The sequence below is a fragment of the Streptomyces millisiae genome (genome assembly GCF_031845425.1).
Lineage (GTDB): Bacteria > Actinomycetota > Actinomycetes > Streptomycetales > Streptomycetaceae > Streptomyces > Streptomyces millisiae.
The window spans coordinates 1-42,702 of the sequence record NZ_JAVREM010000056.1; the positions used below are offsets into that span (position 1 = coordinate 1).

The window sequence follows — 42,702 nt, forward strand, 5'->3', positions numbered from 1 at the left end:
CCGGGGGGGGGGCTCGGGGGGGGGGGGGTGGGGGGGGGGGGGGGGGAGACCCGGCGGCCTCGGGCCGTCGTCGGCGGTAGGCCGCCAGGCCGGGATCGCTGTGGGCGAACAGCCCGCCGTCTCGGGAACATCCGCGGAGCGTTCGACATTGAGTCGGCATAGCTCAATTTGCCTGCCGAGGGAGAGATCATGAGTCTGTCGCTGGACAAGCTCACCCTGCCGGTGCTGCCGCTCGACGACGAGGTGGTGCTGCCGGGGATGGTGGTGCCGCTGGAGCTGAAGGACGCCGAGGTGCGGGGCGCGGTGGAGGCCGCGCAGGCCGCGGCGCCCCGAGGGGAGAAGCCGCGGGTCCTGCTCGTGCCACGGGTGGACGGGACCTACGCCGGCGTCGGCGTGGTGGGCCGGGTGGAGCAGGTCGGGCGGCTCGCCGACGGTGACCCCGGCGCGCTGGTGCGCGGCGTGAGCCGGGTGCGGATCGGCTCCGGCACCACCGGCCCCGGCGTCGCGCTCTGGGTCGAGGGGACCGTGGTCGAGGAGGCCGCGCCGAACCCGCTGCCCGGCAGCGTCGCCGAGCTGGCCAAGGAGTACAAGGCCCTGACCACCAGCTGGCTGCGGAAGCGCGGCGCCTGGCAGGTCGTGGACCGGGTGCAGCAGATCGAGGACATCGGCGCGCTGGCCGACAACGCCGGCTACTCGCCGTTCCTCAGCGTCGAGCAGCGGCGCACGCTGCTGGAGACCGTCGACCCGGTGGAGCGGTTGAAGCTCGCCACCAAGTTGCTCAGCGACCACCTGGCCGAGGAGGAGGTCGCCGAGTCCATCGCCAAGGACGTGCAGGACGGCGTCGACAAGCAGCAGCGCGAGTTCCTGCTGCGCCGCCAACTGGAGGCCGTCCGCAAGGAGCTGGCCGAGCTCAACGGCGACGCCGCGGGCGAGGGTGACGACTACCGGGCCCGGGTGGAGGCCGCGGAGCTGCCGGAGAAGGTGCGCGAGGCCGCGCTCAAGGAGGTCGACAAGCTGGAGCGCGCCTCCGAGGCCAGCCCGGAGGGCAGCTGGATCCGCACCTGGCTGGACACCGTGCTCGAACTGCCGTGGAACGTCCGCACCGAGGACGCCTACGACATCGCCGGCGCCAAGGCCGTGCTGGACGCGGACCACGCCGGCCTGGAGGACGTGAAGGAGCGCATCACCGAGTACCTGGCCGTCCGCAAGCGGCGCGGCGACCGTGGCCTCGGGGTGGTCGGCGGGCGGCGCGGCGGTGCCGTGCTGGCGCTGGTCGGCCCGCCCGGCGTCGGCAAGACGTCGCTCGGCGAGTCCGTGGCGCGCGCCATGGGCCGGAAGTTCGTCCGCGTCGCGCTCGGCGGCGTCCGGGACGAGGCGGAGATCAGGGGCCACCGGCGCACCTACGTCGGCGCGCTGCCGGGCCGGATCGTGCGGGCGGTGAAGGAGGCCGGGTCGATGAACCCGGTGGTGCTGCTCGACGAGATCGACAAGGTCGGCAGCGACTACCGGGGCGACCCCTCGGCCGCGCTGCTCGAAGTGCTCGACCCGGCGCAGAACCACACCTTCCGCGACCACTACCTGGAGGTCGAGCTCGACCTGTCGGACGTGGTGTTCCTGGCCACGGCCAACGCCCTGGAGGCCATCCCGCAGCCGCTGCTGGACCGGATGGAGCTGGTGCGGCTCGACGGCTACACGGAGGACGAGAAGGTCGTCATCGCCCGCGACCACCTGGTCCCGCGCCAGCTGGAGCGGGCCGGACTCGACGCCGGTGAGGTGACCGTCGAGGACGGCGTGCTGCGCCGGCTGGCCGGCGAGTACACCAGGGAGGCGGGCGTCCGCGCCCTGGAGCGCACCGTCGCCAGGCTGCTGCGCAAGGTCGCGGCCCGCGCCGAGCTGGGCGAGACCACCCTGCCCTTCACCGTCACCGAGGGCTCGCTGCGCGACCTGATCGGCCGCCCGCACCACGTGCCGGAGTCCGCGCAGGACCCGGCCGAGCGGCGCACGGCGGTGCCCGGCGTGGCCACCGGGCTGGCCGTCACCGGCACCGGAGGCGACGTCCTCTACATAGAGGCGTCGCTCGCGGACCCGGAGACCGGCGGCTCGGGGCTCACCCTCACCGGGCAGCTGGGCGACGTGATGAAGGAGTCGGGCCAGATCGCCCTCTCCTACCTGCGGTCGCGCGGCGCCGAGCTGGAGCTGCCGGTCGGTGACCTGCGGGAGCGCGGCATCCACCTGCACGTGCCGGCGGGCGCGGTCCCGAAGGACGGGCCGAGCGCGGGCATCACCATGACCACGGCGCTCGCCTCGCTGCTCAGCGGCCGCCGGGTGCGGCCCGACGTGGCCATGACCGGCGAGGTGTCGCTGACCGGGCGGGTCCTCCCGATCGGCGGCGTCAAGCAGAAGCTGCTCGCCGCCCACCGCGCCGGGATGACGACCGTGATCATCCCCAAGCGGAACGAGCCCGACCTGGACGACGTGCCGGCCGAGATCCTGGCGAAGCTGGACGTCCACCCGGTCACGGACGTCCGCCAGGTGCTGGAGCTGGCGCTGGCCCCGGCCGAGTCGCCCAGGGTGGCCGTCGCGGCCTGATCGCGGCGTGCGTCGGCGGCCGGTCCCGCGAGCGCGGGACCGGCCGCCGCGCCTGCTCGCGGGGCGCGTAGTCTGCTGCGCCATGAGTCCTTCGATCGCCACCAACACCCCGGTCGACCTGGCCCGGCTGCTCGACTTCGTCCGCCCCCGCCACCGCGCGCTGCTGCTCACCCGCAGGTCCGACGGGACCCCGCAGGCCTCGCCGCTGACCTGCGGCGTCGACGACGCGGGGCATCTGGTGATCGCCACCTACCCGGAGCGCGCCAAGACGCGCAACGCCCGCCGCGACCCGCGGGTGAGCGTCGTCGTGCTCTCGGACGAGTGGGACGGTCCCTGGGTGCAGATCGACGGCACCGCCGAGGTGCTGGACGTGCCGGAGGCCGTCGAGCCGCTCGTCGAGTACTACCGCAACATCGCGGGCGACCACCCCGACTGGGCCGAGTACCGGGCCGCGATGGTCCGCCAGGGCAAGTCGCTGATCAGGATCACGCCGGAACGCTGGGGCCCGATCGCCACCGGCGGCTTCCCCGCGCGCCTCGCCCCCTGAACACCGCACGTCCATGTCCGATTCCCGCTAGCACCGCCCCCTGGCCCGGCGCAGACTGGGGAGCGTGATGGACGATGACAGCAGGTACGAGGCGATAAGAAGCCGCGACGAGCGCTTCGACGGGGTGTTCTTCACGGCCGTGCTGACGACCGGCATCTACTGCCGGCCGAGCTGCCCCGCGACCACCCCCAAGCGCGTCAACGTGCGCTTCTACCCCTCGGCGGCGGCCGCCCAGGCCGCCGGGTTCCGGGCCTGCCGGCGCTGCCGCCCCGACACGGTGCCCGGCTCGCCGGAGTGGAACGCCAGGGGCGACGCCGTCGGCCGCGCGATGCGCGCGATCGCCGACGGCGTGGTGGACCGCGAGGGCGTCGCGGGCCTCGCCGACCGGCTCGGCTACAGCGCGCGCCAGGTGCAGCGGCAGCTCACCGCCGAGCTGGGCGCGGGGCCCATCGCCCTGGCCCGCGCCCAGCGCGCGCACACCGCCCGGGTCCTGCTGCAGACCACGGACCTGCCCATCACCGAGGTCGCGTTCGCCGCCGGGTTCGCCAGCGTCCGGCAGTTCAACGACACGATCCGCACGGCCTACGACCGCACCCCCAGCGCGCTGCGGGCCAGCGAGCGCGGCGCCGCGGCGGCCCGCGGCGGCCCGGCGGGCGACGTCCCGCTGCGGCTGGCGCACCGCGGCCCCTACGACGCCCGCGCGATCTTCGACTTCCTCGCGCTGCGCGCCATCGCCGGCATCGAGGAGGTCTCAGGAGCGCCTGGCGCCCGCACCTACCGCCGCACGCTCGACCTGCCGCACGGCAGCGGCATCGTCGAGGTCGACGAGTCCCCGGGCCAGGCCGGCGCCCGCTGGCTGCCCTGCCGCGTCCACCTCACCGACCTGCGCGACCTGACCACCGCCGTGCAGCGGGCCCGCCGCCTCTTCGACCTGGACGCCGACCCCTACGCCGTCGCCGAGCGGCTCGCCGCCGACCCGGCGCTCGGCGCCCTGGCCCGGGCCCGCCCGGGGCTCCGCTCGCCGGGCGCGGCCGAGCCCGAGGAGCTGGCGGTGCGCGCCGTGCTCGGCCAGCAGATCACCGTCGCCTCGGCCCGCACCCTGGCCGGCACGCTGGTCGCCGCCTACGGCAAGCCGCTGCCGGCGCCCAGCGGGGGGCTCACCCATCTCTTCCCCGAGCCGGCCACCCTGGCCGAGGCCCCGCTGACCGAGCTCGGCATGCCGGAGGCCCGCCGGGCCACCATCAGGACGCTCGGCGCCGCGCTCGCCGACGGCGCGCTGACGCTCGCGCCGGGCGCCGACCGTGACGCGGCCGAGCAGGCCCTGCTCGCGCTGCGCGGCATCGGCCCCTGGACGGCCGGCTATGTGCGGATGCGCGCGCTCGGCGACCCCGACGTCTTCCTGCCGGGCGACGCCGGCGTCCGGCACGGCCTCGCCCGGATCGGCGCGGACCGCGACGCGGCGGAGCGGTGGCGCCCCTGGCGCTCCTACGCCGTTCACCACCTGTGGGCCGGGGAGCCGTCCCCGACCGATCGAGAGGACTGACCGACCATGCGTTACACCGTTCACCCGAGCCCGCTCGGCGACCTGCTGATCGCCGGGCCCCGCCCCGGCGCCGTCGCCTCGGTCAGCGTGCCGGGTCAGCGCGGCGGCGCCACGGTGGCCGCCGACTGGCGGCGCGACGACGCCGGCTTCGGCGCCGTGCGCGAGCAGTTCGACGCGTACTTCGCCGGCGAGTTGACCGAGTTCGACCTGGAACTGGCGCCCAGCGGCACCGAGTTCAGGCGCCGCGTGTGGGACGCGCTCGACCGGATCGGCTACGGCCAGACCGTCAGCTACGGCCGGGTCGCGGAGCTCGCCGGGCTCTCGCCACGCGCCGTCCGCGCCGTGGGCGGCGCGGTGGGCGCCAACCCGCTGATGGTCGTGCGGCCCTGTCACCGCGTCATCGGCGCCGACGGCTCACTCACCGGATACGCCGGTGGCCTGGACCGCAAGGTCACCCTCCTCCGTCTGGAGGGCGCGCTCACGGCCCAGGCCACCGCTGACTGAGCGTCCGCTCAGCCGAACTGCCGCTCTATGCGGGCCAGCTTCTCCTCCAGGGAGTCGAGCCTGGGGGCCGCCGTCGAGATCGGGTCGGCGACGTCGTCGGCCGGCCCGTGCAGCGCGCGGCGCTTGCTCGCGGCGCCGGACTCCAGCGCCGCCGGCTCGCCCGACTGCTGCGACACCGCGACCTCCAACGCCTGCGGCTGGCCGCGGCCCACCCGGCGCAGCGCCTTCAGGCGCGCCCGCTCGAGCGCCCGCTCCTCGCGCTGCCGCTTGCGGGCCGCCTCCTTGTTCCTGCGGTCCTCCCGGACCTCCTCGACCGCCTCGTCCAGCGTGCGCACGTTCTCCAGCAGCATCAACGACCAGGCGCCGTAGGTCTCGCGGGGCGCCCGCAGCCAGCGGACGAAGCGGATCTGCGGCAGCGGCCGCGGCACCAGGCCCTGCTCGCGCAGCGCGGCGCGCCGCGTCTGCTTGAGCGCCCGGTCGAAGAGGATGGCCGCGGAGAGCGACATGCCGGCGAAGAACTGCGGGGCGCCCGCGTTGTCGATGCCGCGCGGCGCGTGCACCCAGTTGAACCAGGCGGCGGCGCCGGCGAACAGCCACACCAGCATCCGCGAGCCCATCGAGGAGTCGCCGTGGCTGGCCTCGCGGACCGCGACCACCGCGCAGAACATCGCCGCGCCGTCGAGGCCGAACGGCACCAGGTACTCCCAGCCGCCCGACAGGTTCAGGTTCTCCCGGCCGAAGCCGACCAGGCCCTGGAACGACAGGGCGGCCGCGACCCCGGCGCAGCAGAACAGCAGCGTGTAGGAGGCGATGGCGTAGGCCCGCTCGCGACGCCGACGTTGGGCTTCCAGGCGCTCCCAGGAGTCACCCTGGTCGGCGTGCTCGCCGGACGGTCCCTTGCCCCTGGTCAGCAGGAACACCGCGAGGAAGGCGCCGCCGAGGAGGACGGCCCCCGCCACTACCCAGCCTGTCTCTATGTCCGTCAGTGTCATAGGGGTGCCCCTTGCCTGGGTGTGCTGATTGCGCCGTGCGTGTGCTGATTCCGTGGTGTCACTGTGAGCCGCTGCGGAGCATCCTGATGCTACCGGAGGCCCGGTCACCCCGATTCCGGGCAGAATCCCACCAACGGGTGGTAAACAAGGGAAAGTTGCGCCGGCTGGTACGCAATCTGTTACATGCTTGCGGTCAGCCTCGTGACCCGCTCGGCGTCGCACGTGCGCGGGCAGGTGACGCAGGTGTCCTGAGGGCGCAGCGTGTAGAACATGCAGCAGCTCGCCCGGTCCCTGGTCGTCAACTCCTCGCCCGCCGGCGCCGTCAACGAGCGGAACGACGCACCACCCGAGTAGGGCGCGGTCGCGCCCGGCAGCAGCCGCCCGGCCTCGGCGATGGCGCGGTCCTCCTCGCCGAACAGGTGCCCGAGGTACCACAGCGACTCGACCAACTCGTCCGTCGCCACGCCCCACAGCGCCCGGTTCCGGCGCCGCATCCGCGGCCCGAAGGCGGTGAGGACCGGGCCCAGGTGCTCGGCCGCCGCCTCACGCACCGCGGCGCGCAGGGCCTCCTCGTCCGGCACCACCCTGGCCGCCGGGTCGCCGGCCGCCGGGTCGTCGGGCAGGCAGCTGAACGCGCCGGTGCGGACGGCCACCCGGCCCTCGTCGCGCTGGAACGCCACGTCCTCGGGCGCCAGCCAGGGCACCCGGCGCAGCAGGAAGTACGGCACGGTGAACAGCGCCGCCGCCGGCCAGGCGTAGCGGTGCAGCGCGAAGGCGGCCACGACGTCGGGACGGGCGCGCCGCCCGTAGGTCTCCAGGGCCTGCTCGTCGTCGCGGGCCAGGAACGCCTCGAAGGCCGCGCCGCCGGCGGCGAGCTCGCTGCCGCGCACCCAGCCGGCGCCGGCCGGCTCCTCCTCCACGATCTGCAGCGTGGGCATCGCCTCGCCGACGCGCGCGAACGCGGGGGTGAGGGGCGTGGCGGCCGCCGCCTTCCGGTGGACTGCGGGGGCGAGCGCGGGCACGGTCATGGAGCCACCGTTCTCGAGCGAGCAGGTAAGCCTTACCTTAGCTGATCCCTCCCGGGGGCGCCTCCGGGGTTTGCTGTGACGCCAACTCGGCCTAGGGTCCTGTGAGGTGGGGACCAGCGGCAGGGAGCGGACGGAGCGGACGATGGAGCCCACTCGACTCGACCCCGGGTACCAGGACCCGCGGTACGCGGCGGCCGAGCGGCCCGCGCCGCGGACCGCTCGGCCGCCGCTGCCCGTCCGGCCGCGCTCACTGCCCGAGCGCCACTCCGTGCGCGCGCAGGTCCTGGCCGCGCTCCGGGACGCCCTCGCCACCGGTGAGCTGGAGCCGGGCGAGACGTACTCGGCCCCGGCGCTCGCCGAGCGCTACGGCACCTCGCCGACGCCGGTACGGGAGGCCATGCAGCGGCTGGTCAGCGAGGGCGCGGTGGAGACCGTCCCCAACCGCGGCTTCCGGGTCGCGGGACACAGCGCCAGGGACGCGGCGGAACTCGCCGAGGTGCGGGCCGCGCTCGAGGTGCCGGCGATCCTGCGGCTCGCCAGGAGCGTGCCGCCGGAGCGGTGGGACGAGCTGAGCCCGCTGGCCGAGGCCACCGTCACCGCCGCCTCGGTCGGCGACCGCGCGGCGTACGCCGAGGCGGACCGCGGCTTCCACCGCGCGTTGCTGACGCTGACCGGCAACCGCCAGCTGGTGCTCGTCGCCGAGGACCTACACCGCAAGTCCCAGACGCCGGCCGCGCAGGGCACCCGCCCCGGCACCGCCCAGCTCCTCGCCGACGCGCTCGAACACGCCGCGCTGCTGGACGCGCTGCGCTCCGGCGACCTGGTCGCCGTCGAACGCCTTGCCACCCACCACCTCGGCGCCGACCCCGACCGCGCCGAACACGGCTACCGATAGCCCGCGGCGCGCCGTGCCTGCGGCGCGAAGCGGTGACGCCTGCGGCGCGAAGCGGTGATGCCTGTGGCGCGAAGCCGCGTCCCGCCGACGTGGCCTGGCGCGGCCGCCAGGCCACGCGGCGCGCCGACTGGCTCGGTTGTCTGCCGCCTGCGGCCTTGCGCCTGCGGCGCGAAAGCCGCGGCGCGGCGCGCGGCGACCGCGGCCGGACCGTCGCCCTTCCGGCGCCGGCCAGCGCCGCGCCGTGCGGCCGCCGGCGGGCCGCGCCGCGTTGCCCGCGGCGTCGAGTGGGGTGCGTGGTTGCCAAGCCCGCGCCGGCAGGTGCTACGTGTCTCCGGGGGGTGGGAGGTGGGCGGACAGCCAGCGGGGGACGCCGTCGAGGAGGCGGAAGAGGCGGGCGGCCTCGGCGCGCAGCCGGGTGGACTCGGGTTCCGGTTCGACCTCGGCGAGTGCCACCAGTGCCGGCGCTATCCCGACCAGGAAGCCGGTCTCCTCGCGCAGCCGGAGCGACTCGGCGAAGCCGTGCCTGGCCTCGGCCGGGTTGCCGGCCAGCAGTTCGAGCGCGGCCAGGTGGCGCCAGGTGTAGGAGGTGAGCAGCGCGTCGCCCCGGTTGAGCGCCTCGTTGTGGGCTCGCCGGTAGCCGGCCTCGGCCGCCTGGGGGTTGCCGCTGACGTGCTCCGCCATCAACCCGCGCCGGAAGTCGAGCAGTGGTCGGCAGGGCGAGTCGGGCGCGAGCAGCGCCGCCGAGCGGCCGAGCGCGGCGCGCGCCTCGTCGGCCCGGTCCCGCACCCGCAGCAGCGTCGACGCGTACGCAAGGTAGCCGCGTTCGCACGCCGCCGCGCCGCGCTCCTCGTCGTCCAGCGACAGCGACTCCGCGGCCCGCAGCGCCTCCTCGGCCCGCCCCCAGCCCTCCCCGGTGAACATGCAGCGCTCCACGAGCAGTTCGGCGCGGCGCAGGGCCGCCCGCGGCTCGGCCGCCGCGCGCGGCTCGACCAGCGCGGCCGCGTCCTCCCAACAGCCCCTCGACCGCAGCCGCCACACCGCGCTGTCGAGTGGATCACCGCCCGCCGTCCTGACGGAATGTGGTACGGCGGTCTCCGTCACATGCCCTCCCGTGGCGCTTCGTCGAGCCGATGGTGGTGCCTGGTGGTGCCAGGTGGTGCTGAGATGAATGCATCTCAGCACGAGGCGTGGCGCCGGGCCAAGAGGGCTGCGTGAAAGAAATCACAAGGAGAATCGGTTCAGCGTCGGCCCGGCGGGGCGGAGTTCACCTCGGCGGATCGAGACGCAGTGCCAGGAAGAAGTCCAGCTTGTCCTCAAGACGCCCGAGATCGCGGCCCGTCAGATGCTCGATGCGGCCGATCCGGTAGCGGAGCGTGTTGACGTGCACGTGGAGGTCGGCCGCGCAGCGGGTCCAGGAGCCGTCGGCGGCCAGGAAGGCCCGGAGGGTCGGCACGAGCTCCGAGCGGTGCCGCCGGTCGTAGGCGCGCAGCGGTTCGAGCAGCCGGGCCGTGAACGCGCGCCGCACGTCGTCCGGGACGAACGGCAGCAGCAGCACGTGCGAGGCCAGCTCCTCGTGGCCCGCGCCCGACACCCGGCCGCCCCTGGCCGCGGCCACCCGGCGGGCGTGCCGCGCCTCCTCGACCGCGCCGCGCAGCGCCTCCGCCGACGGCACGGCCGCGCTCACCCCGAGGGTGAGCCGCCCTTCCGCGCCGAGCCCGGCGGCCAGCGGGGCCCCCGCCGGATCGAGCACGGCGGCCGCCGTCAACGGGGTGTCCCGTACCGGCAGCGGCACCAGCGCCACCGCCTCCCCACCGCGGTGCGTCACGGCCGCGGCCGGCAGCAACTCCTCCAGCAGCGCCCGCCCCACCTGGCCGAGGTCGAACTCCGCGTCCGGCCACTCCACCCGGGCCGCCACCACCTGCCACTCGGGCTCCGCGCCCCGGGAGCCGAGCAGCGGCGCCACCACCCGCAGCCGGGCCGCCACCTCGGCCGGCGGCGCGCCGGTCGAGACCAGCTCCACCACCTCGGTGGCCAGCCGCCGCTGGACCGTGCGCGTCGCCTCCCGGCGGTCCCGCTCGGCGGCGACCAGACGCGCCACGCCGTCCAGCAGGTCGAGCCGCTCGGCCGGCCAGTCGCGGGCGTCGGCGCGCACCGCGAGCAGCCAGCCGGACAGCAGCGTCCGCCGTGGGTCGGTCTCGTCCTCGCCGACCGGGAAGAGCGAGTACACCTCGCCGTCCAGCACCGTGCGGGACGGGCCGCGGTGGCCGGCGCGGGTGGCCGCGAGCCGCCGCTCGGCCAGCGCGCCGCCCACGCCGGCCGGCAGCGGCCGGCCGCCGGTCGCGGCGATCTGCCGGCCGGTCGCCGACAGCAGCCAGGCCCGCAGGTCCAGGTCGGAGCCGAGCAGGTCGAGCACCGCGCCCGGGCCGCCGCCGGCGGGACCGGCCGCCATCAGGCGCCGGTGCCGGTCGACCACGGCCGCCAGGTCGCCGGCCCGCTCGCCCGACACCCGGCGCACCACGAACTCGGTGATGTCGACGAAGCTGACCTCCTCGCCCACCGCGAACAGCGGCATCCCGAGCCGCGCGCAGGCCGTGGTCAGGTCGTCGGGCACCGAGCCGAGCTCGGCCTCGCCGGCGGCGAGGCCCGCCACCCCGGCGGCGGCCAGGACCCGCACGAACGGCTCGGCGTCGCCCGGGCCGCGCCACCAGGCGAGGCCGGTCAGCACCAGCTCGCCGCCGCGCAGGTAGCGGCTCGGGTCGCGCAGGTCCGTCGTCATCACCCCGCGCACCGGCCGGTCGAGCTCGGGCTCGCCGGCCAGCAGCCGCAGCCCGAACGACTCCGCCTCCAGCAGCGTGCGCAGTCGCATGCCGCGCTCCGTTCGCCGATTTCCCCGATGTTGCCCCATGGCTGCCGTATCGTTGCCGAGGCCCCTTCTTCGTACGAATCTACAAGAGTCGGTCGTCGAGACGGGTGGTGGCTTCGGCCCATCCGTGACTGCCCGCGACCGCCCCCTGCCGGCTGTACTGGGAGGAGACCCCGCCCACCCCCCGCCGATCGCCTGGAGGGCACGCTGATGGAGTTCCTGCGTCCGGCCGGCTGGCAGGAGGCGCTGGCCGCCAAGGCGGCCCACCCCGACGCCGTGCCGCTGGCCGGCGGCACCGACCTGATGGTCGAGATCAACTTCGACCGCCGCCGCCCGGCCCGGCTGCTCGACCTCTCCCGGATCCCCGAACTCCGCGCCCACGAGGCGGGCCCCGACACCGTGCGGCTCGGCGCCGCCGTCCCCTACCGGACCGTCGTCGAGGAGCTGCGCGGCCCGCTGCCGGGGCTCGCGCTCGCCGCGCACACCGTCGGCTCCCCGCAGATCCGCAACCGCGGCAGCGTCGGCGGCAACCTCGGGACCGCCTCCCCGGCCGGCGACGCGCACCCCGCGCTGCTGGCCGCCGGCGCCCGCGTCGAGGTGGCCTCGGTGCGCGGCAGCCGGCTGATCCCGGTCGACGAGTTCTACACCGGGCCCAAGCGCAACGCGCTCGCCCCGGACGAGCTGATCCGCGCCGTGCACGTGGACACCGCGCGCGGCCCGCAGCAGTTCGCGAAGGTCGGCCCGCGCAACGCCATGGTCATCGCCGTCTGCGCCTTCGCCCTCGCCCTGCACCCGCACACCCGCACCGTCCGCACCGGCATCGGCTCGGCCGCCCCGACCCCGGTCCGGGCCACCGCGGCCGAGGAGTTCCTGGCCGGCGTGCTCGACGAGGGCGGCCACTGGGCGAGCGGCCGGCCCGTGCCGCCCGCCGCCGCCCGGCGGTTCGCCGAGCTCGCGGCCGCCGCCTGCGCGCCGATCGACGACGTGCGCGGCTCGGCCGACTACCGCCGGCACGCGGTCGCCGTGCTGGCCCGCCGCACCCTGCACTGGACCTGGGCCGAGTACGGCCGCGACCCACGAGAAGCAGTGGAAGGGGCCGCCTGATGCGCGTCCGACTCACCGTCAACGGCCGGCCCCGCACGGCCGACGACGTCTGGCCAGGCGAGAGCCTGCTGTACGTGCTGCGCGAGCGGCTCGGCCTGCCGGGCTCCAAGAACGCCTGCGAGCAGGGCGAGTGCGGTTCGTGCACGGTCCGCCTCGACGGCGACCTGGTCTGCGCCTGCCTAGTCGCGGCGGGACAGGCCGACGGGGCCGCCGTCGACACCGTCGAGGGCCTGCGGCGGGGCGACGAGCTCTCCCCCCTCCAGGAGGCGTTCCACGAGGCCGGCGCCGTGCAGTGCGGCTTCTGCACCCCGGGGCTGCTGATGGCCGCCGGCGAGCTCCTCGAACGCCGGCCCGACCCGTCCGACGCCGACATCCGCGAGGCGCTCTCCGGGAACCTCTGCCGCTGCACCGGCTACGAGAAGATCCTCGACGCGGTCCGGCTGGCCGCCGCCCGCACCGCCACCGCCATCACCACCGAACCCGCCGGTGAGCCCTCATGAGCCGGGGGACCAGGACCGTCCGCCCGCCCCGGCAGGCGCTCGGCGGCGAGAGCCCGGGCGGCGTGGGGGAGTCGGTGGAGCGCCCCGACGGGATCCTCAAGGTCACCGGCGAGTTCGCCTACTCCTCCGACCTGTGGCACGAGGACATGCTGTGGGGGCACACGCTGCGCAGCCCGCACGCCCACGCCAGGATCCTCGCCGTCGACGTCGCCGCGGCGCTCGCGGTGCCCGGCGTGCACTGCGTGCTCACCCACGCCGACCTGCCCGCGGCCACCCACTACGGGCTGGAGATCCAGGACCAGCCGGTGCTCGCGAAGGACGTGGTCCGCTACGAGGGCGAGCCGGTCGCCCTGGTCGCCGCCGACCACCCGGAGATCGCCCGCCGGGCCGCCGCCCTGATCCGCGTCGACTACCGGGAACTCCCCGCCGTACACGACGAGGCCACCGCCACCGCGCCCGACGCGCCCGTGCTGCACCCCGACCGCACCGACCGGCACGCCGCCCACGTGGCGCACCCCAACATCGTGCACCGGCAGCCCGTCGTCACCGGCGACGTGGACGCCGCCGCCCGGGCCGCCGACGTCGTGGTCACCGGCGAGTACGAGGTCGGCATGCAGGACCAGGCGTTCCTCGGCCCCGAGTCGGGCCTGGCCGTGCCCGCCGAGGACGGCGGCGTCGACCTGCACGTCGCCACCCAGTGGCTGCACGTCGACCACCGGCAGCTGGCGCCCGTCCTCGGCCTGCCGCCCGAGCGGGTCCGGCTCACCCTGGCCGGCGTCGGCGGCGCCTTCGGCGCCCGCGAGGACCTGTCCATGCAGGCCCACGCCTGCCTGCTGGCGCTGCGCACCGGCCGGCCCGTCAAGATCGTCTACAACCGGCACGAGTCGTTCTTCGGCCACGTCCACCGGCACCCCGCCAAGCTCTCCTACGAGCACGGCGCCACCCGCGACGGCAGGCTGCTGTACGTCCGCGCCCGCATCGTGCTCGACGGCGGCGCCTACGCCTCGTCCTCGCCCGCCGTCGTCGGCAACGCGGCCTCCCTCGGCCTCGGCCCCTACGAGGTGCCCAACGCGCGCGTCGAGGCCGTCGCCCTCTACACCAACAACCCGCCGTGTGGCGCGATGCGCGGCTTCGGCGCCGTCCAGGCCTGCTTCGCCTACGAGGCGCAGATGGACAAGCTCGCCGCCGCCCTCGGGCTCGACCCCGTCGAGCTGCGCCGGCGCAACGCCATGAGCCAGGGCTCCACCATGCCCACCGGGCAGCTGGTGGACTCCCCGGCCCCGGTCGCCGAGCTGCTGCGGCTGGTGAAGGCGCGCCCGCTGCCGCCCGAGCGGCAGTGGGAGACCGTCGACGCGGCGACCGGGGCGCCGGGCGTCGACGTCCGCGCGCTGCCCGGCGGCCTGTCCAACGCCGGCCACGGCGAGGGCGTGGTGCGCGGCGTGGGCTACGCCGTCGGCATCAAGAACGTCGGCTTCTCCGAGGGCTTCGACGACTACTCGACGGCCCGGGTCAGGCTGGAGGCGATCGCGGGCGAGCCGGTCGCCACCGTGCACACCGCGATGGCCGAGGTCGGTCAGGGCGGCGTCACGGTGCACGCGCAGATCGCCCGCACCGAGCTCGGCGTCACCCGGGTGACGATCCTGCCGGCCGACACCAGCGTCGGCTCGGCCGGGTCCACCTCGGCCTCCCGGCAGACCTACCTGACCGGCGGCGCGGTCCGTAACACCTGCCTCGCGGTCCGGGCCGAGCTGCTGCGCCGCGGCCGGGAGCGGCACGGCTGGCCGGAGGTCGGGCCCCGGTTGGAGGGCGGCAAGGTGGTCGCGGCGGACGGCTCGGTGCTGGCGCCGCTCGTCGACGTGCTCGGGGACGAGGCCATCGAGCTGGAGCTGGAGTTCAGGCACCGGCCGACCCAGCCGTTCGACCCGGTCACCGGGCAGGGCTTCGGGCACGTCCAGTACTCGTTCTGCGCGCACCGCGCGGTGGTCGAGGTGGACACCGAACTCGGCCTGGTCAAGGTGGTCGAGCTGGCCGCCGCCCAGGACGTCGGCAAGGCGATCAACCCGCGGGCCGTCGAGGGCCAGATCCACGGCGGCTCGGCCCAGGGCCTCGGCCTCGCCGTGCTGGAGGAGATCGTGGTCGGCGGCGACGGCCGGATCCGCAACCCCTCCTTCACCGACTACCTGATCCCGACCATCCTCGACATGCCGAGCATGCCGCTCGACATCCTCGAACTCGCCGACGAGCACGCCCCCTACGGGCTGCGCGGCATCGGCGAGGCCCCCACCCTCTCCGCGACCCCGGCCATCGTGGCCGCCGTCCGGCAGGCGACCGGGCGCGCCCTGCACCGGGTGCCGGTCCGCCCCGAACACCTGGTGGACCTCGGGCAGGACGGGGTGGCCTGATGCTGGAGCTCGCCGCGACGCTGCGCGACTGGTGCCGTCAGGGGCGGGAGTTCGCCGTGGCCACCGTCGTCTCGGTCAGCGGCAGCGCGCCCCGCGCCCCCGGGGCGGCGCTGGCCGTGGCCGCCGACGGCACGGCCGTGGGCAGCGTGTCGGGCGGCTGCGTGGAGGCCGCCGTCTACGAGCTGTGCCGCGAGGCGCTGGTCGAGGGACTGCCCCGGCGCGCCCAGTTCGGCTACGCGGACGACGACGCGTTCGCCGTCGGCCTCACCTGCGGCGGCACCATCGAGGTGCTGGTCACCCCGGTCGGGGCCGCCGCCCCGGCCCGGGCCACGCTGGCCGCCGCGCTCGCCGCGGCCGGCGGCGGCGAACCGCTCGCCCTGGCCAGGATCGTCGACGGGCCGCCGGAACTCCTCGGCGGCGCCCTGCTGGTGCGGCCCGGTGGTGGCCACGACGGCACGCTCGGCGGCCGGCCCGAACTCGACCGCACCGCCGCCGCCGAGGCCGCCGCCCTGCTCGACGCCGGCCGCACCGGGCTCGTCGGCCTGGCCGCCGAGGGCAGCCGCTGCGGCCGGCCCGTCACGCTGCTCGTCGAGGCGAGCCTGCCGCCGCCGCGCATGCTGGTCTACGGCGCCGTCGACTTCGCCGCCGCGCTGGCCGGCGCCGGCGCGTTCCTCGGCTACCGGGTCACGGTCTGCGACGCCAGGCCGGTCTTCGCCACCCCGGCGCGCTTCCCCGCCGCCCACGAGGTGGTGGTGGACTGGCCGCACCGCCATCTGGACGCCCAGCGCGGGGCGTTGGACGGCCGCACCGCGATCTGCGTGCTCACCCACGACGCCAGGTTCGACATCCCGCTGCTCACCAGGGCGCTGGCGCTGCCCGTCGGCTACGTCGGCGCGCTCGGCTCCCGCCGCACCCACGCCGACCGGCTGCGCCGGCTGCGGGCGGCCGGCGTCCCCGAAGGCCGACTCGCGCGGCTGCGCTCGCCGATCGGTCTCGACCTCGGCGCCAGGACCCCGGAGGAGACCGCGCTCTCGATCGCCGCCGAGATCGTCGCGCTGCGCCGCGGCGGCTCCGGCGTCCCGCTCACCGGCAGCGCCCTGCCCATCCACCACGACGACGCCCCGGCCGTGCCGACCGCCGCCTGACGGCTACCCGTCCCCGTCCCGTGCCGCGGCCAGCTTCCGGTCGGCCCACGGCTCCTGGTAGCCGGGGATGACGTCGCCCGCCGCCTCCGGGTTGAGGAGCGCGGCGTGCAGCACCCCGTCGCTGCCGGTGTTGGTGTGCTGCGACCTGATCGACACCACCGCCGTCGACACCAGGTCCTCCACCATCCGCCGTGACGGCTTCACCGAGGCGTGCCCCAGCACCTCGCCGAACCGCTCGAAGTCGAACCACCACCCCTGGTCGTGGCGCCCCTTGTAGACCCGGAACAGGTCGGCCAGCGACTCCGGCATCCGCACCGTGTCACGGCCGTACGCCGTCAGCATGCCGTCCGCGAACGCCCCGGCCACCGCCGTCAGCCGGTCCTGGTCCCCGGGGTCGAATTCGAGCTCGTCGCGCCGCTCCAGCAGCCAGCCGAGCCGGGCGAACGCCCAGCCGCCACCCGCCTCCTCGTAGAACGCGTCCAGGTAGGCGTACTCCTCGGGGGTGACGCCGAAGCCGTCGCAGGAGGTCCGGCTCCGCTCGACGATGGCCCGCAACTGCTCCAGGTTGCGCAGCATGAACTCGGGGTCGACGTCCTCGGGACGGTCCCGCGCCAGCTCCAGCTCGGCCCTGATCCCGCGGGCGAGGTAGCGCGCGTTCTCCGGGGTGAGCCAAAGGTCGAGCGCGCCGTCCGTCACGTCGTAGCCCTGCTCCAGGAGTTCCCCGGCGCGGGCGAACATCCGCAGCCGGTAGGAGCCGATGGCGTCGGACATCCGCTCCGCGATGGTGCGCGCGTCGTCCACCGCCGCCCGCTTGTGGAACTCCACGATCCGCTCCGGCAGGTCGTCGGGCACGCAGAGCTCGGCGTTCCGCGACTGCTCCCACTGCCGCCTGGCCTCGGCGATGTGCCGCCGCGTCGTCGCGTAGAGGCCGTCCTCGTCGTGCAGGCAACTCCGCACCGTGGCACGGGTGTCCACGGCGTCCGCCATCGACAGACGCAGGCTGTCCACGACCTCGTACAAGCCCTCGCCCCGACCGGCGAGCCCGCGCCCGGTCTCTGCCAGGCGCTCCTCGGCCTCGACGAAGGAGGCGCCGTCGCTGGCCCCCGACGCGGCCGCCAACCGGTCGGAGACCTCGGCGAGTTCACCCGCGCCCTCGGCCTCGCCCGCGGCTCTCGCGTAGACCAGCGCGGTCTCGCCCATGTCCGCGGGATCGATCTCCCGGAGGAAGGACTCGCCGCTGTCCCAGGCGTTCGGCCCCGACCCGTCGTCGAGCGACCGCCGGACGTCTTCGATCGTGAACCCCTCGTAGCCCATGGCCACTCCGCGCGTCGTTCCATGAAGTCGCAGGCCGCCCGCGGCGGAACGGCCGATGGCCGCGCCGCAGGCGGCGGCTCACGGTAACAGGAGGGAACGGCCCGGCGGCCGAAACTTGAGCGACTTCTGAGCTGCGACGCGGCCCTACGGGCCGCAGACCGCCGACACCGCCGGCCGGCGGCCCACAGCATCAGGGCGGGCCCGGCCCGCCGGCGCCACGGCTGTCGGGCCGCCACCGCCCGACCGGGAGCCCGGGAAATCCCTCTGCCCCCCGGCAGGGCGGGCTCGGCCCGCCGGCCCTGAGTCCACCGGCGCCGCGCCTGCGGCCCGGCGGCCGAGTGGCTACCGTCCGCCGGCGGGGGGCGGGAAATCCCTCTGCCCCCCGGCAGGGCGGGCTCGGCCGGCCGGCCCTGAGTCCACCGGCGCCGCGCCTGCGGCCCGGCGGCCGAGTGGCTACCGTCCGCCGGCGGGGGGCGGGAAATCCCTCTGCCCCCCGGCAGGGCGGGCTCGGCCCGCCGATCCTGAGTCCACCGGCGCCGCGCCTGCGGCTCGGCGGCCGAGCGGCTGCCACCTGCCGGGCCGCAGGCCGTCGGCGCCACCGGCCGGGGGGGGCGCAAGAACCCTTTGAGCACCCCGTCAGAGCGGGCCCGGCCAACCGGGCCGGAGGCCCTCGGCGCTGCGGCGCACCCGCCTGCGGCCCGGCGGCCGAGTGGCTGCCGTCCGCCGGGGCCGGAGGGCCGTCCACGCCGGGGCCGGAGGGCCGTCCACGTCGGGGCCGCGATGACCGTTTGAACACTCGGTCGGGGCGGGCCCGGGCCGCAGGCCCGGAGACCGTGGGCGCCCCTCAACACCCCGTCAGAGCGGGCCCGGCCTACCGGGCCGGAGGCCTTCCGCGCCGAGGGTGGACAGTTCCTCCGCCGGGGCGTTCACCGGCTGTGGGGTGCCCGTCAGGTCGAGTACGAAGAGTGGCAGCCGCAGTTCGTCGGCGCGGGCCCGGGCGTCCCGGTGGTAGCCGGCGAGGGAGAACGCCACGGGGAGGGCCGACTCGGCGAGGCCGTGCAGCCAGAGCGTCTCCAGCGGGCGCAGCCCGGTCGGCCTGGTGGTCGGGTCGACCAGGCCCACCACGCCGAAGCCGCGCAGGTCCACGCCGGCGGCCGCGCGGGGCACCGTGGCCCGCACCTCGGGGAAGCCGAGCCAGCGCAGGAAGTGCGCGGCGCCGGCCGCCGCGTCGTACGCCGTCCTGATCGTCAACGGCTTGAACGGCGGCCGCCCGGCGGGCTCGCGGCGCGGCGCCCGGGGGATCTCGTCAACCTGGGACAGCCGCACCGTCACCCCACAGGGGCACTCGAACTGCGGCTGCGGCCACTGCCCCGGACGGCCGCAGGCGCCGCAGTCGACCTCGGCCCAGGAACCCGCCCAGGACCGGTGGCGCACCGGCACGGCGGTGGCCGCCCCGGCACGTGCGGGCGCCACGCTGACCGGCGCGCCACAGGCACACGGGAACTCGTGCGGCACATAGGCGTGCTCGCGGTGGCACGCCGGGCAGCGCACCGGCACCGATTTCGCCATCTCTCGCTCCCGGGGCGGAACTTCTCGGCACAATTCTCTCAGTGTCCCGGACGCGTCGGTGATCCGGCAGACCTCGCACGCGAGATGGCTTCCGGTCATCGCGAGGTTGACCGGAACCGACGTGTTGGCGTGGGTTTGTTCATCGGAATGTGACACATGATCTCGCACTCCGTATGGCGCGATGCGCGGACAGTGATATTTACTGGGCCTGTCCGCACCACCGACAGGCGGGCGCGGGTGGCGTCGAGATCGACGGGCAGGGAGGGGCCGAGTGGCGGCAGGAGAGACCGAGGCTGCCAGCGGGGCGCACAGAGCCCCCGCCCAGCCTCACCCGGACCTGGTCCGGGACGTCCCCGTGGGCTGGGTCGGTGCCCAGGCCGGCGGGGCTGATCCGCGCGTGGGAGCCCTGCGCGTGGCGATCGAGCGGTTGCGCCGCGATCTCAACGGCTATTCGGCGGCGTTGGCCGATCGCGGGGTCGCCGAGCACCAGCTCGCGCTGCTGAGCGCGGCCGCGAGCGACCCGGCGCCCGAGGCGGCCGCCCTGCGCAACGCCCTGCTGATGATCGCCGGCGCCGTGGGCTCGGTCAGCGCGCTGGCGCCCGCCGTGGTGCAGCTGCGGCAGGCCGTCGAGCTGTTCGGGCCGCCGCACGGCGTGCCGCCGGACGTCCCGGCCGGGGTGACCCACCCGCCGTACGGCGGCAGGCTGCCGCGCCAGTTCGACTGGCCGGCCGGCCACTGACCTGCCGCGCCCCGCAGGGCGTGGAAGGCGGCCCGTCGCGGCACTCCCGGCGGAGCGATTAGGTTGGCGGCGTGCGACTGAGACTCGAGTTCACGACGGAGCCGTTCGACCTGGACGAGCCGCCCCCGCATGCCCTGGCCGCGCGCGAGGTGGTGTCGGGCGCCGGGCTCGACGCCGTCGACGTCGGCCCCTTCGGCAACACCGTGGAGGGCTCGGCCGACGCCGTGCTCACCACCGTGGACGCCGTGCTGCGCCGGGCGCTCGCTGCCGGCGCCACCCGGATCTCGCTCCAGGTCAACGCGCTGGCGGAGGACCCGTCCGGCGAGGAGTCCATATGAGCCGGCCGGCCGAATCCCCCGGGCCCGGCGCGGACTTCATCGCCGCCGTCCGGCCGCTGGTGGACGCCATCGGCGGCGAGCTGGTCCCGCCGGAGCGCGCCGGCGAGGACGACGTGCTGCTGTCCTGGGCCGGTGCCCCCGTCACGGCCGTGCGGCTGCCGCTGGTGTCCGCCTCCCTCGACCACATGCTCGGCGATCTCGAACGCCGCCACGGCCGGCCGCTGGCCGAGCTCGACCGGGCCACCAAGCAGCAGGTCGTGCGCGGTCTGGAGGCGCGCGGGGCGTTCGCCATGCGGCACGGCGTGGAGACCGTGGCCGGCGCCCTGGGGGTGTCCCGCTTCACCGTCTACAACTACCTCAACCGTTCAACAAACTGTTGACGTCGCTGGCCGTGGCGGCTTAGCTGTCCCCCATGACGTCACCACCGGCGCCAGGTCTGGCCTGGCTCAACGGCGCCGACGAGCGCGCGGCGCGCGAGGTGCTGCGTCGCGTGTGCGCCTCGCGAGCCTGGGGCGAGGCACTGCTCGCCGGCCGCCCCTATCCCGCGCGGGGCGACCTGTTCGCCGCCAACGACCGGGCGGTCGCCGGGCTCACGGCGGTCGACCTGGCCGAGGCGCTGGCCGGCCACCCGCCCATCGGCCGTCCCGCCCCCGGCGACGCCGTCTCGGCGCGCGAGCAGCGCGGCATGGCCGACGCGCCGGACGAGCTGAGGGCCGAGATGGTCGAGCTCAACCTCGCCTACCAGGAGCGCTTCGGGCACGTCTTCCTGATCTGCGCCACCGGCCTCGACGGCGAGCGGATGCGCGCCGCGCTGCGCGCCCGGTTGCACAACCCGCCCGACGTGGAGGCCGAGATCGCCCGCGCCGAGCTCGGCAAGATCAACGCCATCCGCCTCGGCCGGCTCGCCGAGGCCACCACCACCGTCTCCACCCACGTGCTGGACACCGCGGCCGGCCGCCCGGCGGCCGGCGTCCCCGTCCAACTCGCCGTCCGCGCCGCCGCCGACGGCGCCTGGGCCCCGCACGCCGCCGCCACCACCGACGCCGACGGCCGCTGCGCGGGGCTGCCGCCGCTGCCCGGGGGCGCCCTCCAGGCGCGGCTCACCTTCGCCGTCGCCGCCCACCGGGAGCCGGACCCGGCGTTCTTCCCCGAGGTCACCACCGCCTTCGCCGTCGAGCCGGGCCAGCACTACCACGTGCCGCTGCTGCTCAGCCCGTTCGGCTACTCCGTCTACCGAGGAAGCTGAAGGAGGCCACGCCCGTGACCCCGGCGACCAGGCTCGGCCAGAACCAGTACGGCAAGGCCGAGACCCGGGTGGTGCGCGTCACCAGGGACGGCACCACCCACCACGTCCGCGACCTCAACGTCTCGGTCGCCCTCTCCGGCGACATGGAGGCCGTGCACCGCTCAGGCGACAACGCGGCCGTCCTCACCACCGACACCACCAAGAACACCGTCTTCGCCCTCGCCCGCGAGCACGGCATCGCCTCGCCCGAGGACTTCGGCCTGCTGCTGGCCCGGCACTTCGTCGCCGGCCAGCCCACCATCCACCGGGCGAGGATCAGGATCGAGGAGTACGCCTGGGAGCGGATCCCCACGCCGGGCGAGGCCGCGCACTCCTTCGTCCGCGCCGGCGGCGGCACCCGCACCGCCCAGATCACCTTCGACGGCCGGCGCGCCGAGATACTCAGCGGTCTCACCGGCGTCACCGTCCTCAACACCACGGACTCCGAGTTCCACGGTTACCTGAAGGACCGCTACACCACGCTGCCCGAGACCACCGACCGGGTCCTGGCCACCGACGTCACCGCCGTCTGGCGGCACGCCCACGACGGCACCGGGGCGGCCGGCGCCGCCCCCGACTGGGACGCCGCGCACGCCGCCGCCCGCGCGTACCTCCTGGACGCCTTCGCCACCACCTACTCGTACTCGCTCCAGCAGACGCTCTTCGCCATGGGCTCCCGGGTGATCGAGGAGCTGCCGGGCGTCGAGGAGATCCGGCTCTCGCTGCCGAACAAGCATCACTTCCTGGTCGACCTCGAACCCTTCGGGCTGGCCAACGAGGGCCCGGACGGCGCGGTCTACTTCGCGGCCGACCGCCCCTACGGGCTGATCGAGGCGACCGTGTTGCGGGACGGCGCGGAGCAGCGCGTCCCCGTCGACCTGACCGCCCCGTGGCCAGGAGGCCCGGCATGACCCTCGCCAGGACCGTCATCGAGAACTGCGCCGTCGCCACCGTCGACGAGCACGACACCGAGCACGAGCGCGGCCACCTGGTCATCGCGGGCAACCGCATCGAGTCCGTCGGCCCGGGCCCCGCCCCGGCCGGGCTCGCCGGCGTCACCCGGGTGATCGACGCCACCGGGCACCTGGCCACCCCCGGCCTGGTCAACACCCACCACCACTTCTACCAGTGGCTCACCAGGGGCCTGGCGCAGGACGCCAACCTCTTCGACTGGCTGGTCGCGCTCTACCCGGTGTGGGCCAGGATCGACGAGGAGATGGTGCGCGCCGCGGCCCGCGCCTCGCTCGCCATGATGGTCCGCGGCGGCGTCACCACCGCGATGGATCACCACTACGTCTTCCCGGAGGGCGCGGGCGACCTGCTCGGCGCCGAGATCGGCGCCGCCCGCGAGCTCGGCGTCCGGTTCACCGCGGCCCGTGGCTCGATGGACCGGGGCGCCTCGGACGGCGGGCTGCCGCCCGACTTCGCCGTCGAGACCATCGAGGACGCGCTGCGCGCCACCGAGGCCGCCGTCGCCGAGCACCACGACCCGGCCGAGGACGCGATGCTGCGGATCGTCGTCGCGCCCTGCTCGCCGTTCTCCGTCTCCACCGAGCTGATGCGCGAGTCGGCGGCGCTGGCCCGCCGTCTCGGGGTGCGGCTGCACACCCACGGCTCGGAGACGGTGGAGGAGGAGCGGTTCTGCCACGAGCTGTTCGGCATGGGCCCCACCGAGTACTTCGAGTCCACCGGCTGGCTCGGCCCCGACGTGTGGATGGCGCACTGCGTGCACATGACCGACGCCGACATCGCCGCGTTCGCCCGCACCGGCACCGGCGTCGCCCACTGCCCCTCCTCCAACGCCCGCCTGGCCGCCGGCATCGCGCGCGTCCCCGACCTGCTGGCCGCCGGCGTCCCGGTCGGCCTCGGCGTGGACGGCACCGCCTCCAACGAGAGCGGCGAGCTGCACACCGAACTGCGCAACGCGCTGCTGGTCAGCCGCCTCGGACCGCACCGCGAGCGCGCCCTCACCGCCCGCCGGGCGCTGCGCCTCGGCACCTACGGCGGCGCCCAGGTGCTGGGCAGGGCCGGCGAGTTGGGGGCGCTGACCCCGGGCCGGCTGGCCGACGTGGTGCTGTGGCGGCTCGACGGGCTCGGCCACTCCACCATCGCCGACCCCGTCGCGGCCCTGGTCCTCGGCCCGCCGGCGCCCGTCACCCTGGCGCTGGTGAACGGCGTGCCCGTGGTCGAGGACGGCCGGTTGCTCACCGCCGACGAACAGACCATCGCCCGCGAGGCCGCCACCCAGGCCCGCCGACTCGCGGGGATCGTCGCCGACGCCTGACGAATGTTCATCGAGCGGCAATGTGCCGCAATGGAGTCCCCGGGCGCCGCCCAGCAGGATCGGGTGGCATGACCAACGACGAGAGGACCCACGACCGCCGCCGGCTGCGCCAGTTCCTCGACGGGGAGGCGCGCGCCGCGGGCATCGGGCGGCGCCGGCTGCTCGGGCTGCTCGCCGCCGCCGGGGCCGCGGCCGCCGTCGGCGGCCCGCTGGCGCCCCGGGCCGTCGCCGCTGCCGGCATCGTCAAGCCGCTGCCCGAGGAGCACTTCGCGATCCGCGGCACCAACGCCGAGACCCGCTTCGCGGCGCTGCGCGGCACCGGCTACCACACCCCCAACGAGCTCTTCTTCGTCCGCAACCACACCACGACGCCCCGACTCGACGCCGACTCCTGGCGGTTGCGGGTGTGGGGGAGTGGCCTGGCGGGCGGCGAGGTCGAGTTCGACCTGGCCGCGTTGCGCGCGCTGCCGGCCGTCGAGCACTCCGCGTTCGTCGAGTGCGCGGGCAACGGCCGCAGCTTCTACGCCAGTCAGCAGGGCGAGACGGTCAGCGGCACCGCCTGGACCCTCGGCGCCATCGGCGTGGCCCGCTGGCGCGGCGCCCGGCTGCGTGACGTGCTGCGGCTGGCCGGGGTCACCCGGCACGCCGTCGACGTCCAGCCGCGCGGCCTGGACGCCGAGGTGTTCGGCTCGGACGGCGCCAGCATGGGCCATGTGCGGCGCCCGCTGCCGGTCGCCAAGGCGCTGGACGACGTGCTGCTCGCCTACGAGATGAACGGCGAGCCGCTGCCGCCCGACCACGGGCACCCGGTGCGGGTGCTCGTGCCGTCCTGGGTGGGCATCTCCTCCGTCAAGTGGGTCGGCGACATCGAGGTCAGCGCCGAGCCGCTGTACAGCCCGTGGAACACCGACCTCTACCGCCTCTTCGGCCCGGCGCACCCGCCGGAGGGCAGCGCGCCGCTCACCCGGCAGACGCTCAAGAGCGCCTTCGAACTGCCCTGGGAGGCCCCGCTGGCCGCCGGCCGCGAGCAGCTGCTCACCGGCCGCTCCTGGTCGGGTGCCGGCGGGGTGCGGGCGGTCGAGGTCAGCACGGACGGCGGCACCCGCTGGCGGCCGGCCAGGCTGCACGACACCCCGCGTCGCGACGGCTGGACCCGCTGGTCGCTCGACTGGACCCCGACCGCGCCCGGCCGGGTGGAGCTGCTGGCCCGCGCCACGGACGTGACGGGCGCGACCCAGCCGGAGCGCGCGGTCTTCAACCAGCAGGGGTACCTGTTCGACGCGGTCGTCAGGCACCCCGTCACGGTGACCTAGTCCAGCAGTTCGTACGCCGGCAGGGTCAGGAAGTCGACGTAACTCTCGTCGAGCGCGATCCGCAGCAGCAGGTCGTAGGCCCGCTCCCAGCGGCCCTCGATGAAGGCGTCCTCGCCGATCTCGTCGCGGATCGCCACCAGTTGGTCGGCGGCGACCTGGCAGACGTAGTCGTGGGTCACCGTCTCGCCGTTGTCCAGCACCACGCCGGCGTTCAGCCACTGCCAGATCTGCGAGCGGGAGATCTCGGCGGTGGCCACGTCCTCCATCAGGTTGAACACCGCGACCGCGCCCCGGCCGGCCAGCCAGGACTGGAGGTAGCGGGTGCCGACCTGGATGGCGTTGCACAGCCCGTCGTGGGTGGGCTTGGCGTCCAGCGAGTCGATGGCCAGCAGGTCGGCCGCCGTGACCTTGACGTCCTCGCGCAGCCGGTCCTTCTGGTGCGGCCGGTCGCCGAGCACCGCGTCGAAGGACTCCCGCGCGACCGGGACCAGGCCGGGGTGCGCCACCCAGGAGCCGTCGAAGCCGTCGCCGGCCTCGCGGTCCTTGTCGGCCCTGACCTTACGGAACGCCTCGGCGTTGACCGCCTCGTCGCGGGACGGGATGAACGCGGCCATGCCGCCGATCGCGTGCGCGCCGCGCTTGTGGCAGGTGCGGACCAGCAGGTCGGTGTAGGCGCGCATGAACGGCGCCGTCATCGTCACCGCGTTGCGGTCCGGCAGCACGTAACCCGGGCCCGCGTCGCGGAAGTTCTTGACGATCGAGAACAGGTAGTCCCAGCGGCCCGCGTTGAGCCCCGAGGCGTGCTCGCGCAGCTCGTACAGGATCTCCTCCATCTCGAACGCGGCCGTGATGGTCTCGATCAGCACCGTGGCCCGCACCGTGCCGCGCGGGATGGACAGCGCCTCCTGGGCGTGCAGGAAGACCTCGTTCCACAGCCGGGCCTCCAGGTGGGACTCCAGCTTGGGGAGGTAGAAGTAGGGGCCCTTGCCGAGCGCGATCAGGCGGGCCGCGTTGTGGAAGAAGTAGAGCCCGAAGTCGACCAGCGCTCCCGGGATCGCGCGGCCCTCGACGGTCAGGTGCCGCTCGTCCAGGTGCCAGCCGCGCGGCCGCATCACGACGGTGGCCAGCTCTTCGTCGGGCTTGAGCGCGTAGCGCTTGCCGCGCTCGTCGGTGAAGTCGATGCGGCGGCGGAACGCGTCGGCCAGGCTGAGCTGGCCGCCGATGACGTTGGCCCAGGTGGGGGAGGAGGCGTCCTCGAAGTCGGCGAGCCAGATCCGGGCGCCCGAGTTGAGCGCGTTGACGGTCATCTTGGGGTCGGTCGGCCCGGTGATCTCCACCCGGCGGTCGAGCAGGGCCGGCGGCGCCGGCGCCACCTGCCAGTCGCCGTCCCGGACGGCGGCGGTGGGCAGGAAGTCGAGCGCGCCGGTCCTGGCGACCTCGGCGCGGCGGTGCGCGCGCCGCTCCAACAGCTCGTCCCGGCGCGGGGTGAACCGCCGGTGCAGCTCGGCGAGAAAGTCGAGTGCCTCCTCGGTCAGCACCTCCTCCTGCCGGGGCAGGACGGTCGGGGCTGCGACGGTGACGGCGGACATGGGCGGTCACTCCTTCAGGCAGGCGGATAACGGATGTTAGTTTCCTCATGATGGAAGATCAATGAGATCTCCCGGCTCGTCGACATCGTCGGGCACGGCCACGTCCCCGCACTCCACTAGCGTGATCAGCGCCTCCCGCGCCCGCAGATAGCCGCGCGCCCCCGCGTCCCCCTCGGCCTCCGCCGCGACCGCCGCGAAGTGCGCCGCGCCGATCAGCACCGGATGCCCGCGCCGCCCGCCGTACGCGGCCGCCGCCAACGACTCGGGCGAGCGGTACGCGGCCGCCACCCTGGCCATCGCCGCCGCCCCGACGCCCGGCTGGTCGACGAGCGCCACCAGCGCCGCGCCGGCGCCGGCGCGTGCCACCGCCGCCAGGCCGACCCGCAGCGAGGAGCCCATGCCGGACGCCCACTCCGGGTTGTCCACCAGCAGGCAGCCCGTCAGCTCGGCCCGCTCCCGCACCCGCTCGGCCGCCGCGCCGAGCACCACCACCACGGGATCGCAGCCCGCGGCGCGCAGCGCGCCCGCGGCCAGCTCCACGAAGAGCCGCCCACGCGTCGTCAACAACGCCTTGGGCCGCCCCCCGAGTCGCCGCCCACCGCCCGCGGCGAGCAGCAGTCCGGCGACGGGCGCGGTCGAGGTCATGCGGTCAGCGTAGGCGCTCCGCTGGAGGTGCCGCGATGTGCCGTCTTTGGGCCGAGGCGCCGTCGTGGCTGGTCGCGCCGTTCCCCGCGCCCCTTTGGGGCGACGCCGGGCCGAAGTGGACTTCGCTCGATCAGCGGAGAACTCGCCGGTGGGTCAGCGGAGAACGCCGCTTCCCCTCGGCGGCGTGGCCAGCGACGCCGACAGGTCCCTGGCCACCTCCTGGAGCAGCGGGACCATCTTCTCCGTCGCCGCGTCCGTGACCCGCCCCGCGGGGCCCGACACCGAGATCGCGGCGGCCGTCGACGAGTCGGGGACCAGCACCGCGACGCACCGCACGCCTATCTCCTGCTCGTTGTCGTCCAGCGCGAAGCCGCTCTCCCGGACCGTGCGCAGCGCGGCCAGGAAGGCGCCGGGCGTGGTGATGGTCCGCTCGGTGGCCGGCGGCATCCCCGAGCGGACCAGCAGCGCCCGCACCTCGGCGTCCGGCAGCCCGGAGAGCAGCGCCTTGCCCACGCCCGTGCAGTGCGGCGGCACCCGGCGGCCCACCTCGGTGAACATCCGCATCGAGTGCCGCGACGGCACCTGCGCCACGTACACCACCTCGTCGCCGTCGAGCAGCGCCATGTTGGCCGTCTCGCCGGTCTCCTCGACCAGCCGCGCCAGATGCGGCCGCGCCCAGGTCGCGAGCGGCCGGGCCGCGCTCTCGCCGAGCCTGATCAGCCGCGGGCCGAGCGCGTAGCGGCGGTTGGGCTGCTGGCGGACGTAGCCGCAGGCGACCAGGGTGCGCATCAGCCGGTGGATCGTCGGCAGCGGAAGACCGCTGCTGCCGGCCAGCTCGCTCAGGCCCGTCTCACCCCCGGCGTCCGCCATGTGCTCGAGGAGGGCGAAGGCGCGCTCGAGAGACTGAACCCCGCCGCTGGCGGAGGACTTGCGCACGTCGGACGACACGTCCCGTTCCTCGATCCTTGGGGGGAGTCGGTCTCGCGAAGTCGGTCTCGCGAGTCGGTGGTCGCGGGCTACCGGAAGCCTACCTGTCCTTGACGTGCCGCCCGTCGCCGCCGAGGATCGTCGTTCAACAGCTTGTTGAATCCTGTGAGGGGGCGAGACGTTGGCCGGTACCGAGTTGCTCCTGCGATCCACCCGGGTGCTCACCCCCGAGGGCGAGCGCCCCGCGAGCGTCGCCGTCGCCGACGGACGAATCGCCGCCGTGCTGCCGCACGACGCCGCCCCGCCGCCCGGCGCCCGACTCGTCGACCACGGCACCGCGGCGCTGCTCCCCGGCCTCGTCGACACCCATGTGCACATCAACGACCCGGGCCGCGCCGAATGGGAGGGCTTCGCCACCGCCACCCGGGCCGCCGCGGCCGGCGGGATCACCACCCTGATCGACATGCCGCTCAACAGCGTCCCGCCCACCACCACCCCCGAGCACCTGGCCGTCAAGCGCGCCGCCGCCCGCGCCGCCGCCCACACCGACCTCGGCTTCTGGGGCGGCGCCGTCCCCGACAACACGGCCCGGCTGCGCCCGCTGCACGACGCCGGCGTCTTCGGCTTCAAGTGCTTCCTCTCGCCGTCCGGGGTCGACGAGTTCCCCGAGCTCGACGCCGAGCGGCTGGCCGCCGCCATGGCCGAGATCGCCGCCTTCGACGGCCTGCTGATCGCGCACGCCGAGGACCCGGCACGGCTCGCCGAGGCCCCCGACCCGACCGGCAGCCGCGCCTACGCCGACTTCCTCGCCTCCCGGCCGCCCGCCGCCGAACTCGACGCGATCCGCCGCCTGATCGCCCTCGCCCGGCGGTTCGGCACCCGCGTCCACGTGCTCCACCTCTCCACCGCGGCCGCGCTCCCGCTGATCGCCGAGGCCAGGGCCGACGGCGTCCGGATCAGCGCCGAGACCTGCCCGCACTTCCTCACCCTGACCGCCGAGGAGGTCCCGGACGGCGCCACCGAGTTCAAGTGCTGCCCGCCCATCAGGGAGGCCGCCAACCAGGACGCGCTCTGGGCCGGGCTCGCCGCCGGCACCCTGGACTGCGTCGTCTCCGACCACTCGCCCTGCACCGCCGACCTCAAGGTCCCCGACTTCGGGGCCGCCTGGGGCGGCATCTCCTCCCTCCAACTCGGGCTGCCCGCCGTCTGGACCGCCGCCCGCGCCCGTGGCCACCGGCTCGCCGACGTCGTCCGCTGGATGGCCACCGGACCCGCCCGGCTCGCCGGCCTCGCCCAGAAGGGCGCCATCGCGCCCGGCATGGACGCCGACCTGACCGTCCTCGACCCCGAGGCCACCTTCACCGTCGACCCGGCCGCCCTCCACCACCGCAACCCCGTCACCGCCTACGCCGGCCGCACCCTGCACGGGGTGGTCCGCGCCACCTGGCTGCGCGGCCGGCTGATCGCGGAGGACGGCCGCGTCACCGGGCCCGCCGCCGGCCGGCTGCTCACGAGAGGACCCGCCGCATGAGCGCCCCCACCCCGTCGCCCGGCGGCCCGCCCACCGGCACCGGGTTCACCGGCACCGACTTCACCGGCCAGGCCCGCCCCTACGCGGGCGGCGACCCCTACGCCGACTACCGTGCCCCGGCGCCCGGCGACCTGCCCTTCGCCCACCTGCCCGACCTCGCCGACCGCCGGCTCGGCGGCTCCGTCACCGCCGCGAGCGACGAGTTCTTCGCGGAGCGCGAGAACCTGGTCCGCCCCGAGCCCGCCCACTTCGACCCCGCCGCCTACGGCCACAAGGGCAAGGTCATGGACGGCTGGGAGACCCGCCGCCGGCGCGGCGCCTCGGCCGACGCCCCGCACCCGGCGGAGGACGACCACGACTGGGCCGTCGTCCGGCTCGGCGTCCCCGGCGTCGTCCGCGGACTCGTCGTGGACACCGCCCACTTCCGGGGCAACCACCCGGCCGCGGTCCGCGTCGAGGCGACGGCCGACCCGGCCGGCGCGGGCGGCTGGACCGAACTGCTGCCCCGCACCCCGGTCGGCGGCCACGCCGCCAACGCCTTCCCCGTCCACGGCGTCGAGCGGCGCTTCACCCACCTGCGGCTCAGCCAGTACCCGGACGGCGGCGTGGCCAGGCTGCGGGCGCACGGCGAGCCGGTGGCCGACCCGGCCTGGCTGGCCGCGCTCGGCACCTTCGACCTCGCGGCCCTGGAGCACGGCGGCGCCGCCGAGGACGCCTCGGACCGCTTCTACTCGCCGCCCGCGCACGTCATCCACCCCGGCCGCTCCCGGGAGATGCACGAGGGCTGGGAGACCCGCAGGCGCCGCGACCACGGCCACGACTGGCTGCGGCTGCGGCTCGCCGGGCAGGGCGTGATCCGCGCCGTGGAGATCGACACCGGCAACTACAAGGGCAACGCCCCCGGTTGGGCCACCCTCTCGCTGCTCGACGCCGACACGCCGGGCGCGGCGTGGCGCACCGTGCTGCGCGGCACCCCGCTCCGGCCCGACGCGGTGCACCGCCTGGTGCTGCCCGACGCCGGCCCGGCCACCCACGCCAGGCTGGACGTCCACCCCGACGGCGGGGTGGCGAGGCTGCGGCTGCACGGCTCGCTCACCGAGGCCGGCGCCCGCCGACTCGCGGCCCGCTACCGCGAACTGACGGACTGACGCGCTGACCGGACCTTCCCCGCCGCCCGGCACGTTCCCCGAGGTGGTGCGCCCCCTCACCCCGGGGTTACGCTCGCGGCATGCCCAGCGCCGCCCCCACGACCGCCGCCACCGGCGTCGGCCCCATGCTGCGGGAGTGGCGCCAGCGGGCCGGGGTCAGCCAGCTGGACCTGGCGCTGCGCGCCGACTCCTCCGCCCGGCACATCAGCTTCGTCGAGACGGGCAAGACCCGGCCCAGCCGGGAGATGGTGCTGCGGCTCGCCGAGCACCTGGACGTCCCCGTGCGGGAGCGCAACGCCCTGCTCGTCGCCGCCGGTCACGCGCCGGAGTACCCGGAGTCCTCGTTCGACTCCCCGGCGCTCGAGGTGGTGCGGCTGGGCCTGGACCGGCTGCTCACCGGCTACGACCCCTACCCGGCGCTCGTTCTGGACGGCACCTACCGGGTGTGGGGGGCCAACCGCGGCGCCTCGCTGCTGCTCGACGGCGTCGCCCCCGAGCTGCTCGCCCAGCCGCCCAACGCGATGCGGATCACGCTGCACCCGCGCGGACTCGCCCCCCGGATCCTCAACTTCCAGGAGTGGCGCGGCCATCTGCTGGACCAGATGCGCCGTCAGCTGGCCCTGCTCCGCTCCGAGCCGCTGCGCGCCCTGTACGAGGAGGTCGCGGCCTACCCCGCGCCGCCCGGCGGCGACGAGCGGGCAGGCGAGCACGGCCTGGCCGCCCTGCCGTTGATCGTCCGGATCAACGGCCGACGGCTGTCGTTCCTCTCCACCATCGCCACGTTCAACACCCCGGTCGACGTGACGGTCTCCGAGCTGGCCCTGGAGACCTTCCTGCCGGCCGACGCGGCGACCGCGCGGCACCTGGCGGAGCTGGCCGGGTAGCCGCGCGGCCGGGGGCACGCGGGCGGCGAATCAGCGCGGCACGGCCCGCAGCGCCGCGTACTGGGCCGCCGCGAGAGCGGCCACCACCAGGGCCTGCGCCGGGATCCACACGGCACCGGCGGTGCTCGGCCCCAGCCACAGGACCACAGCGGCGAGGCTGGTCACCGCCCAGGCGGCGTTCGCCTCGATGACGCACCGCACCGCGGTCACCGGCGGCTCCGGCCGGCTCGCCAGCCACCCGACCCCGGCCGCGAACAGCAGCAGGAACGCTCCCACTCCGGCGATCAGCGCGGTGTCCAAGCCGAGCAGCCGCCCGACCGGGCCCGCGGCGGCGAGGTACGCCAGCGCGTTGCCGCCCGTGACGACGGCGTCGAGCGCCAGCCAACGGCGCAGCCTCAGCTCGGGCGTGGCGGGCGTGGTGGTGAAGGCGAGTGCGGACATCGGTCATCAGCTCCCTCGGGGGGTGGGTTCCGGTTGACCCAACCCTCGCCCGCCGCGGGCCGGTCGTCGATGACGTGGGAGGTAATGGCCGGCGGCGCGGCCGCCGTCGGAACTGGCGGACCGCCTTCCGGCTGCGGGGGACGCGTGAAGCCGCGCCCGGCCGTGTGAACTCCTGGGAAATATCGGCGAGGCGTGGTTGACGGCCGACGCGCTACGCGCGTCACACTGATTGGCATGGGCATGAACTTGCGTGCGACCGGGCTCCGCGCCAGGTCCGTCCGGGCCGGCGCCCTCGGCGCCCTGCTGCTGACCTTCCTCGTCGGCGCCCCGGCCACCGCCAGCACCCCCACCCCCACCCTCGCTCCCACCGGCTCCGCCGCCGCGCTCGCCTACGGCGACGTCTGCTACTCGGACCTCCCCTCCCAGGCCCACGACACCCTCGACCTGATCGAACAGGGCGGCCCCTTCCCCTACCCCCAGGACGGCGGCACCTTCTACAACCGCGAGGGCCTGCTCCCCTCGCAACCCACCGGCTACTACCACGAGTACACGGTGGAGACGCCCGGCAGCCCGACCCGCGGCGCCCGCCGCGTCGTCACCGGCGACTCCTACCAGGAGGACTACTACACCGCCGACCACTACGCCTCGTTCGACCTGATCGACCACGGCTGCTGAGCCGTCCCCCCCCACCACCTGACCGCGTCCCCCCACCGGCGGCGCCGGGACCGCACCCCACACGGACCCGGCGCCGCCGCCCGCCGCTTCCGGCCCCGCCCGAGGCGGTGTTGACCGGACCGCCGGCCCCCCTCGTAGCATCGACCCCGGGGGCGAGGACCCATCCGGCGAACCTGGGGGCGGCATGGACGTGGTCGATCTGCTGGCGGCCGGCGAGGACTTCACGCGCGACCCCTACCGCTACTTCGCGGCGATGCGCGAGCGCGGCCCGGTGCACCGCGTCCGCCTGCCGGGCGACTACCCGGCCTGGCTGATCGTCGGCCACGCCGAGGCCCGGGCCGCGCTCACCGACCCGCGCCTGGTCAAGGCCTACCCGACCGGCGTCGACGAGACCGACATCGAACGGATCGCGCCGGGCCCGCACCTGCTGATCACCGATCCGCCCGACCACACCCGGCTGCGCCGCCTGGTCTCCCGCGAGTTCACCCCGGGCCGGGTCGCGGCCCTCGCGCCGCGCGTGCGGCAGCTCACCGACGAACTGCTCGACGCGATGCTGGCCGCCCCCGACCGGCGCGCGGACCTGGTCTCCGCCTTCTCCTTCCCGCTGCCGATCACCGTGATCTGCGAACTCCTCGGCGTCCCCTACCTGGACCGGGACCGCTTCCGCCGCTGGTCGCAGGTGATGACCGGCGCCGCCGCGATGGACGAGGCGGAGGCGACCCTGGCCGCGATGACCGAGTACCTGATCGGCCTGCTGGCCGCCAAGCGCCAGCAGCCGGGCGACGACCTGCTGAGCGCGCTGCTCGGCACCGCCGACGGCGCGGGCGACCAGCTCTCGCAGGAGGAACTCCTCGGCATGTGCTGGCTGTTGCTCATCGCCGGCCACGAGACCACGGTCGGCCTGATCAGCAACGGGGTGCTGGCGCTGCTCAACCACCCCGAGCAGCTGGCCGCGCTGCGCGCCGACTGGTCGCTGCTGGACAACGCCGTCGAGGAGATCCTGCGCTACGACGGCCCGGTGCCGACGCCCACCGTCCGCTTCGCCGCCGAGGACATCGAGCTCGGCGGCGTCGTCATCCCGCGCCGCGACCTCGTCCTCCCCGCCCTCGCCGACGCCGACCGCGACCCGGCCCGCTTCCCCGACCCGAACCGCTTCGACATCCGCCGCGACACCGGCGGCCACCTGGCCTTCGGCCACGGCATCCACTACTGCCTGGGCGCCCCGCTGGCCCGCCTCGAAGGGCGGATCGCGCTGCGCGCCCTGCTGGAACGCGCCCCGGACCTGGCCCTCGACGCCGACCCCGCCGCCGTGCCCTGGCACCCCGGGATCCTCATCCGCGGCCCGCTCCATCTCCCGATCCGCTGGTGACCCCCGCCGCGTACCGCCAGAACTCCCGCATCAGCGGCGGCGGCGTCGGCCCCGTCATGCACACCTGGGTCAGCAGGATCGCGACGCCGCGGGTGGCCGGCACCAGGTGCGCCGCCGTCCCGCTGCCGCCGACCCAGCCGTAGCGCCCCGGCACGTTCCACGGATCGACGACCGCCACGTCGACCGAGCCGCCGTAGCCCCAGCCCTGGCCTTCGAGGAAGAGCCGGCCCGCCTCCCGCTGCTCCGCGGTGAGCTGGTCGGTGGTCATCCGCCGCACCGACTCCGCCGACAGCAGCCCGCGGCCGCCGTCCAGCAGCAGCCGCGCGAACGCCAGCAGGTCGTCCACCGTCGACACCAGGCCGCCGGCCCCGGACGGGAAGGCCGGCGGCCGGCTCCACTGACCGCCCGGCTCGTCGGCCACTTCCAGCCCTCCCCCGGCAAGCGGCCGGTACAGCGTGGTGAAACGGCCCAGCTTCCCGGCCGGCACCGCGAAGCCGGTGTCCACCATCCCCAGCGGTTCGAAGAACCGCTCGGCCAGGAACTCGGGCAGCGGCCGGCCGGTGACCCTTTCCACCAGCAGGCCCTGCAGGTCGGAGCAGGTGTTGTACAGCCAGGACTCGCCCGGCTGGTGCAGCAGCGGAACGCGGGCCAGCTCCGCCAGCCACTCGTCCGGCGCGGCGCGGAACTGCGGCTCCAACGGATGGCTCTGCACGCCCTCGAACAACAGCCGGGCGGCGGGCAGCGAGAAGTCCGCCGGGAAGCCGTAGCCGGCCCGCGAGCTGAGCAGGTCCTCGACCGTGATGGCCCGCTCGGCCGGCACCACGTCCGTCACCGGCGCGGCCGGATGCCGCACCACGTCGGGCGCCGCCAACTCCGGCAGCCACCGCCCGACCGGATCCGCCAGGCCGATCCGCCCCTCGTCCACCAGCGCCAGCACGGCCGCGGCCGTGACGGGTTTGGTCAACGAGGCGATTCGGAAGACGCTGTCCCGGCCCACCGGGCCCGCCGCCGCGACCTCCACGTGGTCGCCGCCGGCCACCAACGCCACCGCGGCCGGCAGCGCACCGTCCGCCACCCGCCGCCCCAGGATCTCCCGCAGCCCGGCCATCGCTCCACCCTTCGCCCGCCACCCATGCCGTCGAAAGGGACAGACCCGCGCCGCCTCCCGAACTCATCGGCCGCCGGGTGCCCAGCTGAGCCGGCGGTGGACCCTCCCACGGGGGGAGGGTCCACCATGAGGGCGTGCACGACGAACTGCTCACCATCGGGCGCTTCGCCCGCCTGTGCCGGCTCAGCGTCAAGCAGCTGCGGCACTACGACGAGACGGGGCTGCTGACCCCGGCCCTGGTGGACCCCGGCTCCGGCTACCGCTACTACGCGCCGGAACAGGCCCGCGACGCCCTGACCATCGCCCTGCTGCGCGAGATGGACCTGCCGCTGGCCGTGATCGCCAGGGCCCTGGCCGCCGAGCCCGGGCACCGGGCGGAGATCCTGCGCGCCGAGCGGGACCGGCTGGCCGAGCGGATCAGCCGGGACCAGGCGCGGCTCGGGATGCTGGAGCGGCTGGCGGAGGGCGGCCTGCCCGGCTACGAGGTGACGCTGGGCAGGGAGCCGGAGCGTGGTCTTGCGGTGGTGCGCGCGGTCTGCGGCCCGGCCGAGATCGGGCGGACGGTCGGGGAGTGCCTGGGCCGGCTGCTGACCGTGCTGGGCGAGACGGGGATCGCCTGGGAGCCGCCGCTGTGCGCGCTCTACCCGCTCGACCTGGGTGAGCGGACGGCGATCGCCGTCGGAGCGCGGACGCCGCACGGGCAGGGCGCCCCCGGCCTGGAGTTCGAGGCGCTGCCGGGCGGGCCCGTCGCCGAGACCGTGCACGTCGGGCCCTACGCCCAACTGCCGCTGGCCTATCACGCGCTCTTCGCCGCCGTGCACGAGCGCGGGCTGCGCCCGTTGGCGCCCGTGCGGGAGACCTACCTCGTCGGCCCCGGCGAGGCACCGCAGGAGGAGTTCATGACCCGACTGACCATCCCCGTCCAGGAGAGCACGGCATGACCACGGTGCGGGACGTCGACGCCCGCGGCGGGCAGCACTGCGAGACCACGACCCTCGGGGTGCTGCTGCGGCACCAGGGGCTCGACCTGTCCGAGCCCATGCTCTTCGGCCTCGGCTCCGGCCTGTCGTTCGTCTACTGGGACGCCAGGAACATGGGCTTCCCCTTCCTCGGCGGACGGGTCAGGCCGTTCGAGCTCACCAGGAACCTGGCCGCCAGGCTCGGTCTCGACCTCGTCGTCAGGGAGACCACCTCGCCCCGCAGGGCCTGGGAGAACGTGGCGGCGCCCATCGACGCCGGTCGCCCCGTCGGACTCCAGCTCGACAGCCACCACCTGGCGTACTTCACCTCGAAGGCGCACTTCGGCGGCCATGTCGTCGCCATGTACGGCTACGACGAGCACGACGCCCGGCTGGTCGACACCGAGCAGCAGGGCGGGGCGGTCACCACCAGCCTGACCAGCCTCGCCAGGGCCAGGGCGGCACGCGGCCCGATGACCGCCAGGCACCGGTCCTTCACCCTCACCGTCCCCCCGGACGCGCCCGCGCCCCGGGACCGGATCGTCCCCGCCGTCACCGCCTGCGCCGACGCCTTCCTCGACCCGCCCATCGCCAACCTCGGCCACCGCGGCGTCGAGAAGGCCGGCCGGCTGGTGCGGACCTGGCTCCAGCGCGCCGAGGACCCGGCGCGGGACCTGCCGGGGGCCGCCCGACTGATGGAGCGGGCCGGCACCGGCGGCGCCCTGTTCCGCAACCTCTACCGCGACTTCCTCGCCGAGTGCGCCCACCTGCTCGACGACCGACACCTGCGCGCCGGCCACCGGCGGTACGCCGAGGCGGCCACCGGGTGGACGGAGGTCGCGACCCTGATCACCCGGGCCGGCGAGACGGGCGACGCCGACTACCTCGAACGGGCGGGCGCCGTCCTGACCGACCTCGCCCGGCTGGAGCGCGAGGCCATGCGGACCCTGCGCCGCCTGGGGGAGTGAGCCCGAGGACGACCGGGCCCGCGCTCAACGGAGGGCTGGCCGGGGCGGGCAGGGGAGCGGCGGGGCGTCTCGCGCCAGCGTGAGCAACAACGCCTCCTCGCCGTGGCGCGCGACCAGCTGGAGCCCGACCGGCGCGCCGTCCGGCGTGCGGCCGGCGGGCAGGGTGACCGCGGGGTGGCCGCTGAGGTTGAACGCCCAGGTCAGGGCCGCCGACACGACAGGCCCCGGGCCGTGGTGGCCGTGGGGCCGGTTGGGCGTGGTGGGGGTGGCCAGCAGGTCGACGGCGGCGAACAACGAGGCGAGCGCCGCGTCGTTGAGGGCACGGTCGCCGCCGCCGGCGCGCAGGGCGGCCCAGGCCGGACCCGGGTCGCGCAGCCGCACCGGCACCTCGACGGGGACAAGACCCGGAAGCCCGCGGAGCGCGGCGTGCGCCACCTCCGCCACCGCCGGGTCGGGGTCGGCGAAGCCGAGAGCCGGTGACCAGACGACCCGCGCCGGGCGGTCGGCGGCCGGCGGCACCGGGCCCGCCACCGCCCGCAGCCAGGCCGCGGCGTCGGCGGCCCGCCGGGCCAGCGGGCCGCCGACATTGAGCCCCGCGCGGTCGCGGGCCGGCAAGCGGCCGTTGGTCGGCTTGAGGCCGATGACGCCGCACCAGGCGGCCGGGATCCGGACCGAGCCGGCGCCGTCGCTGCCGGTGGCCAGCGGCACCATGCCGGCGGCGACGGCCACCGCCGAGCCGGCCGACGAGCCGCCGGGGGAGCGGTCCGGCAGCCACGGGTTACGCGTCCGCCCACGGCCCGTCACGCCCCAGGTCCGCCACGGGGTGCCGGGCCCTGGCACGGCGGTAGCGCCCACCGGCACGCAGCCGGCCGCCACCAGCCGCCGGCTCTGCTCGGACCCGCGCCCCTCCGTGGCCTTCACCGCGATCGGCACCCCGGCCAGCGGCGGCCGACCGCCGCGCCGCACCGCCGCGTCGACGGCCCGGGCGTCCGCCAGCGCGGCCTCCCGCCACACCTCGGTGAACGCCCTCAGCCCGCCGTCGAGTTCGGCGATCCGCCGCAGCGCGGCGGCGACCACGTCGACCGCCCGGAGTTCGCCGGAACACACCGCGGTGGCGATGTCGGTCGCGCCCAGGATTCGGTATTCCTCGTCGTTCACAGCACGCCCTTCGTTCCTTTTCGCCCTGCCCGAGCTGAACCGGTTCACCCGCCGAGCGTGTCGGGTGCCGGCCCCGTCGAGCGGCGCAGCGTCAGGGAGGGCGCCGCGTCCTGGAGGTCGCCCACCGGGGCGCCGCCGGCCGCCTCCCGCAGGCGGCGCGCCGCGTGCGCGCCGTAGCCGCGGATGTCCCGGCTGAGCGCGGTCAGCGGCGGGTCGACCAGTTCGCACAGCGCCGAATCGTCCCAGGCCACGATCGACAGGTCGGCCGGCACCGCGAGCCCCAGGCCCCGCGCGGCCGTGAGGCCGGACAGGGCCATCACGTCGTTGTCGTAGAGGATCGCGGTGGGCCGCGTGGCGGGGGCGGCGTCGCGCAGCAGCTCGGCGGTGGCGGCCGCGCCACGCTCGCCGCTGTAGTCGGTCTCCACGGTGCGGCCCGCCATCCCCGCGCCCCGCGTGGCCCGCTCGAACGCCGTGGTGCGGACCCAGGTGTGCCGCAGGCGCGCGGGCCCCGCCACCCGGGCGATCCGCCGGTGCCCGAGCTGCCGCAGGTGGGAGACGACCGTGGCCACCGCCGCCGCCTCGTCGCTCCACACGGCGGGCAGCGAGCCGGTGCCCAGCGGCGCGCCCAGCACCACGGCCGGCATGCCGAGCTCCTCCAGCACCGGCACCCGCGCGTCGCCCAGCTGCAGGTCGACGACGAACACCCCGTCCACCAGGCGCCGCGCCCACCAGTCCCGGTAGAGGGCGATCTCGGCGGCCTGGTCCTCGGCCATGGTGAGTAGCAACGGCGTGGTGTGGCGGACCAGTTCGGCCTGGATGCCGGAGATCAGCTGCATGAAGAACGGTTCGAGGCCCAGCGTGCGGGCCGGCCGGTCGATGACGAGGCCGAAGCTGCCGGCCCGGCCGTCGGAGAGGGCACGGGCGGCGCTGCTCGGCTGCCAGCCGAGCTCGTCCGCGATGGCCAGGATCCGCCGCCTGGTCGGCTCGGACACCCCGGGCCTGCCGTTGAGCGCGAAGGACACGGCGGCCTTGGTGACGCCGGCCCGCCGCGCTATGTCCTGCATGGTGGGACGTTTCACCATCTCCACATCCCCTGCTCCGGAACGGTATTCACCAGGCCGTCCACTAATCCGGTTCAGCTCGGCGTGCGGATAAACCGTGACGGGACGCCGAGGGGCATTGACACCCGGTAATCGGCGGCCTTAATTTCCTGCCACAACGCGCCGTCTCAGATCCGTCGTCAGATCCACGCGCCACCAGATCCACCCGCCCCACCTTCAGGCCGCGCCGCACCCCCCTTCCACGCGCGCCGCGCGGCACGAGCCAGCCGAGCAAGGCCAGCCGAGCATCGGGGAGTCCCATGACCGTACCGAGCATCGTAGGGGCCCGCCGGGCGTTCGCCGCCGCCGCCCCGACGGCCGCCCCGGCGACCGACGTCGTGCTGCGCGCCGAGCACCTCGACGTCGTCTACGACGGCGAACGCCCGCTGCACGCCGTCCGCGACGTCAGCCTCGAACTGCGCCGCGGCGAGATCCTCGGCATCGCCGGCGAGCCGGGATGCGGCAAGTCCACCCTCGCCCACGCCATCGGCCGGATGCTGCGCCCGCCCGCCAGGCTCACCCGCGGCCGGGTCACCTTCCACGGCCGGGACGCGGTCGAGACCGACCTCACCGCGCTGCGTGGCGAGGAGCTGCGCGCCTTCCGCCGGAACCGGCTCTCCATGGTCTTCCAGAGCGCCATGAACGCCCTCAACCCCGTCACCACCGTCGGCAGGCAGTTCGACGACATCTTCCGCGCCCACCGCCCCCGGATGGCCGCCGGTGAACGCCGGGAGCGCGCCCGCGAGCTGCTGGCCGCCGTCGGCGTCGACCCGGAGCTGGCGCGCGGCCACCCGCACGAGCTGTCCGGCGGCACGCGGCAGCGCGTCGTCATCGCCATGGCCCTCGCCCTCGACCCCGAGGTCGTCATCATGGACGAGCCGACCAGCGCCCTCGACGTCGTCGCCCAGCGCGAGATCCTGGACGAGATCGTCGGACTGCGCGACCGGTTCGGCGTCAGCGTCGTCCTCGTCACCCACGACCTCACCCCGCTGCTCGAACTCAGCGACCGGCTCGCCGTGATGTACGCCGGGCGCGTCGTGGAGCACGCGCCCACCGCCCGCATCGCGCGCGGCGCCGCGCACCCCTACACCCGCGGCCTGCTGCGCTCCCTCCCCGACCCGCGCGACGAGCCGCCGGGCTGAGCCTTCGCCGACCGCCGCGCCGACGCCTTCGAGCCGTGCGCCGGCCGCCGCCCCGAGCCGCAGCCGCTCACCCGGCCCGGCGCCACCGGCGCCGCGGCCGGCCGCCACGGCGGCCGACCGGAAGACCGGCGCCGGAGGGCGGCCCGTCAGCGGCGTGAGGCACAATCGAGCCGATGAGTACCTACCGTGAGCGAGTGAACCGCCGGACGGCGCGGACGACCGTGCAGCGCGCCATCGCCACGCGTGAGCGCCGCTCGCCCGCCTCGGCCCCCCGGGTGCCGACGGTGGGCATCGACATCGGCGGCACCAAGGTGATGGCGGGGGTGGTGGACGCCGACGGCACGGTGCTCGAGCGGCTGCGCGCCGAGACCCCGGACAAGTCGAAGAGCCCCAAGGTGGTGGAGGACACCATCGCCGAGCTGGTCCTCGACCTCTCCGACCGGCACGACGTGCACGCCGTCGGCATCGGCGCCGCCGGCTGGGTGGACGCCGACCGCTCCCGGGTGCTCTTCGCCCCCCACCTGGCCTGGCGCAACGAGCCGCTGCGCGACGCCCTCGCCGCCCGGCTGGCGGTGCCGGTCCTGGTGGACAACGACGCCAACGCCGCCGCCTGGGGCGAGTGGCGGTTCGGCGCCGGCCGGGGCGCCGACCACCTGGTCATGATCACGCTTGGCACCGGGATCGGCGGCGCCATACTGGAGGGCGGCAAGGTCAAGCGCGGCGCCTACGGGGTGGCCGGGGAGTTCGGCCACATGCAGGTGGTGCCCGGCGGCCACCGCTGCCCGTGCGGCAACCGCGGCTGCTGGGAGCAGTACAGCTCGGGCAACGCGCTGGTGCGCGAGGCCCGCGAGCTGGCCGCCGCCGACTCGCCGGTGGCCCAGCGCACCCTGGACCGGGTGGACGGCCAGATCGCCGACATCACGGGGCCGCTGATCAGCGACCTGGCCCGGGAGGGCGACGCCATGTGCGTCGAGCTGCTGGAGGACGTCGGCCGCTGGCTCGGCGTCGGCATCGCCAACCTGGCCGCCGCGCTCGACCCGGCCTGCTTCGTGATCGGCGGCGGCGTCAGCGACGCCGACGACCTGCTGATCCGGCCGGCCAGGGAGGCGTTCAGGCGCCAGCTGACCGGCCGCGGCTACCGCCCCGAGGCGAAGATCGTCCGGGCCGAGCTGGGCGCCGAGGCCGGCATGGTCGGCGCCGCCGACCTGGCCCGGCTGGTCGCCCGCCGCTTCCGCCGTGCCAACCGCCGCCGCGCGGCGCGCGCCGAGCGGGTGCACCACCGCACCGGTTTCGACCTGCTCACCCCGAGGGGACGGACGGCCAGACCATGACCAGCACCGTCACCCCCACCACCGCGCCCGCCGGCCCCCAGCGACCGCCGCACCGGCCCCGCCACCGCTGGCTCGCGTTCGTCACCGTCTTCCTGCTGATCGCCATCCCGGCCGGCTATCTGGCGCTCTCCGCCTACCAGAGCCGGGACAGCGGCGAGGACAAGGCGCGCACGGCGTCGGCGCGGGCGCTGATCTACGAGTGGCCGAGCAAGGTCAGCCGCCGGATCTACGACATCCCCATCCCGGAGGGCGCGGCCTACGTCGGCTACTACGAGACCAACTCGTGGGAGCGGAGCACCATGTATGTCGAGTTCCGGTGTTCGCCGGGGCAGCTGAGTGGCTTCCTCGAGGAGTTGGGCGCCGACTACGGCGATCTGGAGGAGGGCGTCACCATCAGCCGCGCCGAGGCGGACACGGTCGGCTGGAACTTCGACGACCCGTCCCGGGTGTTCGCCGGCACCGTGATCCACCAGTCCGGCGCCGAACCTGAGGTGTCCGTCACCGTCGACCTCACCCGCGAGGAGCGCCCCCGGCTGTTCGTGGTCTCGACGACCGAGCCCTGACGGGTCGCGGGACCTGAGCCGGCGGGACGGTCCAGCGGATGGCCGCGGCCGTCGCCGGCCTCCGGGACGGGGCGGCCTAAGCCCAATGCCGGTGACTTAGGTAGTTGTGTCTCGCTGGGTGATGGTGATGGTGTCCGGTGGGGGTGGTGTCTGGTTGCGATGCTCGGCCCGTTTGAGCGGCCAGTTGGACATCTTGCGTTTGATCACTCG

General features: G+C 75.6%; 39 protein-coding genes. 26 read left to right on the top strand and 13 right to left on the bottom strand.

Going from position 1 to position 42,702, the window contains the following annotated elements:
• Nucleotides 1-189: 189 nt before the first annotated feature.
• From lon to RNC47_RS27900, 4 genes are all read left to right on the top strand, one after another.
• The gene (lon, locus tag RNC47_RS27885) at nucleotides 190-2,589 is read left to right on the top strand and encodes an endopeptidase La (RefSeq protein ID WP_311602634.1); all 2,400 of its coding nucleotides are present in this window, start codon (nucleotides 190-192) and stop codon (nucleotides 2,587-2,589) included.
• Between the two features lie 82 nt (nucleotides 2,590-2,671).
• Nucleotides 2,672-3,136, top strand: coding sequence for a PPOX class F420-dependent oxidoreductase (locus RNC47_RS27890; RefSeq protein ID WP_311602636.1), 465 nt, complete (start codon nucleotides 2,672-2,674; stop codon nucleotides 3,134-3,136).
• Between the two features lie 67 nt (nucleotides 3,137-3,203).
• Nucleotides 3,204-4,679: an AlkA N-terminal domain-containing protein gene (locus RNC47_RS27895; protein WP_311602697.1), complete on the top strand. Its 1,476-nt coding sequence runs from the start codon at nucleotides 3,204-3,206 to the stop codon at nucleotides 4,677-4,679.
• Nucleotides 4,680-4,685: 6 nt separating this feature from the next.
• The gene (locus RNC47_RS27900; protein ID WP_311602638.1) at nucleotides 4,686-5,183 is read left to right on the top strand and encodes a methylated-DNA--[protein]-cysteine S-methyltransferase; all 498 of its coding nucleotides are present in this window, start codon (nucleotides 4,686-4,688) and stop codon (nucleotides 5,181-5,183) included.
• An 8-nt stretch (nucleotides 5,184-5,191) separates the two neighbouring features.
• Here RNC47_RS27900 and RNC47_RS27905 read toward each other — a convergent pair whose 3' ends face one another.
• Nucleotides 5,192-6,175 (bottom strand): DUF2637 domain-containing protein, encoded by a 984-nt coding sequence (locus RNC47_RS27905; RefSeq protein WP_311602639.1) that lies wholly within the window; start codon nucleotides 6,173-6,175, stop codon nucleotides 5,192-5,194.
• 179 nt (nucleotides 6,176-6,354) lie between these two features.
• On the bottom strand, nucleotides 6,355-7,203 hold the full coding sequence (locus tag RNC47_RS27910) for a (2Fe-2S)-binding protein (RefSeq protein ID WP_311602641.1): 849 nt from the start codon (nucleotides 7,201-7,203) through the stop codon (nucleotides 6,355-6,357).
• Between the two features lie 142 nt (nucleotides 7,204-7,345).
• Between RNC47_RS27910 and RNC47_RS27915 the strand changes: the two genes are divergently transcribed.
• On the top strand, nucleotides 7,346-8,098 hold the full coding sequence (locus tag RNC47_RS27915; RefSeq protein WP_311602642.1) for a GntR family transcriptional regulator: 753 nt from the start codon (nucleotides 7,346-7,348) through the stop codon (nucleotides 8,096-8,098).
• A 321-nt stretch (nucleotides 8,099-8,419) separates the two neighbouring features.
• On the opposite strand, the gene RNC47_RS27920 is transcribed toward RNC47_RS27915, so the two are convergent.
• The gene (locus tag RNC47_RS27920; RefSeq protein ID WP_311602644.1) at nucleotides 8,420-9,199 is read right to left on the bottom strand and encodes a hypothetical protein; all 780 of its coding nucleotides are present in this window, start codon (nucleotides 9,197-9,199) and stop codon (nucleotides 8,420-8,422) included.
• A 163-nt stretch (nucleotides 9,200-9,362) separates the two neighbouring features.
• Nucleotides 9,363-10,964, bottom strand: a complete 1,602-nt coding sequence (locus tag RNC47_RS27925; protein ID WP_311602646.1) for a PucR family transcriptional regulator — start codon at nucleotides 10,962-10,964, stop codon at nucleotides 9,363-9,365.
• Between the two features lie 207 nt (nucleotides 10,965-11,171).
• Between RNC47_RS27925 and RNC47_RS27930 the strand changes: the two genes are divergently transcribed.
• The 4 genes from RNC47_RS27930 to RNC47_RS27945 are packed head-to-tail and all read left to right on the top strand — an operon-like array spanning nucleotide 11,172 to nucleotide 16,112.
• Nucleotides 11,172-12,065, top strand: a complete 894-nt coding sequence (locus RNC47_RS27930; protein ID WP_311602647.1) for an FAD binding domain-containing protein — start codon at nucleotides 11,172-11,174, stop codon at nucleotides 12,063-12,065.
• Entirely contained in the window at nucleotides 12,065-12,565 is a 501-nt protein-coding gene (locus RNC47_RS27935; protein WP_311602649.1) for a (2Fe-2S)-binding protein, read from the top strand. The genes RNC47_RS27930 and RNC47_RS27935 overlap by 1 nt, the downstream gene beginning before the upstream one ends.
• Nucleotides 12,562-14,967, top strand: a complete 2,406-nt coding sequence (pucD, locus tag RNC47_RS27940; RefSeq protein WP_311602651.1) for a xanthine dehydrogenase subunit D — start codon at nucleotides 12,562-12,564, stop codon at nucleotides 14,965-14,967. The genes RNC47_RS27935 and pucD overlap by 4 nt, the downstream gene beginning before the upstream one ends.
• The gene (locus tag RNC47_RS27945) at nucleotides 14,967-16,112 is read left to right on the top strand and encodes an XdhC family protein (protein ID WP_311602652.1); all 1,146 of its coding nucleotides are present in this window, start codon (nucleotides 14,967-14,969) and stop codon (nucleotides 16,110-16,112) included. Before pucD ends, RNC47_RS27945 begins: the two co-directional genes overlap by 1 nt.
• 3 nt (nucleotides 16,113-16,115) lie before the next feature.
• Here the strand turns inward: RNC47_RS27945 and RNC47_RS27950 are convergent, their stop codons facing one another.
• On the bottom strand, nucleotides 16,116-17,426 hold the full coding sequence (locus RNC47_RS27950; protein WP_311602654.1) for a hypothetical protein: 1,311 nt from the start codon (nucleotides 17,424-17,426) through the stop codon (nucleotides 16,116-16,118).
• A gap of 855 nt (nucleotides 17,427-18,281) precedes the next feature.
• On the bottom strand, nucleotides 18,282-18,995 hold the full coding sequence (locus tag RNC47_RS27955) for a hypothetical protein (protein WP_311602656.1): 714 nt from the start codon (nucleotides 18,993-18,995) through the stop codon (nucleotides 18,282-18,284).
• Between the two features lie 355 nt (nucleotides 18,996-19,350).
• On the opposite strand from RNC47_RS27955, the gene RNC47_RS27960 reads away from it, so the two are divergent.
• The 7 genes from RNC47_RS27960 (at nucleotide 19,351) to RNC47_RS27990 (ending at nucleotide 24,954) form a co-directional block, all read left to right on the top strand.
• Complete coding sequence (locus RNC47_RS27960; RefSeq protein WP_311602657.1) at nucleotides 19,351-19,734, top strand: DUF5955 family protein; 384 nt, start codon at nucleotides 19,351-19,353, stop codon at nucleotides 19,732-19,734.
• 71 nt (nucleotides 19,735-19,805) lie between these two features.
• Nucleotides 19,806-20,072, top strand: coding sequence for a hypothetical protein (locus tag RNC47_RS27965; protein ID WP_311602659.1), 267 nt, complete (start codon nucleotides 19,806-19,808; stop codon nucleotides 20,070-20,072).
• Nucleotides 20,069-20,452 (top strand): helix-turn-helix domain-containing protein, encoded by a 384-nt coding sequence (locus RNC47_RS27970; RefSeq protein WP_311602661.1) that lies wholly within the window; start codon nucleotides 20,069-20,071, stop codon nucleotides 20,450-20,452. Before RNC47_RS27965 ends, RNC47_RS27970 begins: the two co-directional genes overlap by 4 nt.
• Before the next feature lie 32 nt (nucleotides 20,453-20,484).
• Nucleotides 20,485-21,318, top strand: coding sequence for a 2-oxo-4-hydroxy-4-carboxy-5-ureidoimidazoline decarboxylase (gene uraD / locus RNC47_RS27975; RefSeq protein WP_311602662.1), 834 nt, complete (start codon nucleotides 20,485-20,487; stop codon nucleotides 21,316-21,318).
• A 14-nt stretch (nucleotides 21,319-21,332) separates the two neighbouring features.
• Nucleotides 21,333-22,268, top strand: coding sequence for a factor-independent urate hydroxylase (gene pucL, locus RNC47_RS27980; protein ID WP_311602663.1), 936 nt, complete (start codon nucleotides 21,333-21,335; stop codon nucleotides 22,266-22,268).
• Nucleotides 22,265-23,641 (top strand): 8-oxoguanine deaminase, encoded by a 1,377-nt coding sequence (locus RNC47_RS27985; protein WP_311602665.1) that lies wholly within the window; start codon nucleotides 22,265-22,267, stop codon nucleotides 23,639-23,641. Before pucL ends, RNC47_RS27985 begins: the two co-directional genes overlap by 4 nt.
• A 68-nt stretch (nucleotides 23,642-23,709) precedes the next feature.
• A complete protein-coding gene (locus RNC47_RS27990; RefSeq protein WP_311602667.1) occupies nucleotides 23,710-24,954 on the top strand; it encodes a sulfite oxidase in 1,245 nt (414 codons plus the stop codon).
• On the opposite strand, the gene aceB is transcribed toward RNC47_RS27990, so the two are convergent.
• The 3 genes from aceB to RNC47_RS28005 form a co-directional block, all read right to left on the bottom strand.
• Nucleotides 24,951-26,543 carry a malate synthase A gene (gene aceB / locus RNC47_RS27995; RefSeq protein WP_311602668.1) on the bottom strand — a complete coding sequence of 531 codons (1,593 nt, stop codon included), beginning with the start codon at nucleotides 26,541-26,543 and terminating at the stop codon, nucleotides 24,951-24,953. The genes RNC47_RS27990 and aceB overlap by 4 nt on opposite strands.
• A 45-nt stretch (nucleotides 26,544-26,588) precedes the next feature.
• Nucleotides 26,589-27,188, bottom strand: coding sequence for a nucleotidyltransferase family protein (locus RNC47_RS28000; protein ID WP_311602670.1), 600 nt, complete (start codon nucleotides 27,186-27,188; stop codon nucleotides 26,589-26,591).
• Nucleotides 27,189-27,341: 153 nt separating this feature from the next.
• Nucleotides 27,342-28,136 carry an IclR family transcriptional regulator gene (locus tag RNC47_RS28005; protein WP_311602671.1) on the bottom strand — a complete coding sequence of 265 codons (795 nt, stop codon included), beginning with the start codon at nucleotides 28,134-28,136 and terminating at the stop codon, nucleotides 27,342-27,344.
• A gap of 160 nt (nucleotides 28,137-28,296) precedes the next feature.
• On the opposite strand from RNC47_RS28005, the gene allB reads away from it, so the two are divergent.
• From allB to RNC47_RS28020, 3 genes are all read left to right on the top strand, one after another.
• Nucleotides 28,297-29,646: an allantoinase AllB gene (gene allB, locus RNC47_RS28010; RefSeq protein WP_311602673.1), complete on the top strand. Its 1,350-nt coding sequence runs from the start codon at nucleotides 28,297-28,299 to the stop codon at nucleotides 29,644-29,646.
• Nucleotides 29,643-30,794: an allantoicase gene (gene alc, locus RNC47_RS28015; RefSeq protein WP_311602675.1), complete on the top strand. Its 1,152-nt coding sequence runs from the start codon at nucleotides 29,643-29,645 to the stop codon at nucleotides 30,792-30,794. Before allB ends, alc begins: the two co-directional genes overlap by 4 nt.
• Before the next feature lie 80 nt (nucleotides 30,795-30,874).
• The gene (locus RNC47_RS28020) at nucleotides 30,875-31,678 is read left to right on the top strand and encodes a helix-turn-helix domain-containing protein (RefSeq protein ID WP_311602677.1); all 804 of its coding nucleotides are present in this window, start codon (nucleotides 30,875-30,877) and stop codon (nucleotides 31,676-31,678) included.
• 30 nt (nucleotides 31,679-31,708) lie between these two features.
• Here the strand turns inward: RNC47_RS28020 and RNC47_RS28025 are convergent, their stop codons facing one another.
• Nucleotides 31,709-32,119 (bottom strand): hypothetical protein, encoded by a 411-nt coding sequence (locus tag RNC47_RS28025; RefSeq protein WP_311602679.1) that lies wholly within the window; start codon nucleotides 32,117-32,119, stop codon nucleotides 31,709-31,711.
• 234 nt (nucleotides 32,120-32,353) lie between these two features.
• Here RNC47_RS28025 and RNC47_RS28030 point away from each other — a divergent pair, with 234 nt between their 5' ends.
• Nucleotides 32,354-32,794, top strand: a complete 441-nt coding sequence (locus RNC47_RS28030; RefSeq protein WP_311602681.1) for a ribonuclease domain-containing protein — start codon at nucleotides 32,354-32,356, stop codon at nucleotides 32,792-32,794.
• 184 nt (nucleotides 32,795-32,978) lie between these two features.
• Nucleotides 32,979-34,163, top strand: coding sequence for a cytochrome P450 family protein (locus RNC47_RS28035; protein ID WP_311602683.1), 1,185 nt, complete (start codon nucleotides 32,979-32,981; stop codon nucleotides 34,161-34,163).
• Here RNC47_RS28035 and RNC47_RS28040 read toward each other — a convergent pair.
• Nucleotides 34,126-35,271, bottom strand: a complete 1,146-nt coding sequence (locus tag RNC47_RS28040) for a serine hydrolase domain-containing protein (protein WP_311602685.1) — start codon at nucleotides 35,269-35,271, stop codon at nucleotides 34,126-34,128. The genes RNC47_RS28035 and RNC47_RS28040 overlap by 38 nt on opposite strands.
• A gap of 134 nt (nucleotides 35,272-35,405) precedes the next feature.
• Here RNC47_RS28040 and RNC47_RS28045 point away from each other — a divergent pair, with 134 nt between their 5' ends.
• Both RNC47_RS28045 and RNC47_RS28050 read left to right on the top strand, forming a co-directional pair.
• Nucleotides 35,406-36,212, top strand: coding sequence for a MerR family transcriptional regulator (locus RNC47_RS28045; RefSeq protein ID WP_311602686.1), 807 nt, complete (start codon nucleotides 35,406-35,408; stop codon nucleotides 36,210-36,212).
• A complete protein-coding gene (locus tag RNC47_RS28050; protein WP_311602687.1) occupies nucleotides 36,209-37,198 on the top strand; it encodes a BtrH N-terminal domain-containing protein in 990 nt (329 codons plus the stop codon). Before RNC47_RS28045 ends, RNC47_RS28050 begins: the two co-directional genes overlap by 4 nt.
• Before the next feature lie 24 nt (nucleotides 37,199-37,222).
• Here the strand turns inward: RNC47_RS28050 and RNC47_RS28055 are convergent, their stop codons facing one another.
• Both RNC47_RS28055 and RNC47_RS28060 read right to left on the bottom strand, forming a co-directional pair.
• Nucleotides 37,223-38,356, bottom strand: a complete 1,134-nt coding sequence (locus RNC47_RS28055) for an amidase (RefSeq protein ID WP_311602688.1) — start codon at nucleotides 38,354-38,356, stop codon at nucleotides 37,223-37,225.
• Between the two features lie 44 nt (nucleotides 38,357-38,400).
• Nucleotides 38,401-39,438 (bottom strand): LacI family DNA-binding transcriptional regulator, encoded by a 1,038-nt coding sequence (locus RNC47_RS28060; protein ID WP_311602690.1) that lies wholly within the window; start codon nucleotides 39,436-39,438, stop codon nucleotides 38,401-38,403.
• 278 nt (nucleotides 39,439-39,716) lie between these two features.
• Between RNC47_RS28060 and RNC47_RS28065 the strand changes: the two genes are divergently transcribed.
• The 3 genes from RNC47_RS28065 (at nucleotide 39,717) to RNC47_RS28075 (ending at nucleotide 42,492) form a co-directional block, all read left to right on the top strand.
• Complete coding sequence (locus tag RNC47_RS28065) at nucleotides 39,717-40,598, top strand: ABC transporter ATP-binding protein (protein WP_311602692.1); 882 nt, start codon at nucleotides 39,717-39,719, stop codon at nucleotides 40,596-40,598.
• A 173-nt stretch (nucleotides 40,599-40,771) separates the two neighbouring features.
• On the top strand, nucleotides 40,772-41,929 hold the full coding sequence (locus RNC47_RS28070) for an ROK family glucokinase (RefSeq protein ID WP_311602694.1): 1,158 nt from the start codon (nucleotides 40,772-40,774) through the stop codon (nucleotides 41,927-41,929).
• Nucleotides 41,926-42,492, top strand: coding sequence for a hypothetical protein (locus RNC47_RS28075; protein WP_311602696.1), 567 nt, complete (start codon nucleotides 41,926-41,928; stop codon nucleotides 42,490-42,492). Before RNC47_RS28070 ends, RNC47_RS28075 begins: the two co-directional genes overlap by 4 nt.
• Nucleotides 42,493-42,702: the final 210 nt, after the last annotated feature.

What these genes read in the sequence shown, in the direction of transcription:
- RNC47_RS27895 (WP_311602697.1), top strand. Translation starts at nt 3,204, where the DNA reads ATGGACGATGACAGCAGGTACGAGGCGATAAGAAGCCGCGACGAGCGC.
- RNC47_RS28000 (WP_311602670.1), bottom strand. Translation starts at nt 27,188, where the DNA reads ATGACCTCGACCGCGCCCGTCGCCGGACTGCTGCTCGCCGCGGGCGGT.
- RNC47_RS27925 (WP_311602646.1), bottom strand. Translation starts at nt 10,964, where the DNA reads ATGCGACTGCGCACGCTGCTGGAGGCGGAGTCGTTCGGGCTGCGGCTG.
- RNC47_RS28040 (WP_311602685.1), bottom strand. Translation starts at nt 35,271, where the DNA reads ATGGCCGGGCTGCGGGAGATCCTGGGGCGGCGGGTGGCGGACGGTGCG.
- RNC47_RS27915 (WP_311602642.1), top strand. Translation starts at nt 7,346, where the DNA reads ATGGAGCCCACTCGACTCGACCCCGGGTACCAGGACCCGCGGTACGCG.
- pucD (WP_311602651.1), top strand. Translation starts at nt 12,562, where the DNA reads ATGAGCCGGGGGACCAGGACCGTCCGCCCGCCCCGGCAGGCGCTCGGC.
- aceB (WP_311602668.1), bottom strand. Translation starts at nt 26,543, where the DNA reads ATGTCCGCCGTCACCGTCGCAGCCCCGACCGTCCTGCCCCGGCAGGAG.
- RNC47_RS27990 (WP_311602667.1), top strand. Translation starts at nt 23,710, where the DNA reads ATGACCAACGACGAGAGGACCCACGACCGCCGCCGGCTGCGCCAGTTC.
- uraD (WP_311602662.1), top strand. Translation starts at nt 20,485, where the DNA reads ATGACGTCACCACCGGCGCCAGGTCTGGCCTGGCTCAACGGCGCCGAC.
- RNC47_RS27890 (WP_311602636.1), top strand. Translation starts at nt 2,672, where the DNA reads ATGAGTCCTTCGATCGCCACCAACACCCCGGTCGACCTGGCCCGGCTG.
- RNC47_RS27985 (WP_311602665.1), top strand. Translation starts at nt 22,265, where the DNA reads ATGACCCTCGCCAGGACCGTCATCGAGAACTGCGCCGTCGCCACCGTC.
- RNC47_RS28070 (WP_311602694.1), top strand. Translation starts at nt 40,772, where the DNA reads ATGAGTACCTACCGTGAGCGAGTGAACCGCCGGACGGCGCGGACGACC.
- alc (WP_311602675.1), top strand. Translation starts at nt 29,643, where the DNA reads ATGAGCGCCCCCACCCCGTCGCCCGGCGGCCCGCCCACCGGCACCGGG.
- RNC47_RS27945 (WP_311602652.1), top strand. Translation starts at nt 14,967, where the DNA reads ATGCTGGAGCTCGCCGCGACGCTGCGCGACTGGTGCCGTCAGGGGCGG.
- RNC47_RS27955 (WP_311602656.1), bottom strand. Translation starts at nt 18,995, where the DNA reads ATGGCGAAATCGGTGCCGGTGCGCTGCCCGGCGTGCCACCGCGAGCAC.
- RNC47_RS27935 (WP_311602649.1), top strand. Translation starts at nt 12,065, where the DNA reads ATGCGCGTCCGACTCACCGTCAACGGCCGGCCCCGCACGGCCGACGAC.
- RNC47_RS27905 (WP_311602639.1), bottom strand. Translation starts at nt 6,175, where the DNA reads ATGACACTGACGGACATAGAGACAGGCTGGGTAGTGGCGGGGGCCGTC.
- RNC47_RS27950 (WP_311602654.1), bottom strand. Translation starts at nt 17,426, where the DNA reads ATGGGCTACGAGGGGTTCACGATCGAAGACGTCCGGCGGTCGCTCGAC.
- RNC47_RS28035 (WP_311602683.1), top strand. Translation starts at nt 32,979, where the DNA reads ATGGACGTGGTCGATCTGCTGGCGGCCGGCGAGGACTTCACGCGCGAC.
- RNC47_RS27900 (WP_311602638.1), top strand. Translation starts at nt 4,686, where the DNA reads ATGCGTTACACCGTTCACCCGAGCCCGCTCGGCGACCTGCTGATCGCC.
- RNC47_RS28060 (WP_311602690.1), bottom strand. Translation starts at nt 39,438, where the DNA reads ATGGTGAAACGTCCCACCATGCAGGACATAGCGCGGCGGGCCGGCGTC.
- RNC47_RS28020 (WP_311602677.1), top strand. Translation starts at nt 30,875, where the DNA reads ATGCCCAGCGCCGCCCCCACGACCGCCGCCACCGGCGTCGGCCCCATG.
- RNC47_RS27970 (WP_311602661.1), top strand. Translation starts at nt 20,069, where the DNA reads ATGAGCCGGCCGGCCGAATCCCCCGGGCCCGGCGCGGACTTCATCGCC.
- RNC47_RS28075 (WP_311602696.1), top strand. Translation starts at nt 41,926, where the DNA reads ATGACCAGCACCGTCACCCCCACCACCGCGCCCGCCGGCCCCCAGCGA.
- RNC47_RS27910 (WP_311602641.1), bottom strand. Translation starts at nt 7,203, where the DNA reads ATGACCGTGCCCGCGCTCGCCCCCGCAGTCCACCGGAAGGCGGCGGCC.
- lon (WP_311602634.1), top strand. Translation starts at nt 190, where the DNA reads ATGAGTCTGTCGCTGGACAAGCTCACCCTGCCGGTGCTGCCGCTCGAC.
- RNC47_RS28050 (WP_311602687.1), top strand. Translation starts at nt 36,209, where the DNA reads ATGACCACGGTGCGGGACGTCGACGCCCGCGGCGGGCAGCACTGCGAG.
- RNC47_RS28025 (WP_311602679.1), bottom strand. Translation starts at nt 32,119, where the DNA reads ATGTCCGCACTCGCCTTCACCACCACGCCCGCCACGCCCGAGCTGAGG.
- RNC47_RS28065 (WP_311602692.1), top strand. Translation starts at nt 39,717, where the DNA reads ATGACCGTACCGAGCATCGTAGGGGCCCGCCGGGCGTTCGCCGCCGCC.
- RNC47_RS28030 (WP_311602681.1), top strand. Translation starts at nt 32,354, where the DNA reads ATGGGCATGAACTTGCGTGCGACCGGGCTCCGCGCCAGGTCCGTCCGG.
- RNC47_RS27930 (WP_311602647.1), top strand. Translation starts at nt 11,172, where the DNA reads ATGGAGTTCCTGCGTCCGGCCGGCTGGCAGGAGGCGCTGGCCGCCAAG.